Annotated in this window: 54 protein-coding genes (2 of these 54 running past the window's edge); 34 read left to right on the top strand and 20 right to left on the bottom strand. The window is 72.0% G+C overall.

Annotated features, from left to right (window positions below; translation table 11 throughout):
* Positions 1-162, top strand: the final stretch of a protein-coding gene (locus tag B118_RS0105860) for a MarP family serine protease (RefSeq protein WP_018811504.1). The gene continues 1017 nt to the left of window position 1, outside the view; only the last 162 of its 1179 coding nucleotides appear in the window; its start codon lies beyond the left edge, outside the window; it ends in the stop codon at positions 160-162.
* Between the two features lie 5 nt (positions 163-167).
* Here B118_RS0105860 and B118_RS0105865 read toward each other — a convergent pair whose 3' ends face one another.
* The 3 genes from B118_RS0105865 to B118_RS0105880 all read right to left on the bottom strand — a co-directional run bounded on the left by B118_RS0105865 (position 168) and on the right by B118_RS0105880 (position 3101).
* Complete coding sequence (locus B118_RS0105865; protein ID WP_018222212.1) at positions 168-890, bottom strand: phosphatase PAP2 family protein; 723 nt, start codon at positions 888-890, stop codon at positions 168-170.
* A gap of 9 nt (positions 891-899) precedes the next feature.
* Positions 900-2327, bottom strand: a complete 1428-nt coding sequence (gene mycP, locus B118_RS0105870; protein WP_033660413.1) for a type VII secretion-associated serine protease mycosin — start codon at positions 2325-2327, stop codon at positions 900-902.
* 267 nt (positions 2328-2594) lie between these two features.
* Positions 2595-3101: an inorganic diphosphatase gene (locus B118_RS0105880; RefSeq protein WP_018222215.1), complete on the bottom strand. Its 507-nt coding sequence runs from the start codon at positions 3099-3101 to the stop codon at positions 2595-2597.
* A gap of 236 nt (positions 3102-3337) precedes the next feature.
* On the opposite strand from B118_RS0105880, the gene dacB reads away from it, so the two are divergent.
* The 6 genes from dacB (at position 3338) to folE (ending at position 10988) form a co-directional block, all read left to right on the top strand.
* On the top strand, positions 3338-5005 hold the full coding sequence (gene dacB, locus B118_RS0105885) for a D-alanyl-D-alanine carboxypeptidase/D-alanyl-D-alanine endopeptidase (RefSeq protein ID WP_420329450.1): 1668 nt from the start codon (positions 3338-3340) through the stop codon (positions 5003-5005).
* Positions 5006-5114: 109 nt separating this feature from the next.
* Positions 5115-6185: a zinc-dependent metalloprotease gene (locus B118_RS0105890; protein ID WP_028192497.1), complete on the top strand. Its 1071-nt coding sequence runs from the start codon at positions 5115-5117 to the stop codon at positions 6183-6185.
* Positions 6186-6193: 8 nt separating this feature from the next.
* On the top strand, positions 6194-7195 hold the full coding sequence (tilS, locus tag B118_RS0105895) for a tRNA lysidine(34) synthetase TilS (protein ID WP_026185631.1): 1002 nt from the start codon (positions 6194-6196) through the stop codon (positions 7193-7195).
* Positions 7196-7330: 135 nt separating this feature from the next.
* Positions 7331-7903, top strand: coding sequence for a hypoxanthine phosphoribosyltransferase (gene hpt / locus B118_RS0105900; protein WP_018217488.1), 573 nt, complete (start codon positions 7331-7333; stop codon positions 7901-7903).
* 356 nt (positions 7904-8259) lie between these two features.
* Entirely contained in the window at positions 8260-10269 is a 2010-nt protein-coding gene (ftsH, locus tag B118_RS0105905) for an ATP-dependent zinc metalloprotease FtsH (protein WP_018222220.1), read from the top strand.
* Positions 10270-10328: 59 nt separating this feature from the next.
* Positions 10329-10988 (top strand): GTP cyclohydrolase I FolE, encoded by a 660-nt coding sequence (folE, locus tag B118_RS0105910; RefSeq protein ID WP_026185632.1) that lies wholly within the window; start codon positions 10329-10331, stop codon positions 10986-10988.
* A gap of 57 nt (positions 10989-11045) precedes the next feature.
* Here the strand turns inward: folE and B118_RS0105915 are convergent, their stop codons facing one another.
* Entirely contained in the window at positions 11046-11876 is an 831-nt protein-coding gene (locus B118_RS0105915; protein ID WP_028192498.1) for a hypothetical protein, read from the bottom strand.
* The gene (locus tag B118_RS0105920) at positions 11873-14404 is read right to left on the bottom strand and encodes an FtsK/SpoIIIE domain-containing protein (protein WP_028192499.1); all 2532 of its coding nucleotides are present in this window, start codon (positions 14402-14404) and stop codon (positions 11873-11875) included. Before B118_RS0105920 ends, B118_RS0105915 begins: the two co-directional genes overlap by 4 nt.
* Before the next feature lie 201 nt (positions 14405-14605).
* On the opposite strand from B118_RS0105920, the gene B118_RS27950 reads away from it, so the two are divergent.
* On the top strand, positions 14606-15181 hold the full coding sequence (locus tag B118_RS27950) for a hypothetical protein (RefSeq protein WP_033667986.1): 576 nt from the start codon (positions 14606-14608) through the stop codon (positions 15179-15181).
* A 2-nt stretch (positions 15182-15183) separates the two neighbouring features.
* On the opposite strand, the gene B118_RS0105930 is transcribed toward B118_RS27950, so the two are convergent.
* From B118_RS0105930 to B118_RS0105960, 7 genes are read right to left on the bottom strand one after another with little or no spacing between them, the layout of a single operon-like run.
* Positions 15184-15777: a hypothetical protein gene (locus tag B118_RS0105930; protein WP_018222225.1), complete on the bottom strand. Its 594-nt coding sequence runs from the start codon at positions 15775-15777 to the stop codon at positions 15184-15186.
* A gap of 13 nt (positions 15778-15790) precedes the next feature.
* Entirely contained in the window at positions 15791-16954 is a 1164-nt protein-coding gene (locus tag B118_RS0105935; protein ID WP_028192500.1) for a M23 family metallopeptidase, read from the bottom strand.
* On the bottom strand, positions 16951-17505 hold the full coding sequence (locus tag B118_RS0105940; protein ID WP_018222227.1) for a hypothetical protein: 555 nt from the start codon (positions 17503-17505) through the stop codon (positions 16951-16953). Before B118_RS0105940 ends, B118_RS0105935 begins: the two co-directional genes overlap by 4 nt.
* Positions 17502-19427, bottom strand: a complete 1926-nt coding sequence (locus B118_RS0105945; protein WP_028192501.1) for a hypothetical protein — start codon at positions 19425-19427, stop codon at positions 17502-17504. The genes B118_RS0105940 and B118_RS0105945 overlap by 4 nt, the downstream gene beginning before the upstream one ends.
* Before the next feature lies 1 nt (position 19428).
* Positions 19429-22701: an ATP-binding protein gene (locus B118_RS0105950; RefSeq protein WP_028192502.1), complete on the bottom strand. Its 3273-nt coding sequence runs from the start codon at positions 22699-22701 to the stop codon at positions 19429-19431.
* Between the two features lie 34 nt (positions 22702-22735).
* Positions 22736-23098, bottom strand: a complete 363-nt coding sequence (locus B118_RS0105955; RefSeq protein ID WP_018217477.1) for a hypothetical protein — start codon at positions 23096-23098, stop codon at positions 22736-22738.
* A 15-nt stretch (positions 23099-23113) separates the two neighbouring features.
* Positions 23114-23425 carry a hypothetical protein gene (locus B118_RS0105960; RefSeq protein WP_018222230.1) on the bottom strand — a complete coding sequence of 104 codons (312 nt, stop codon included), beginning with the start codon at positions 23423-23425 and terminating at the stop codon, positions 23114-23116.
* A 339-nt stretch (positions 23426-23764) separates the two neighbouring features.
* Here B118_RS0105960 and folP point away from each other — a divergent pair, with 339 nt between their 5' ends.
* The 6 genes from folP (at position 23765) to B118_RS0105990 (ending at position 27805) form a co-directional block, all read left to right on the top strand.
* Positions 23765-24685, top strand: coding sequence for a dihydropteroate synthase (folP, locus tag B118_RS0105965; RefSeq protein ID WP_028192503.1), 921 nt, complete (start codon positions 23765-23767; stop codon positions 24683-24685).
* The gene (gene folB / locus B118_RS0105970) at positions 24682-25044 is read left to right on the top strand and encodes a dihydroneopterin aldolase (RefSeq protein WP_018222232.1); all 363 of its coding nucleotides are present in this window, start codon (positions 24682-24684) and stop codon (positions 25042-25044) included. The genes folP and folB overlap by 4 nt, the downstream gene beginning before the upstream one ends.
* A complete protein-coding gene (gene folK / locus B118_RS0105975) occupies positions 25041-25568 on the top strand; it encodes a 2-amino-4-hydroxy-6-hydroxymethyldihydropteridine diphosphokinase (RefSeq protein WP_018222233.1) in 528 nt (175 codons plus the stop codon). The genes folB and folK overlap by 4 nt, the downstream gene beginning before the upstream one ends.
* A 67-nt stretch (positions 25569-25635) precedes the next feature.
* Complete coding sequence (locus tag B118_RS0105980; RefSeq protein ID WP_018222234.1) at positions 25636-26127, top strand: DUF3180 domain-containing protein; 492 nt, start codon at positions 25636-25638, stop codon at positions 26125-26127.
* Positions 26128-26247: 120 nt separating this feature from the next.
* Positions 26248-27450 carry an ABC transporter permease gene (locus tag B118_RS0105985; RefSeq protein ID WP_043541038.1) on the top strand — a complete coding sequence of 401 codons (1203 nt, stop codon included), beginning with the start codon at positions 26248-26250 and terminating at the stop codon, positions 27448-27450.
* Between the two features lie 49 nt (positions 27451-27499).
* On the top strand, positions 27500-27805 hold the full coding sequence (locus B118_RS0105990) for a hypothetical protein (protein WP_018217470.1): 306 nt from the start codon (positions 27500-27502) through the stop codon (positions 27803-27805).
* Here the strand turns inward: B118_RS0105990 and B118_RS0105995 are convergent.
* A complete protein-coding gene (locus tag B118_RS0105995) occupies positions 27783-28838 on the bottom strand; it encodes an ABC transporter ATP-binding protein (RefSeq protein WP_028192505.1) in 1056 nt (351 codons plus the stop codon). The genes B118_RS0105990 and B118_RS0105995 overlap by 23 nt on opposite strands.
* Before the next feature lie 2 nt (positions 28839-28840).
* On the opposite strand from B118_RS0105995, the gene B118_RS0106000 reads away from it, so the two are divergent.
* From B118_RS0106000 to B118_RS0106015, 4 genes are all read left to right on the top strand, one after another.
* On the top strand, positions 28841-29530 hold the full coding sequence (locus tag B118_RS0106000) for an ABC transporter permease (RefSeq protein WP_018222237.1): 690 nt from the start codon (positions 28841-28843) through the stop codon (positions 29528-29530).
* On the top strand, positions 29527-30261 hold the full coding sequence (locus B118_RS0106005) for an ABC transporter permease (RefSeq protein ID WP_033667990.1): 735 nt from the start codon (positions 29527-29529) through the stop codon (positions 30259-30261). Before B118_RS0106000 ends, B118_RS0106005 begins: the two co-directional genes overlap by 4 nt.
* Before the next feature lie 173 nt (positions 30262-30434).
* A complete protein-coding gene (locus B118_RS0106010) occupies positions 30435-31439 on the top strand; it encodes a glycine betaine ABC transporter substrate-binding protein (protein WP_026270723.1) in 1005 nt (334 codons plus the stop codon).
* 69 nt (positions 31440-31508) lie between these two features.
* Positions 31509-33083, top strand: a complete 1575-nt coding sequence (locus B118_RS0106015) for a hypothetical protein (protein ID WP_028192506.1) — start codon at positions 31509-31511, stop codon at positions 33081-33083.
* A gap of 37 nt (positions 33084-33120) precedes the next feature.
* Here the strand turns inward: B118_RS0106015 and B118_RS0106020 are convergent, their stop codons facing one another.
* Positions 33121-34287 carry an NADH-quinone oxidoreductase subunit D gene (locus tag B118_RS0106020; protein WP_196233436.1) on the bottom strand — a complete coding sequence of 389 codons (1167 nt, stop codon included), beginning with the start codon at positions 34285-34287 and terminating at the stop codon, positions 33121-33123.
* Complete coding sequence (locus tag B118_RS0106025) at positions 34284-35300, bottom strand: SAM-dependent methyltransferase (RefSeq protein ID WP_027645577.1); 1017 nt, start codon at positions 35298-35300, stop codon at positions 34284-34286. Before B118_RS0106025 ends, B118_RS0106020 begins: the two co-directional genes overlap by 4 nt.
* A gap of 179 nt (positions 35301-35479) precedes the next feature.
* On the opposite strand from B118_RS0106025, the gene B118_RS0106030 reads away from it, so the two are divergent.
* The 10 genes from B118_RS0106030 to B118_RS0106080 all read left to right on the top strand — a co-directional run bounded on the left by B118_RS0106030 (position 35480) and on the right by B118_RS0106080 (position 47423).
* A complete protein-coding gene (locus B118_RS0106030) occupies positions 35480-36421 on the top strand; it encodes a Rossmann-like and DUF2520 domain-containing protein (RefSeq protein ID WP_028192507.1) in 942 nt (313 codons plus the stop codon).
* The gene (panC, locus tag B118_RS0106035; protein WP_018222244.1) at positions 36418-37266 is read left to right on the top strand and encodes a pantoate--beta-alanine ligase; all 849 of its coding nucleotides are present in this window, start codon (positions 36418-36420) and stop codon (positions 37264-37266) included. The genes B118_RS0106030 and panC overlap by 4 nt, the downstream gene beginning before the upstream one ends.
* A gap of 22 nt (positions 37267-37288) precedes the next feature.
* A complete protein-coding gene (gene panD, locus B118_RS0106040; protein WP_018222245.1) occupies positions 37289-37717 on the top strand; it encodes an aspartate 1-decarboxylase in 429 nt (142 codons plus the stop codon).
* A gap of 116 nt (positions 37718-37833) precedes the next feature.
* The gene (locus tag B118_RS0106045) at positions 37834-38754 is read left to right on the top strand and encodes a septum formation family protein (protein WP_027645575.1); all 921 of its coding nucleotides are present in this window, start codon (positions 37834-37836) and stop codon (positions 38752-38754) included.
* Positions 38755-38883: 129 nt separating this feature from the next.
* Positions 38884-40602 carry an L-aspartate oxidase gene (locus tag B118_RS0106050; protein WP_028192508.1) on the top strand — a complete coding sequence of 573 codons (1719 nt, stop codon included), beginning with the start codon at positions 38884-38886 and terminating at the stop codon, positions 40600-40602.
* Positions 40599-41495, top strand: coding sequence for a carboxylating nicotinate-nucleotide diphosphorylase (gene nadC / locus B118_RS0106055; RefSeq protein WP_027657596.1), 897 nt, complete (start codon positions 40599-40601; stop codon positions 41493-41495). The genes B118_RS0106050 and nadC overlap by 4 nt, the downstream gene beginning before the upstream one ends.
* Positions 41496-41530: 35 nt before the next feature.
* Complete coding sequence (locus tag B118_RS0106060; RefSeq protein ID WP_018217457.1) at positions 41531-42289, top strand: type III pantothenate kinase; 759 nt, start codon at positions 41531-41533, stop codon at positions 42287-42289.
* A 203-nt stretch (positions 42290-42492) separates the two neighbouring features.
* Positions 42493-44001, top strand: coding sequence for a lysine--tRNA ligase (gene lysS, locus B118_RS0106070; protein ID WP_018222249.1), 1509 nt, complete (start codon positions 42493-42495; stop codon positions 43999-44001).
* Between the two features lie 117 nt (positions 44002-44118).
* Entirely contained in the window at positions 44119-44469 is a 351-nt protein-coding gene (locus B118_RS0106075) for a histone-like nucleoid-structuring protein Lsr2 (protein WP_033660423.1), read from the top strand.
* Positions 44470-44888: 419 nt separating this feature from the next.
* Positions 44889-47423: an ATP-dependent Clp protease ATP-binding subunit gene (locus B118_RS0106080; protein WP_018222251.1), complete on the top strand. Its 2535-nt coding sequence runs from the start codon at positions 44889-44891 to the stop codon at positions 47421-47423.
* Between the two features lie 61 nt (positions 47424-47484).
* On the opposite strand, the gene B118_RS0106085 is transcribed toward B118_RS0106080, so the two are convergent.
* Entirely contained in the window at positions 47485-48384 is a 900-nt protein-coding gene (locus B118_RS0106085; protein ID WP_018811529.1) for an HhH-GPD family protein, read from the bottom strand.
* Positions 48385-48513: 129 nt separating this feature from the next.
* Between B118_RS0106085 and B118_RS0106090 the strand changes: the two genes are divergently transcribed.
* The 3 genes from B118_RS0106090 (at position 48514) to B118_RS0106100 (ending at position 50428) form a co-directional block, all read left to right on the top strand.
* Positions 48514-49026 carry a glycine cleavage system transcriptional repressor gene (locus B118_RS0106090; RefSeq protein ID WP_018222253.1) on the top strand — a complete coding sequence of 171 codons (513 nt, stop codon included), beginning with the start codon at positions 48514-48516 and terminating at the stop codon, positions 49024-49026.
* Positions 49023-49586, top strand: a complete 564-nt coding sequence (locus tag B118_RS0106095; RefSeq protein WP_018222254.1) for a peptide deformylase — start codon at positions 49023-49025, stop codon at positions 49584-49586. The genes B118_RS0106090 and B118_RS0106095 overlap by 4 nt, the downstream gene beginning before the upstream one ends.
* A 131-nt stretch (positions 49587-49717) precedes the next feature.
* On the top strand, positions 49718-50428 hold the full coding sequence (locus B118_RS0106100) for a hypothetical protein (protein ID WP_026270724.1): 711 nt from the start codon (positions 49718-49720) through the stop codon (positions 50426-50428).
* Positions 50429-50455: 27 nt separating this feature from the next.
* On the opposite strand, the gene disA is transcribed toward B118_RS0106100, so the two are convergent.
* The 4 genes from disA to B118_RS0106120 form a co-directional block, all read right to left on the bottom strand.
* The gene (disA, locus tag B118_RS0106105; protein ID WP_018222256.1) at positions 50456-51631 is read right to left on the bottom strand and encodes a DNA integrity scanning diadenylate cyclase DisA; all 1176 of its coding nucleotides are present in this window, start codon (positions 51629-51631) and stop codon (positions 50456-50458) included.
* 133 nt (positions 51632-51764) lie between these two features.
* Positions 51765-53204: a DNA repair protein RadA gene (gene radA / locus B118_RS0106110; protein ID WP_018222257.1), complete on the bottom strand. Its 1440-nt coding sequence runs from the start codon at positions 53202-53204 to the stop codon at positions 51765-51767.
* Between the two features lie 28 nt (positions 53205-53232).
* The gene (locus B118_RS0106115; RefSeq protein ID WP_028192509.1) at positions 53233-53886 is read right to left on the bottom strand and encodes a hypothetical protein; all 654 of its coding nucleotides are present in this window, start codon (positions 53884-53886) and stop codon (positions 53233-53235) included.
* 137 nt (positions 53887-54023) lie between these two features.
* A complete protein-coding gene (locus B118_RS0106120; protein ID WP_028192510.1) occupies positions 54024-54950 on the bottom strand; it encodes a UbiA family prenyltransferase in 927 nt (308 codons plus the stop codon).
* Between the two features lie 45 nt (positions 54951-54995).
* Between B118_RS0106120 and B118_RS0106125 the strand changes: the two genes are divergently transcribed.
* The 3 genes in view from B118_RS0106125 to B118_RS0106135 are tightly spaced (at most 34 nt apart) and all read left to right on the top strand, a layout consistent with a single transcriptional unit that may run on beyond the window.
* Positions 54996-55766: a methyltransferase domain-containing protein gene (locus tag B118_RS0106125; RefSeq protein ID WP_018222260.1), complete on the top strand. Its 771-nt coding sequence runs from the start codon at positions 54996-54998 to the stop codon at positions 55764-55766.
* On the top strand, positions 55763-56926 hold the full coding sequence (locus B118_RS0106130) for an acyl-CoA dehydrogenase family protein (RefSeq protein WP_028192511.1): 1164 nt from the start codon (positions 55763-55765) through the stop codon (positions 56924-56926). Before B118_RS0106125 ends, B118_RS0106130 begins: the two co-directional genes overlap by 4 nt.
* Before the next feature lie 34 nt (positions 56927-56960).
* On the top strand, positions 56961-57475 hold the 5' portion of the coding sequence (locus B118_RS0106135) for a type III polyketide synthase (protein ID WP_033660422.1). The gene runs 547 nt beyond the window's last position; only the first 515 of its 1062 coding nucleotides appear in the window; the start codon lies at positions 56961-56963; its stop codon lies off the right edge, out of view.

Raw genomic sequence — 57475 nt, forward strand, 5'->3', positions numbered from 1 at the left:
GGCCCGTTGGTCTCCACGAACGGCCTAGTACTCGGGGTGATCTTCGCGGCAGCGGCCGACGACCCGAACACCGGCTTCGCGGTGACCGCGGCCGAGGCCCACTCGGTCGCCCTGGCCGGAGCCGAACGTGTGCGCGGCGTCAGCACCGGTGAGTGCACCTGAGCGCGTCAACGACGCTGCGGTGGGGTAGCCCGCCAGACCGTGAAGACCGCGGCGGTCGCGGCCACCACGGCGGTACCCAGCAGCCACCCGGCAACCACGTCGCTGCTCCAGTGCACGCCCAGCGCCACCCGGCTGAACCCGGTCACCACGGCGAGGAGAAGCGCGGCTGCCCAGACCGCGTACCGCTTCGCGGAGCGGCCCGGTCGGGGTCGGAAGACCACCAGCAGCACGCCGGCGGCGAGCGCCGCGTTCAGCGCGTGCCCGGACGGAAAGGCGAGCCCGACCGCCTGGGCCAGCGGCTTCGGGAACTCCGGCCGGGGTCGCCCGACGAGCAACTTGAGCAGCGGGCTCAGCAGCCCGCCGACAGTCATGGTGACGACGACCCAGAGCGCCAGCTGTCGGGCCCGACGCCGGGCCAGCCAGCCAACCACCACCAGCGCGGCCAACCGTAGCGGCATCGGCGCGAAGACCTCGGTCCACACGTTCAGTGCCCTGGCCCATTCCGGATGCCGCAGGCCGTAGTCGACGAGCGCCTCGGTCACCGCCCGATCCAGCCGCCGTAACGGCGGCCAGGACGCCAGTACCAGCAGCGCGAGCAGGAACGGCACCAACACCAGGAACGCGGAGACAACGGCTAGGGTCAGCCGCAACCCCAGCCCGTTGTCGGGGTGCAGGCGGCGGTGGCGCCACGATGGCCGGGCGGCCGAGCCGGGGCCGGGCGCGCACATGGCCCCCGTCTACCCGGATCGCCAGCGGCCATTCCGGCGCGGCGGACCGGCCCGGCGCGGCGTCCCCACCGGCGGAACCGGCGGTGGTGGGAAGGAGCGAGCGCGCCGCCCACCCCCGGCGAACAGCGCGACCGGAAACGCCAGCCCGGACCACGGCCGTTCCGACGTGGAGTCGCCCCCGCCAGCTCCCATCGACCACGGCTTCCACGACGCCGACGGGACGGCCGGGAGGAATTCGAGCCCGGCGCCATCGGTAGCCGCGCCGGCTGTGGTCGGCGCCGGACCGAAGCCGACCACCCCCGGCGAGGACTGGTCGTCCAGCGGGTTGAGCCCGACCGGCTCCACCTCGGCGGTCAGCGCCGCGACCGGGTCGACCAGCCCGTACCCGAAGCTGTCGTCCCGTCCGGCGGGGCCGATGTCCGAAGCGGTGCGCAGCATTCGATTGATCACGTCGCCGGCGGGCATCTCTGGGTAGCGGGCGCGAATCAGCGCGGCGGTGGCCGAGACCAGTGGCGCGCCGAAGCTGGTGCCCTGAACCCGCCAGTACCCGTCCGGCGGCCGCGCGCCCACCAGACCGGTCGCGGGCGCGGTGAGCACCGTCTCCCGGCCGGTGATCGCGCCGGACCAGAGCTTCTCACCCTCCCGGTCCAGCCCGGAGACCGCGACCACCCCCGGCTCCCGGGCCGGGTACCAGACCGTGCTGGAGTTCGCGGCGGTCTCGTTGCCGGTGCAGGCGACGACCACCACGTCCCGGGCGAACGCGTAGTCCAGCGCGGCGGCCAGGGCCGGGCTGGTGTTGCTGCCACCGAGCGACAGATTGATCACCCGGGCGCCATTGTCAACCGCCCACCGTACACCGTTCGCCACGATCAACGCGTCGTCGTAACGGTTCTCCGCGTCCAGGACCCGTACCGGCAGGATCCGGGCGTCGGGCGCGAGGCCCACCACTCCGCTGCTGCCGTCGTGGCGACCCGCGATCAACCCGGCCACAGTCGTACCGTGGCCCACCGGATCCGGGTCGGCGGTGCGCGACGACCCGACCAGGTCGAGACCGGGTAGCACCCGTCCAGCCAGGTCCGGATGCGCGCCATCCACACCGGAGTCGATGACCGCCACCACCACCCCGGCCCCGGTCGAGTGGCGCCACGCCGTACTGGCGCGCAACATGTCCAGCTGCCACTGGTCGTCGCGAACCTGGTCGGCGGAGCTCCCGGTCAGCTCCACCAGGGCCCTGCTGGCCGAGTGGCCGGGGCCCACGGTGGCGACCTGCCCCGGGCTGGGGAGGGCGGTGCTGGCCGGCACGACGGCGGCGACCGGTACGACGAGGGCGACCGACGTCAGCGAGCGCAACACCCGCCCGGCGGCCCCCCGCCGGGTGGCGGACCTGTTACCACGCCGTACCCCGGTCACGTCCTTGATCCCTCGCGTTCGACCCATCTAGTCATAACGTTCGGAGATTACCGGCTCCCGCGGCCCCGATGGTGTACCCGGCGCCCTCGGTCCTGGCGGCGGCAGCTGGCGAGCCGAGGTCAGACGTGGCCGCCGGAGGCGACGAGTGCCACCGGCGACGACGGGCCGAAGCGCGCCGAGCCGGTCAACGCCGCCCCGGTGGTCTCGGTCGCCGGGTGGTTCAACCGGTACGAACAGGCCCGAGGGCCGCTCGGTTGAGCGCCCCCCGGGCCCGCCGGTGTGTCGGTGTGTCGGTCAGTGCGCGGAGTCGCCGTGCTCCGCGGCCTCCCGGCCGCGCCGGATCGACGCGACGATCTCCTCCTCGGCCTCCTGCCGGCCCACCCAGGTGGCGCCCTCGACGGACTTGCCGGGCTCGAGGTCCTTGTACACCTCGAAGAAGTGCTGGATCTCCAGGCGGTCGAACTCGCCGAGATGGTGGATGTCGCGGAGGTGCTCCTGACGCGGGTCCTCGTACGGGACGCAGAGAACCTTGTCGTCGCCACCCTTCTCGTCGGTCATCCGGAACATGCCAATGGTGCGGCACCGGATCAGGCAGCCCGGGAAGGTCGGCTCCGGGACCAGCACCAGGGCGTCCAGCGGGTCGCCGTCCTCGCCCAGGGTGCCCTCGATGAAGCCATAGTCGGCGGGGTACTGCGTGGAGGTGAAGAGGGTACGGTCCAGTCGGATCCGACCGGTCACGTGGTCAACCTCGTACTTGTTGCGGTGACCCTTCGGGATCTCAACCGTGACGTCGAAATCCATCTGCACGCTCCTCGTCTGCCCACGCTGGCAATGACCGGCGGTATCCGTCGCCGGACAGGCGGAACTCCCGCCTGACGGTCCGGTGGCCGCATAGTCTTCGGACCGAAGTAGTGTCACCCAAGCAGGTTCCGCGGGGCGAGGAGGGGGCCGTGGGGAGGGAAGATTCACACTACCGTCCGGAGCAGAGTGCTGGACGGGAGACCGGCGAATCTGCTCGCGGCGGCGCGGTCGGGCGGGTGCCGGTGCCTGATGCCCACCCTGATAAGCGGCCTCCCGTCGGGTCGCCGCCGGGAGCGCCGTCGGATGGACCAAGCCCGGCCGAACAGCCAGCGGTGGCTTCTGACAACGGCGGCGATGCCGCCGGTCCCTCGGCCCCCGGAGGATCCGATGAACCCGCTCCGCACCCGGGTGGCGCACCGCGCGAGCCCGCGGGCGACGGCGGCACTCACGTCCCCGTGCCGTCCGACTCGACCTCGACCGGTCGGCCCCGGCCCCGGCGTTGGCTGTTGCCGGCCGTGCTGGCCGCGGTGCTGCTCCTCGCGCTGGCCGCGGTCGGGGTCACCGTGACGCGGTCGGGCCCGGCGGCCCAGTGGCGCGCCGGCGACATCGTCGCGGAGCCGCCGCCGGCGGTGTTGGCCATGGCCGACGTGAACGCGCTCGAACCCGCCGCCGCCGGGGTGCGCGCCGCGCTCGACCCGCTGGTCAGCTCCGCCGCGTTGGGCGACCGGGTGAACGTCTCGGTCGCGGATGTCGCGACCGGGTCGGTTCTGTATGACCGGGGTGCTGCCGACGGCACCGTACCCGCCTCGGTGACCAAGCTGGTCACCGCCGCGACCGTGTTGACCGCGCGCGGCTCGGGGCACCGGATCCCCACCCGGGCTGTCGCCGGGGCTGCTCCTGGTGAGGTCGTGCTCATCGGCGGGGGTGACCCGACGCTTGCCGTGGACGGCACCGGCTTCTATCCGGGCGCGGCGCGCCTTGATGAGCTGGCCGCGCAGGTGAAGGCCGCGCTCGGCGACGTCACCCCGTCACGGGTCGTGGTCGACTCGTCGCTGTACTCCGGGCCGGTGCACGCGCCCGGCTGGGACGACGACATTCCCACCGGCGGGTACGGCTCAGCGATCACCGCGCTGATGACCGACGGCGCCCGCGGTGACCTGGAGCAGGCGAAGCGGGACCACGACAACGGCACCCACGCCGCCGAACGGGTGCCGGAGCCGGACCTGCACGCCGGCGAGGCGTTCGCCCGGCTGCTGGGCGTGTCGACGGACGCGGTCGAGCGGGGCCGGGCACCCGAGGCCGGAGCGGATGCGACGGCGGGTACGCCGGGTGGCGAGCTGGGCGTGGTGCAGTCGCTGCCGATGGTGCGACTGGTCGACATCATGATCGCTGACAGCGACAACGTGGTGGCCGAGGCGCTGGCCCGGCAGGTGGCCCTGGCCCGGGGGCAGCCGGCGTCGTTCTCCGGTGCGGGGGAGTCGATGGAGGCGGTGGCGGGGGAGCTGGGGCTGCCGGTTGACGCGCTCACGCTCGCCGACGGCAGCGGCCTGTCCCGTGCCAACCGGATCAGTCCGGCGCTGCTGACCGACCTGATGCGGCTCGCCGCCGACGGGAGCCGTCCGGAGCTGGCGACGCTCTTCGGCGGCCTGCCGGTCGCCGCCTGGTCGGGCACCCTCACCGACCGCTACACCGATGTCGCGGCGCAGGCCGGTGCCGGAATGGTCCGTGCCAAGACCGGCACGTTGACCGGAGTGCACGCGATCGCCGGCTTGGTGACCACCGCCGACGGGCGCCTGCTCACCTTCGCGGTGCTCACCGACCAGGCGCCCGGCGACGGGCTGACGGCGGCCCGGATGACGTTGGACCGGATCGCCGCGGCCCTCGCCGCCTGCGGCTGCCGCTGAGCTCAGCTTCTGCGCTCCGACGTGGAGGTGGGGGCGCGGTGGGGATTGGGGACCGGCCGGGACGGGTCGTGGCCCGGCCGGCGGACGGCCGCGCGGGTACGGTGGGCCCATGGCGCAGTTCGTGGACTGGGATCTGGCCGCAGCGACCGCGGGGACGCTCGGCAAGACGGGCCCGCGCGTCTCCTATGTCGAGGCCACGGAGGTGGTCGGTGAGCTGCGACGGCTGACCGACGAGGCGGCCGAGCACGTCGGCGACTTCACCGGGCTCCGATCGCAGGTGTCGCACCCGCCGGTGCAGGTGGTGGACCGGCGAGACTGGGCGGCGACCAACATCGCCGGTCTGCGCGAGGTCATTGGCCCCCTGGTCGGTCGCCTGGCAGGAGACAAACAGCCCGGTGTGTTGACCGAGGCGATCGGTTCGCGGATCACCGGCGTGCAGGCCGGCACGGTGCTGGCGTACCTCTCCGGCCGGGTCCTCGGCCAGTACGAGGTCTTCTCCGGCGAACCGGGCCAGCTACTGCTGATCGCGCCGAACATCGTAGAGGCGGAGCGGAAGCTGGCGGCCGATCCCCGCGACTTTCGGCTCTGGGTCTGTCTGCACGAGGTCACCCACCGCACCCAGTTCACCGCGGTGCCGTGGCTACGGGCGTACTTTCTCGGCGAGGTGCAGGCGTTCGTGGATGCCTCCAGCAGCGGCGCCGACCCCCTGGTCGAGCGGCTGCGTCGCGGCGTCGCCCTCCTCGCCGACGCGGTACGGGAGCCGACCGGTCGCACCAGCGTCCTGGACATCGTCCAGACCCCGGCGCAGAAGGCGGTGCTGGACCGGCTCACCGCGTTGATGACGTTGCTCGAGGGGCACGCCGAGTTCGTGATGGACGGCGTGGGGCCGCAGGTGATCCCGAGCGTGGAGCGGATCCGGGCGTCGTTCAACCGCCGTCGGGAGTCGGGCAACCCGGTGGAGAAGACGTTGCGTCGGCTGCTTGGGGTGGAGGTCAAGCTGCGCCAGTACGCCGAAGGGCGGCGGTTCGTGCACGGTGTTGTCGAACGGGTCGGCATGGCGGGCTTCAACCGGGTCTTCGCCTCACCGCTGACCCTGCCCCGGCTCGCCGAGCTCAGCGACCCGGACGCCTGGGTGGCCCGGGTGCACGGGCCCGCCGGTCCGCTTCCGGCCGGCGACTGACCCGACCCGTGGCCGCACTCGCCCCACCGGTCGCCGCGATCCGCCGGGCGATCCGGCACGCGCTGACCGAGCTACCCGGTCCGGGGCCGGTCCTGGTGGCCTGTTCCGGGGGAGCCGACTCGCTCGCACTCGCCGCCGCGACCGCCTTCGTGGCGCCCCGACTTGGGCGGTCCGCCGGTCTGGTCACCGTTGACCACGGCCTGCAGGAGGGCTCCGCGCGGCGGGCGGCGGCGGTGGCCGCCTGGGCCCGGGCGATCGGCCTCGCCCCTGTTGCGGCAGTCCGGGTTGACGTGTCCGGCCAGCCCGGTGGCCCGGAGGCCGCTGCCCGGGCAGCCCGCTACCGAGCGTTGACCGAGGTGGCCGATGGGCTTGGGGCGGCGGCGCTGCTGACCGGACACACCCGCGACGACCAGGCGGAGACGGTGCTGCTGGCGTTGGCGCGCGGTGCCGGCCCGCGCGGGCTGGCCGGGATGCCGGCTCGGCGGCGGCTCGGCGCGGCGCTGCTGCTGCGTCCGTTGCTGGAGGTGAGTCGGGAGCAGACCCGGGCGGCCTGTACGGCGTTGGGGCTCGAACCCTGGGTGGACCCGCACAACGCCGACCCGGCGTACGCCCGCGCTCGGGTGCGGGCCGAGGTGCTGCCGGTGCTGGTGCGGGCACTCGGGCCGGCGGTGCTGGACAACCTGGCCCGTACCGCCCGGCTGGTCGCCGTCGACACGGCGGCGCTGGACGAACAGGCCGGCATCGCGCTGGACGCGGTGCGGCACCCCGATGGCGGGCTCCGCGTGGCCGGGCTCGCGGAGCTGGCGCCGGCGATCCGGGGGCGGGTGTTGCATGCCTGGGCCCGGGAGTTGGGGGCTCGCCCCGCCGCCCTGTCACACCGGCACGTGGGCGCGTTGGAGGCCCTGGTCATCGACTGGCGTGGGCAGGGGGCGGCACACCTGCCGGGTGGGCTACGGGTGCTCCGCCGGGCGGGTCGGCTCGCCGCCGTCAACTCGGACGCGCAGGTGTGACCGGAGGAGGTCTTCCTGGTCAGTGGGGGGCGATCGGTCCCGTTTGCTGGTCTTTGCGGAGAAACCCGGCCTGGGTCGGATAAAAGGAGCGGCCCCGCCGACGGAGACCATCGTGCGTACGGCAGGCTAGGAGTCATGGCTGACGGCTCCTGGTACGACGCCGATATCGACCACGTGATCATTTCGGAGGCGCAGATCCGCGACAAGACCGCGGAGTTGGCCAAGCAGATATCGGCGGACTACGCCGACGTCGAGGACGGGCTGCTGCTCGTCTGCGTCCTCAAGGGCGCGGTGATGTTCATGGCCGACTTCGCCCGGGCGCTGGGCCGGCAGGGCCCCCCGGCGGAGCTGGAGTTCATGGCGATCTCCTCGTATGGGCAGGGCACCACCTCCTCCGGTGTGGTGCGGATCCTCAAGGACCTGGACCGGGACATCGCCGGCCGGCACGTGGTCGTGGTGGAGGACATCGTCGACTCCGGGCTGACCCTCTCCTGGCTCCTGCGCTATCTGGAGTCCCGCTCGGCGGCGAGCGTCGAGGTGGTCGCGCTGTTCCGCAAGCCGGAGGCGGTGAAGGTGCCGGTCGCGGTCAAGTACGTCGGCTTCGACATCCCGACCGAGTTCGTCGTCGGCTACGGGCTCGACTTCGGTGAGCGCTACCGGGAGTTGCCCTTCGTCGGCGTACTCCGACCCGAGGTCTATGCCCGGTAGGAGCGCTTGCTTCGACGCTCAGCGGACTCTCAGCCGGACGGACTAGGGTTGGGTCCGGTGGGGTGGAGGTAATCTCCAGGCCTGACCTCCGTAACCGCGAGACCGGGCGGTTGGGTGGCCGGGTGCGGAGCTCGCGTCCCGCTGGCGGGAACCGGTTCGCCCTACGCGTAAGTGCTGGGGCTGGCATGCTCGCATCCGGCACGAACGGTGTACCGTCGAGTGACCGTGGCGCGATGTGGTGCCCCGGGGTCAGACCGGCCCGCACGGCGGCTCAGCCGCCGCGCTGGCGGCGACACTATTCAGACGGTCCGGACGTCGATCAGGAGGATGCGAGCGTCTCGGCGCTCGACAATAGTATGGAACGTACGCGTTTCTTCCGCCGACCGTTGGTCTGGGTCCTCCTGGTCGGCCTCGGCGCCTTTTTGCTATACAACGTGGCCTTCAATGAGCCCGACTACCACCAGGTGGAAACCTCCGTTGCGCTGGAGCAGCTCGACAAGGGTGGCATTGAGGAGGCCGTCTTCGCCGACAAGGAGCAGACGCTCCAGCTGAAGCTGGCCGCGCCGGCCAAGTTCGGTGATACCACCACCGACCGGATCGAGGCGCAGTTCCCGTACGAGGTCGGCGACCAGATCTGGAACGACGTCCGCGACGCCGAGGCGAACGACCGCATCACCGGCACCGTCGACGCGGACGTCTCCCGCGACAGCGTCTGGATGACCCTGCTGATCAGCCTGCTTCCCATCCTGCTGCTGGTGGCCCTGCTGCTGTTCTTCATGTCGCAGATGCAGGGCGGCGGCTCCCGGGTGCTCAACTTCGGCAAGTCCAAGGCCAAGATGATCACCAAGGACACGCCGAAGACGACCTTCGCCGATGTGGCGGGCTCCGAGGAGGCCGTCGAGGAGCTGCACGAGATCAAGGACTTCCTGCAGAACCCGGCGAAGTACCAGGCGCTCGGCGCCAAGATCCCGAAGGGTGTGCTGCTCTTCGGCCCGCCCGGCACCGGTAAGACGCTGCTGGCCCGCGCGGTCGCCGGCGAGGCCGGGGTGCCCTTCTACTCCATCTCCGGCTCGGACTTCGTCGAGATGTTCGTCGGTGTCGGCGCCAGCCGGGTCCGGGACCTCTTCGAGCAGGCCAAGACGAACGCACCGGCGATCGTCTTCGTGGACGAGATCGACGCGGTCGGTCGGCACCGGGGTGCCGGAATGGGCGGCGGTCACGACGAGCGGGAGCAGACCCTGAACCAGCTCCTCGTCGAGATGGACGGCTTCGACACCAAGGGCGGCGTCATCCTGATCGCCGCCACCAACCGGCCGGACATCCTCGACCCGGCGCTGCTGCGGCCGGGCCGCTTCGACCGGCAGATCCCGGTGGACGCGCCGGACATGGAGGGCCGCAAGGCGATCCTGCGGGTGCACGCCAAGGGCAAGCCGTTCACCCCCGACGTTGATCTCGACGCGGTGGCGCGGCGTACCCCCGGCTTCAGCGGTGCCGACCTGGCCAACGTGATCAACGAGGCGGCGCTGCTCACCGCCCGCCGGGACAAGCGGGCGATCACCGACGAGTCGTTGGAAGAGTCCATCGACCGGGTGATCGCCGGCCCCCAGCGCCGTACCCGGGTGATGAGTGACAACGAAAAGAAGATCACGGCGTACCACGAGGGTGGGCACGCGCTGGTCGCCTGGGCGCTGCCGCACGCGGCTCCGGTGCACAAGGTGACGATCCTGTCCCGCGGCCGGTCCCTGGGGCACACCCTGGTCCTGCCGACCGAGGACAAGTACACCCAGACCCGGGCCGAGATGGTCGACACCCTGGCCTACGCGCTGGGTGGTCGGGCCGCCGAGGAGCTGGTGTTCCACGAGCCGACCACCGGCGCCGGTAACGACATCGAGAAGGCCACCCAGCTGGCCCGTGCGATGATCACCCAGTACGGGATGAGCTCCAAGCTCGGTGCGCTCAAGTACGGCAGCAGCGGTGACGAGCCGTTCCTCGGTCGCAACATGGGCAACGAGCGGGGCTACTCCGACGCCGTCGCCGCCGAGATCGACGCCGAGATGCGGGCCCTGATCGAACTGGCCCACGACGAGGCCTGGGAGATCCTGGTCGAGTACCGCGATGTCCTGGACAACATCGTGCTCGAGCTGATGGAGAAGGAGACCCTCTCGACGGCCGACATGGCCCGCATCTGCGACCGGGTGGCGAAGCGCCCGCCGATGGCTCCGTACAACGGGTTCGGCAAGCGTCAGCCCTCCACCGAGCCGCCGGTGCGCACGCCCGCCGAGAACGAGGCGCTCAAGGCGCAGGGCTCGGCCGACACCGCCTCCATCAGCGGCGCCGCCTCGAACAACTCGGACGGCTCGCACTGAACAGCGACGAGGCGGCCAACCCCGTGCAGGGGGACCAGGCGGCCAACCTCCCGCCGGGGTTGGCCGCCTCCGCCACCGAACCCGACGGCGACTTGGACCATGTCGCCGCTCGGCTGGTCAGCGGTCGGCTCGCCGGCCGTCCGGTCGAGGAGAGCGTTGACCTGATCCGGCTGGAGAAGGCGGTCCGCGAGATCCTGATCGCGGTCGGCGAAGACCCGGACCGCGACGGGCTCCAGCAGACCCCGGCCCGGGTCGCCCGGGCCTACGCCGAGTTGTTCGCCGGGCTCCGGGTCGACCCGGCGCAGGTGCTCAGCACCACCTTCGAGGCCAGCCACGACGAGCTGGTGCTGGTCCGGGACATCGATGTGATGAGTCTCTGCGAGCACCACCTACTGCCGTTTCGGGGCAGCGCGCACATCGGGTACGTCCCCGGCACGGACGGCCGGATCACCGGTCTGTCCAAGCTGGCCCGGCTGGTAGAGGTCTTCGCGCGTCGCCCCCAGGTGCAGGAGCGGCTCACCGCGCAGGTCGCCGACCTGCTGATGGCGCAGCTCCAGCCGCGTGGCGTGATCGTCGTCCTGGAGTGCGAACACATGTGCATGGCGATGCGCGGCATCCAGAAGTCGGGGGCCCGCACGATCACCTCCGCCGTACGCGGCAGCCTGCAGGCGGATGCGAGGACCCGCGCCGAGGCGATGGCCCTGATCAACTCGCGCTGACCTCGCCCGCCCGGCGGCTCACCAGCCACCCGGGACACCGCTACGCCTCCGCCGAACTCAGCCCAGCAGGGCGAGCAGGAGCACCGTACTGGCCAGAACCGCCGGGACCAGGCAGACCAACGCCCCGAGCCGGGGAGTGCGGTCCGGCTGCCCGCCCACGTCCGGCACGGCGAGGCGCCCCACCCACCACCAGCCCGCTGCGAACGCCGCCGCCGGCGTCGCCAGCCCGACGATCAGCGCGGCGGCGCTCACCGTGCTGGGGCCGGTGACGGCGAGCAGGACCAGCTGGACCAGCGGCATCAGCAGGGCCAGCGGGGCGTAGCAGAGCAGGTTACGGGCGACGACGGGCCAGCCGGCCAGGTTGACCAGCCCGCGGGCGGCCAGTGCGGCGTCCGCCGACTCCACCCGGTCGGCCGCCCCCCGCAGCGCGGCCAGCACCGGCGCCGGCCCACTCGCCATCGACCGGTTCGCCGCCGAGAGCTCCGGTGGCGTCGGCGCCAGCGAGATCGGCGGTACGCCGGCCTCGCGCAGCCGCGCCTCCTGCCCAGCCAGCCGAGCCCGGACCGTCGCCAGCTCCTCCCGGGCAGCCGCGACCGCGCGGGCCTGCTCGCCCGCGGCGGTGGCCGCACCGCGGCGTACCTCGTCGAGCTGCCGGGTCGCCGCGAGGTACTCGGCCCATGCCGCCTCGGCCGCCGCGGGCTCGTGGGTCGGCTCGGGAGCATGGTCCGGCTCGGACTCGTGGGTCGCCTCGGTCGGCGTGGGGTCGGGAAGCGGCTGATGGGCCGTACTCGGCGGAGGGACCGGCTGCGGTACGTGGATCGGCGGCGGCGGGGCAGCCGGGGGATGCTGCCGATCCGGGTCCCGATCCTGGATGGGTATCCGGCTCACGTCAGGACCGGATTCGTGGCGAACGGAACCAGGACGACGCCCTGCTCGCTGTGCCCATCCCAGAGCAGCGCCCGGTCCGGTCGAGGACGCCACTCCACCGGGCGGCCGAAGAGCGCCCCGAGCTGGACGCCCGGTATGTCCACGACGGCGACTGTGGCGAGCTTGGCCAACTCGTCTCCTGGTTCGAGTAGGGACGCGAACGCGGGTACGGTGCCCCACCGGCCGAGCAGGTGACGACCGGCTGGCGGCCCCTCCCGGAGCAGGGTGGCGAGCCGGTCCGGCGGCACCCGCCCGGCACCCGGCCCGTCCAGGTCGAAAACGACCAGGTAGGCCGGCTCGGCGGAGTCGAGGGCGGCCGGCAGATCAGCCGAATCCACCACCGCGACCGGGTGTTGGGTGGCCAACTCGGCGGCGAGTGCCGCGGCGAGTGGCCCCGTTTCATCCGCGGAAGGCACCACCACGAACCGGGCGGAACCTGGCCGGTGGTGGGCGGCGAGACCGCGGGCCGCGGTGACCAGCAGGCCAGCGGCCGCCGTACCGGTGCCGAGCACCGCCAGATTGCGCCCCGGGGCGGGGCCGAGCGGCACCGCCACCGTCGAGCGGGTCACATCCACCGCACGGCCCAGCAGCGCCACCGGCCCGGTTGCCCCGCCGGCCACCGCCGCCCGGTACCGGGGATCGTTGCGGAGCTGCGGCTGGGCATAACCGGCGAAGACGACTGGTGGGGCGCTCCGCTCCGGGCGGGCCTCCCAGAGCCGGTGCCGCAGGCCCGCCACCACCTCGCCGTGCTCCAGCGGATCGGGGAAGCGGACCACCCGTTCATGTCCCCGGATGGCGCCACGCGGCCCCCCGAGACCACCAGCGGTGTTGACCACCGCGCTCCCCACCGCCAGCCCGGCCGCCGAGTCGTTGGTCGAGGCCAACACCGCGCCCCCACCGGGAAGCGCCACCCGCACCGGGAACTGCCCGAGCAGCGGATCCCGGTCACTGCGCGCCCGAAGGCCCAGGTCCCCCTCCCCGGCCAGGAGCAGATGCACGCCGTACGACCGGCCGGTGCGCGCCACGGCCTCGAGCAGGGCCCGGGCCTCGGTGGCGATCCGGTCCCGGCCGGTGAGCAGTCGCGGTAGACCGTCCACCACGGCGACGATCCGCGGCAGCTCCCGGTGCTGCCGCAGCTCCTGGTAGCGCTGCCCGCCGGCTCGGGCGCCGGCCTCCGCGCGGCGGCGGACCTCGGTGGCCAGGAGGTCGAACAGATCCAGCACATACTCCCGGTCCGCGGTGATGGCGGCGGCACGGACCTGCGGAATCCAGGAGCGGTCGCGTTCGGTCTGGAGGAACTCGGCGAAGGACTCCCCGGCGCCGAGGTCGGCCAGGTAGACGACGAGCTCCTCGGGGCCGTAGCGGGCGGTCAGGCCGAGCAGAGCGGTGGCGAGGAACGTCGATCGGCTGGTTTCGGAACGGCCACTCACCAACCAGTGCGGCGTCAGCTCGGAGAAACCCAGGGAGACCGGCCGCCCCCCGGCGTCCCCCACCGTCGTCGCCATCCCATCGCGGGAACTCGCTGTCCACACCGGCTCGCCCGGCTCCGGAAGCAGCTCGGCCAGGGCCAGCCGCGAGCCCTCCTCCACCTGCTCGGCGAGGCGCCGGCAGACCTCGTCCACGAGGTTCGCCGGGGGATCCGGCTCGAGAAAGACCGGCGAGTTCAAGCCGCCCGACGGATCCGCCTCCGGCGTCCCGAAGTCCGTGCCGGGAGGGCCAGTGAGCAGCGCGTACGCACTGCGGATCGTCAGCGAGGCGGCGCGTGGCAGCGGAGCAGGGCCAGCCGGCCACCCCGCCACCACCAGGTGCAGCCCGCTCGCGCTGCCCTGTTCGGCGAGCGCGGCCAGACGGGTCAGGTCGGTGTGATCGGTGGACTCGGGCAGCGCGGCGATGACCAGGAGCAGGGTCCGGTCGTGCCGGCGCCGGCCGTCGGCGACCGGGGCCATCCACCGCTCTGCCTCCGCCAGCACCGTCCGCAGGCCGGCGAGGTCCGTAGCCGGGGGCGGCAGGAGGCCGGCATCGGCGAGCGCCGCGAACGGGGCCAGCGCGGTACCCGTACCGTCGACCGCCCGGACCAGCAGCGCCCCGGCCGGTGTGGCCGCCAGCAGTCGGAACAGGACGGCCCGGACCAGGCCCGCCGCCCGCGGATCTCCGGCGTCGGCGTCGATCGTCAGGTTCCCGGTGCCGATCAGCGGGACCAGTGCGGGGAAGCGCGCCTCGTCGAGGGGGGCGGCGGTGCCGACCCGGACGAAGCGCGGCGGCCCCTCCCCGGCGACGGTCTCCGCCGGCAGGGTCTCCAGCGCGGCTCCCGCCCAGCCGGGGGCGAGCTGACCGGCGGCGCTCCGCAGCCGGTCGGCGAGCTCGTACTGGCGGGCATGGTCGGCGGGAGAGGGGCGGATGTCGTCGAGGACGTCGGCGGCGGCGAGCGCGGTGGCGGCAGCCTGCCGGTGTAGGGCGGCGGCCCGGTTCGCCCGCCTCCTCGGACCCACCCGTCCACCCCCTTTTCGCGAGGTCGGCGACCCACCCCGCGCGAAGACCGTAGCGCAGGATGACCTGCTTCCGGCGGAGGCACCGCGGTGCTGCGCCGGTGTTGTTGCCGGTGTCACCGGTGGAGAGGAAGCCGTCACGATCCGCTTAATCTGGGCATTGGGTCTGCGAGCGGCAGCCGTTAGCCTCAGGGGGTGGAATCAGTGCAGCCCCCCGCCGGTTCCCAGGTGTCCCGCCTACCGGCGCAGCGGCCTCCCTCGGAGCAGCTGGCGGCCCCACCCTCGGCGCCCGCGCCAGGAGCGGGGGCCCCGGTCCCGCCGCCGCGGCGACGACTGCGCACCATCCTCACCGTGACCGCCGCCGTGCTGGCGGCGCTCGTGCTGGGCGGGATCGTCGGTGGCTACGTCCTCTACGCCCGGGCCACCACCCCCGACCGCAGCGCACCCGATGTGGTCGTGAGTAGCTATCTCGCGGCGTCTTTTGTCGACCAAGACGACACCCTCGCCGACCTGTTCCTCTGTGCCGAGGGCGCGTCTGTCGCGGAGCTGCAGGCGCTGCGCGAGGACCTGGCCGCGCGGGAGGCGCGCTTCGCGGTGCCCATCTCCGTCAGCTGGGGGAGCCTCGCGGTCCAACGGGACGGGGACGAGGCGGTCGTCGAGCTGGAGCTGGTGATCTCCGCCCATGTTGACGGCGTGGCCTACAGCGACCGACAGCCGTGGCGCTTCACCACCCGGCTGGGCGAGGACTGGCGGGTCTGTGCCGGCGCGCGGAGTGACTGACCCTACTCGATCCAGAGCAGGTGGACGGGGACCTCTAGCGTGGTCGGGGTCTGCCCGCCCCAGGCCCACCGGTACCACTCGACCTCGGGGGTGACCCGGACGCAGATGTCGCCCTCGGCGCTGGAGTAGGTCTCGGTGACCGCGCGTAGGTCCCGGTGCTCGACCGAGCCCACCACGTGCACGACCCGTCGGCCGGCGACGGCGTCGGCCTCGAAGACCGGCGTCGGCGCCCGATGGGTGGGCGCGTCCAGGGAGACCAGCCGGTCCGCCTCCGCGGGCGGTTGCTCCGATCGCAGCCCAACCGTCTCCACCCAGACTCGGTCGACCGGAACGAGGGGGGCGAAGACCTCGACCTGATCGGCCTCGGCGCGGTACCACTCGTGCTCGGCGATGACCGGCACGTAGGTGCGGCTGCCCTGCACCACGCGGTCGTCCGCGCGGAGGTCGCCGCGCCAGCCCAGCCCGGGTTGGCCGACCCGCACCCGACGCCCACGCAGCTCGACCCGACCGGAGGCCGGCAGCACCGCGATCGGTCGGGGCGGCAGCGGCGCCCAGTCCGGCTGCTCCAGGAAGGGGTCGGGGAGGGGGTCTGTCATCGCCGTAGGTGCCTCACTCCACGCTTCGCAGCGGCGCGCCCTGCTCCCGCATGAAGCGCACCGGGTCGATCGCGCCGTCGCTGCTCCGGTCGCCGTTGGTGTGCACCTCGAAGTGCAGGTGCGGGCCGGAGGAGTTGCCGCTGTTACCGATCTTCCCGATCTGCTCCCCGGCGCGCACCGTCTGACCCGCGCTGACCTCGGGTTTCTCCACCAGGTGGCAGTAGCGGGTGATGATCTTGTCGGGGTGTTCGATGTCGACGAACCAGCCGCAGCCGCCCTTGCCCGGCCAGCCGTCCACGTCGCAGCTCAGCTCCCCGGCCCGGTCCGGATCGCAGCGGGCGACCAGGACCCGCCCGCTGGCGGCGGCGCGGAGCGGGTAGCCCTTCGGCGCGGCGATATCCACCCCGTGGTGCGCCGGCCGATCCTGGGTGCGGAAGCCGGAGCCGACATCACCGGGGATCGGGGCGGTCCAGCCGGAGGCGGAGATCCGGCCATCCTCGGCGGCGTCGCAGGCGTGCCCGCCGTTGACCGGCACGGTCCGGGCCGCGCCGCCAGCCAGTGAGTTGACGATCTCTGACGCCAGCGCCTGATGCTTCGCGTAGGCGTCCGGGAAGGCGCTGACCTGCACGGCCTGCGCCGCCCGGGTCAGCGGCAGCTGCTGCCAACCGGGGACCTCCACCAGCTTCTCGTAGAACTTGCGGGCCGCGTACTCCGGCGTCATTCGCTCCTTGACCGAGCCCCAGCCCGCCCGCTGCTGGAACAGGCCCACCGAGTCGTGGTCCGAGCCGACGCCCTCGTTGGGGAGCTGCTCCGACCCGGGGACCGTGGGGTTGGCGAGATTACGCAGCCGGGACTCCTGCATGGCGGTCGCCACGGCGATCACCCAACCGCGGGGCGGCACCTGCAGCTCCTGCCCGACCTGGATGATCCTGGCGGCGTTGCGGAGCTGGAGCTCACCGTACTGCGACATCTGCGGCATCGCCCCGGTGACCTCGACCCGGAAGTCGTCGGTGCACTCCTGGTTGGTGAGCCGGAGCCGGTCATCGCCGCCGAGCTCGGTGAGGAAGAAGGCGCCAGCACCGCCGGCGCAGCAGAGCAGGGTCAGCGTTGCGGTGAGCGCGAAGGCCAGCGCCCCGACGCGCAGCGGACGGCGTTTCGGCTCGGCTGCGCTGCTCATTCCTGCTCCCAATCCACCGCGTCCACCCGCCACCGACCGTCCGGCGCCACCAGCTCCAGCCGGAGCCGCCCGGTGTTGAAGGGCACCCGTGCTTCGACGACCGCGTCCGACCGGGCCGTGACCGTCGTGGCGCCCGCCACCTCGCCGGTCGGGACATCGGCCGGGTCCACGTCGGCGAGCTGCTCGGCCAACGTTGGGGTGGTCAGGGGGCGCAGCTCGGCGTGCCAGCGCTCGGCGGTCATCCCGGGCTGCCCCCGCCAGGCGGTGACGAACTGGTCAGCGACCTGCTCCGGTGTCGCCTCCCCGGGCCGGGTCACCGGCGTGGGGGAGCGCGTGTTGAGCAGCCCGTCGTCGCCGGTCGTCGGGTGCACCGTGGTGATTGGCTGCTCCGGGCGGTTGCTGAGGCCGCTCCCCGGCTCCGCCGCCCCGACGACCAGCCGGGTGGTGCCGATGATGCCCACCACCACCACGGCGAGCGCCAGGGCAATCCCCACCCGGGACCGGAGCACCCGGGTGAGGAGCTGTTCGCCGGCCCGCCGCACCGCGATCACCGGGCCTCGGAGCGGACCCGGGGGGTGCTCCGTTCCGGCGCGGGTTTCGTCGCACCGGGTCGGTAGATGACGAAGGAGGGGCTCTCCCGCGGGCCCTCCGGCTCGGTCCAGCTGGCCGGCGTCCGCCGTTGCCGCGGTGCGGCAGTGGTGTGGTCCGGGGAACTGCGCTCCCCGGACGTCGGCGCCCCGTCCGGCCGCTCGCGGCGCTCCGGCCGGGCCCCACCCTCGGCCACGGGCGCCAGCTCCTCGTGCCGGGCCTCCGGCCGGAGCCTGCTCTGCGTCGCCACCACCGCGCCGCGGCGACCCGAGCTCGGCTCGCCGGCCCCGCGGGGCTCCGCGTCGAGGCGGGACGCCGTGCGCATGTCCCGGAAGAACCGGCGGTGCCAGGAGCCAGCCGAGCCGCCCGACTCGCCTCCACCCTTGCCGCCGAGTTGGGTGACCCGCCGGTAGGGGCGCAGCAGCAGCCAACCGACCACGCCGCAGAGCCAGACCAGCACCACCTGGAGCCAGCCGGGCAGGGTCGGCGTGCTCATGATGAGGTCCACGGCGAAGAGGTAGATCGCGGCGCCGGTGCCGAAGATGGCGATGTTGAAGACCGCCGCCACCACGGCGTTACCCAGCCGGCGCAGCCCGGCGCTCGCCGGCCGGAGCAGGCCGACGGTGCCGAGGATCGGCGCGGCGATCACCGCCCAGCGGAAGAGCAGGAAGCCGAGCAGCACCAGCACTGACGCGGTGAGATCAAACATCGCGAAGAGCAGCGCGGCGAGCACCGCGATGAAGCCGGCGCCGACCCGGTCCATGTCCCGGATCCCCTGCAGGTACTCGTACGCCTCCGGATCCTCCTGCTTGATCTGCTGGGCGACCCGCGCCCACTGCTGTTGCTTCAGCTTGACCGTCAGCTCCCGTGTCGAGGGGTTCGACCGGAGCCTCTCCACCTCATCCCAGGAGAAGGACTTCGCGTCGTAGAGCGCCGGCCCGTACTTCTGCGCGGTCTCACTGTCGGCCGAGCCCAGCACCCCGCGCAGCCAGTTGCGGTAGAGCATCGTTTCGGTGGCCGTGTCGCTCGCCCGCACCGCCGGCGGGCGCTTGTCGACACAGGCCTCCGGATTCGGGACCGGGCACTGGTCCGGCGGGGCGTCCCTGGTGGTTGGTCCGACCGCGTCGTGGACCACCCCCAGCGTGGTGACCAGGGTGCCGTCGGCGACGTTGGCGGACTTCACCGGCCAGGCGGCCAGCGCGGTCACCGCCACCATCACGAGCAGGGCCCAGCCGGCGGTCGTCATGGCGTTGCTCATGTCCGACTGGCGGGAACGCCAGAGCAGATAGAGCCCGACCACGCAGAGGGTGACGATCCCGAAGACGCTGAACACCTTCTGGTAGACCGCCGTGGTCGCCTGCTCCACCAGCGGATCAGCCCAGCCCCACATCGACCGCGGATCCCAGGCCCGCTCCCGCAGCGCGTTCGAGGCACCGATGATCGCGGTGGCGATCATGAATTCGCCGTTGGCGACCGTGTTGGTGAACTTGTAGTCCGGGTGCAGCACGGCGGTGGCGCAGCCGGTGTCGATGTCGTAGGTGGTGTAGCCGTATCCGGCGTAGCCGTAGTCGCTGTAGAACCCTTTCGGGCCGGGCTCCTTCGCGGAGTCCGGGCGGGCCGCGAACCAGCCGGCGAGGCCGGAGTCCGGCGCCGTCGGCGTCGGGGCGTTGCGGCAGGTGACCTCATCCTCGGCGACCTCGCCGAGCCGGGACACACAGGAGCGGAAGTCGGCCTGCCACTGCTCGACGGTGCAGGGGCTGGCTGGGGCCTGCGCGGACAGCTCCGGTGCCGCCGCCGCGCCGACCCCCGGCCAGCTGACCGTGGCCCCGGCGAGGACGCCGAGGGCCAGCAACAGCGCCACCGTCCGAGCCCGGGCCCCGGCCATCTCACGCCTCCAGCTCGGCTACGACGGGCAGTACGCCCGCTGCGGCAGCGACCGCCGCGGGTGTGGTGTCGAGGTGGTCGAGCAGCCCATCGACGTACGAGACGTCGACGCGGACCTTCTGCACCCGCCCGTCAACGTCGCGCATGACGAACTCGCGGTAGCCGAGACGGGCGGCTGAGGTGCTGTCGGCGGCGGAGAGGGAGGCGAGGGTGGCCTCGTACCCGTCGTTGACTGGGACCCGCAGCAGGCGCAGCGCCTCGGAGGCGATCTCCTCGTCCTCGGCGATCCGCCCGACGAAGACCGTGGAGACCAGGTTCTGTACGTCGAGGCCGAGGATGTCCTTCGGGTTCTGCGAGGCGACCAGCGCGGCCAGGTTCCACTTGCGGGAGTCCCGAGCGAGCCGCACCAGGAACGACCGCCCCGACCGCCAGCCCTCCATGAAGTGCGCCTCATCCAGCCCGACCAGCTTGCGCGACGACATCGAGCCGCCGTAGCAGCGGCGGACGGCGAGCCGGTGTGCGGTGTGCAGCATGGGCAGGGCGAGGGCCTCCTCCGCCGACCAGTACTCTCGTTCGATCTTGAGGTCGGGGAGGCGGAGGCCGGCCATCGTGATCACGGTGAGGGTGGCGTCCGGCCCGAGTAGCCCCTCCGGGGGGCGACCGAAGAAGAGCATGGCCAGCGGCATCTCGGCGGTGTCCAGCAGGAGGTTGGCCAGCTCCCGGCCGGCGTCGTCGTCGAGCTTGCCCAGGGTGGCGACCACATCGTCCAGGGTGGCTGTCTCCTCCGCCGGGACCTGGCGTACGGCGTGCCGGAAGAGCGTGGCGGTGGAGGCCTCCCGCGCGACCTGTGGCGGCACCAGCATCATGCAGATGTCCTGGACCAGCATCCGGCGCTCGGCCCGGGCGTTGGAGACGGCGATCTCGAACTCCCGCTCGCCCGCGTCACCGGCGTTGAACTCACTGCGTAGCGGCGTGGGGATCAGCGAGTACGGGGCGAGGGTGCCGGGCTCGGAACCGGTCAGGTTCAGTACCCGCGCGTACGGGGCCAGCTCCGGCATGGCGCAGAGCCGGGCGAGCGGGCCGGAGGGGTCGAGCAGCGTTACCTGCACCCCGCGGCGGGCGGCGAGGTAGCCGAGGGCACCGAGCAGGGTGGACTTGCCGCCGCCGGGCTCGGCCACGAAGACCCCGAGCCCCGAGCGTTCCCGGACCTCCATCGGGAAGTGCAGGTCGAGGAAGACCGGGCGACGGCAGGTGCCGGCGGTACGCCCGATCAGGTCGCCCCGGCGGTCGCCGACGGTCGAGGCGGCCTGCGGGAGCGCGGCGGCGAAGAGGTTGACCGGCATCCGGCGGACGTAGCCGGTGTTGGCGATCGGCTCCCCGGGGATGAACTCGCGGGCCAGCCAGTCCTGGTTCTTCGGGTGCTGGAGCGATACCCGCAGCTCTCGGGAGTAGAGCTGGATCAGCCGACGGGCGCGTTCCAGGCACTCCTCTCGGGTCCGACCGCCGACGGCGAGTCGGTGCCAGCCGTGCGCGCGGGCCGATTCGACCGGCAGCCCGGTGGTCATCTCGTCGCCGATGACCAGGGCCCGCTCCGCGAGGCGCTCCAATTCGGGTGGGGCGTCGATGCCGTGCTCGGCGTAGTCGAGCTGCTGGGAGCGGATCATCCGCAGCCGGTGCTCCAGGTTGCGGAAGGAGTCGCCGGAGCCGAGGATGTCGACCCGGCTGGACAGCTCCATCGGCCAGGGCAGCCGCTCGTGAAAGTGCAGCCAGGGCTCGTGTCGTTCGGGGATCTCCAGCGGCTCCATCCGGCCCACGGCGAGGACGGCGACGTGCCCCTCCTCCCCGGTCATCCGGTTGACCAGCTTGACCGTGGAACCGTACGGGGTGCGGTAGCGCTCCACCTGTTCGGTCAGGGCGAGTAGGTCGCCGCGTTCCCAGTGCCCGTTGGTGACCGGGGAGAGCCGTCCGGGTGGGGCCATGCAGAGCGCCACCGAGCGGTAGAGGAGCCACTCCAGTTCCGGTGTGGTGACCCGGCGTCCGCGCATTCCGAAGGCGCCCAGCACCTCGTCGAACTGCTCGACGGTGCGGCTGAGCTTGCGTCGTTCGCCCTCGGCGACGCCGCGACCGAAGCTGCGTCGTACCCGCTCCACCAGCGAGTCACCCAGGGAGCGTCGGGCGAAGGTCACCCCCAGGTACGTCTGCCCCTCGGCGTGGTTGACCGAGAGCAGGTGCCGTTGCGCGGCGACCAGATGATCTGCCCAGCTCGGTGTCCCCGGGACGTCGGGTAGCGGTGCCCGGGTGTGGGTGTCGATGGTGCGGGCCCATTCGTCGGCCGGGAAGGGGCGGGTGGTACGTCGCAGATGCAGGCGGAAGCCGGCCAGCCCGGCGTACTGCTCGGAGATCGCCGCGAGTAGCGCCTCCCGCTCGGCGTCGGGGCGGAAGGCCCAGCGCACCTCGGGTAGCCAGTACCAGGCGGTGACCGTGTTGGGGGTGAAGGTCAGGTGGCCGGCGATTTCGGTGATGGCCAGCTCCACCGACGGGTCCCGGTCCCTGAAATTGATCTTCGGTGGCCGGATTCGCGCCGGTTTGGTGGCGCGATCCCGCCGGTCGGTTTTGGTGGCGCGATCCCGCCGGCCGCCTTTGGTGGCGCGATCCCGCTGGTCGGTGGAGCGTTGATCGGACGGGGGTACCTCTCGGGCGTCCGGCTCCGACCGCTCGGCGAGGCGACGGCGGGGTGTCACCTCGGCTGGCCGCGGCGTCACCTCGGCTGCCGTTGGGGCCGCCTCCTCGGTCTCTGTCCGGGCGAGTCGCTCGCCGACCTGGTGCGGTACTCGGGTGGCGCGCCGGGCCGACCCGGCGGGCGACCGCTCCACCTCAGTCGGTGCGGCGGGAGCGGCCGGTGCGGCGAGTGGATCCGCGGCGACGAACTGCTGTGGGATGGTCGGCTGCGGCTGCGGCTGCGGCTGCGGCTGCGGCTGTTCGCGCGCCGCTGATCCGACCGACGTGGACCGGGCCGGGCGGGTCGCGCCGAACAGGTCGAGGAAGGGGGAGTCGATGTCGGTGCCGGCGGCCGGCGCCGGCTCGGTGGGCGTCCGCTGGTGTAGTGGGCGGGGCGCCGGGAAGACACCGACCCCACTGTGGCCCGGGGAGGTGGCCCGGGCCGGGTCGGGCCAGGCCTCATCGAGCTCCGCGACGTAGCCAACAGGCTGCGTCGCGTCACCTGGGGTCGCGGCCGGCTGCCCGGCCGGGGATCCCGGCGCGTAGTGGGAACTCATGCGACCGCCTCACCCGCGTCGTTGCACTGCCCGGTCATGCCAGTTCCTCTCGGATCCTGATCCGACTGCCGACCAGGCGGGGGTCGCGTTGCTCGGCGGCCGGCTCCCGGGTGCGTCGCCAGTCGGTCAGCGCGGTGTGGATCACCATGCGCGCGGGCCGGTCCGGGTCGACGTACCGGAAGACGAACGAGGTGGTCACGATCGCGAGGGCGATCTCCCACGCCGGGAAGAGCTCGACCTGCAGCGTGAACAACCAGTGGACGAACATGTAGAGGGGAACAAGCAGCATGAAGAGCCCGTACTGGGCGTACGGGAGGTGGACCGGGAGGGTGTAGCCGGGGGGGCCGAGGTAGACCAGACGAGCCCGGTAGATGTCGTCGTCGGTGCGCAGCCGCATGATCGTGCCCCGCGCCTATTCGAAGATCAGGGCGATCAGGTAGTCGCCGACGAAGAAGAGGGTGGCGGCCCCGGCGATGAAGGCCAGGCCGACGATCGCGATGGCTGAGCTCGTCAACACCTTGGAGATCTCGCCCCGGCTCGCGCGCCCGATGAAGATGACGCCCAGCACGGCCAGCAGGATCGGGGCGATCTTGCTGGCGAAGAAGGCGACGATGTTGTCGGTGGCGATGCCGGTGGGCGCGGGCTCGGCGAGCGGTGTCGAGCTCAGGGCGGTGAGAGCGTGGGCGGCGGACGACGCCGCCTCCGTCAGCTCGATGGCGATCACTGGAAACCTCCCCATTTCGCGGCCGGCGGCGCCGCGGCGGTGCAGTAGGCATGCCTGGCGGGAACGGTGCTCACGTTGCGGCTAGGCCGCCGCGGTCGTCGCCCACCACGAGCGGGTGGGTCCTGGGCGGATTTTCCCGCTTCGGCCCTCCCTCCAGGCTTCGCCATCTCGATGCTCGGCAATTCCCAAAGCGTACGGCCACCCACTGTCTGCGACAAGCCACGAAGAATGACCCCGATCCGACTCTGTCGTCCGACCCCACACCTGCACCGAACCGCATGTCAGCCCCCTCGGGCCGGGTGGCGCGGGAGCGCCAACGAGGACCGGTACGGTCTCCTTGTGACCGATCTGGTGCGGGCCGCGTCCCCGGTGGTGATGGGCATCCTGAACGTCACGCCGGACTCCTTCTCCGACGGCGGACGCTACGCCGATCTCGATGCCGCCATCGCACACGGCGTGCGGCTACGCGGCGACGGTGCCCACCTGGTGGACGTGGGCGGCGAGTCCACCCGACCCGGGGCGGATCGGGTGGCCGCCGAAACCGAGGCGGACCGGGTCCGGCCGGTGATCCGCGAGCTGGCCGCCGCCGGCGTGCCGGTCAGCATCGACACCACCCGGGCCCGGGTTGCCGAGCTGGCGCTCGCCGCCGGGGCGCAGGTGGTCAACGATGTCTCCGGTGGGCTCGCCGACCCGGACATGGCCCGGGTGGTCCGGGACGCCGGCTGCCCCTGGGTGCTCATGCACTGGCGTGGGCACTCCCGCGAGATGCGGGAGCTGGCGCGCTACGGCGACGTCGTCGCCGACGTCAAGGCCGAGCTGGCGCAGCGGGTCGAGGCGGCCCTCGCCGCCGGGGTGGCGGCCGACCGTATCGTCATCGACCCGGGGCTCGGCTTCGCCAAGACCGCCGCCCACAACTGGCAGCTGAGTGCCCGGCTGCCGGAGCTGCTGGCGCTCGGCTACCCGCTGCTCTTCGCCGCCAGCCGCAAGGCCCACCTGGGCGCGCTGCTCGCCGTTGACGGCGCGCCGCGGCCGACCGAGAGCCGGGAGGTCGCCACCGTCGCCACCAGCGTGCTCGCGGTCGCGGCCGGCGCCTGGGGAGTGCGGGTGCACGACGTCCGGGCCACCGCGGACGCGCTGGCCGTCTGGCGAGCCACGGGATCGCCCCGGCTGGCCGCCACCGGATCGTCCGGTCCGGCCGCCACCGGATCGTCCGGTCCGGCCACCACCGGCGGTGCCCGGGCCGAAGGAGAGCAGCGATGACCGACCGGATCGAGCTGACCGGCCTGCGGGTGCACGGCCGGCACGGGGTGTACGACTTCGAGCGGGAGCACGGGCAGGACTTCGTCGTGGACGCGCGGCTGGAGCTGGACCTCGCCCCGGCCGCCCGTTCGGACGAGGTGACCGACACCGTCCACTACGGCGAGTTGGCCGAGCGGCTGGCGACGGTGGTGGCCGGGGAGCCGGTCAACCTGATCGAGACCCTCGCCGACCGGCTGCTCACGGTCTGCCTGGCCGATGCCCGGGTCCGTACCGCCACGGTGACGGTGCACAAGCCGCAGGCCCCGATCTCGGGTAGCTTCACCGACGTGGCTGTCACCATGACCAGGTCCGCCTCGTGACCCGGGCCCTGCTCTCGCTCGGCAGTAACCTCGGCGATCGCGCCGACCACCTGCAGTCGGCGGTCACCGCGCTGGGTGAGTCCGTGCTCCTGGTCTCCGGCGTCTACGAGACTCCGCCCTGGGGCGACCGCGACCAGCCCGCGTATCTGAACGCCGTGGTGCTGGCCGTAGATCCCACAGCGGCGCCGGAGGACTGGCTGGCGCGGGCCCGGGCGGCCGAGCGTGCGGCCGGCCGGGAGCGCGATCCGGCCCGGCGTTTCGGGCCCCGCACCCTCGACGTCGACGTCATCGCGGTCTGGGCGCAGGACGGCACGCCGGTGCTCCGGGACGATCCCGAACTGACGCTGCCGCACCCCCGCGCCCACCTGCGCGCCTTCGTCCTGCGGCCCTGGCTCGACCTGCAACCGTACGGGCGGCTGCCGGGCCACGGCTGGCTGACCGACCTGCTGAACTCGGCGTCGGTCGGTGCGGACGCGTTGGAGCTGCGTCCCTGCCCCGAAGTGGGGCTAGAGTCAACGGCATGAGGCAACGGAGCCGGCGGGCATGATGCAGGCGAGGTCATCACCTCCGGACGGCGCGGGTCCCGGCCGGATGGGCCCTACCCGGATCTCCACACTGGTGGTCGCTGGCCTCGCCGCCGCCGGGGTGGCGTGGCTGCTGATCAGCTTTCTCTACTACGACTATCTCCCCGGCGACCTGCCCTGGCTGCCGGTGATCACCCTGGCCGGGCTCGCCGTGCTGGAGGCGTACGTCGCGGTGAACACCCGGGCCCGGATTGCGCGCCGGCCGGGGAAGGAGCCGGTGAACCCGCTGTTGGTTGCCCGCTTCGTGGTGCTGGCCAAGGCGTCCGCGCTGGTGGGCGCGATCTTCGCCGGCTTCTACGCGGGCCTGACCGGGTGGCTGTTCGTGGAGCGCACCGAGGCCGCGGCGAGCGACCGGAACGTGGCTGGGAGTAGCCTGCTCGCCGCCCTGGCACTGGTGGCCGCCGCGCTCTGGTTGGAGCGCTCCTGCCGGGTTCCCGAGCAGGAGGACGACCAGGACCGCGAGCCCGGCGACCGGGGAGGCCGCGCCGGCCAGCGCTGAGCATGGGCTTCCGCCGTGCTTCCCGCGCGGGTACGGTGCCTGCCACCGGAGCGTATCGGCCGCCCCGGACTGCTCCGCGCGTTTGGACCCGGGACGGACGGCCAGGTGGAGGGCGGCTGCATGGGGTACGACGAATCGGGGCGAGGAAGCTCGGAGACCTCCCCCCGCGCCAACACCGTCGTCCCCGACCCGGATCCGGACCAGGTTGAGTCCGGTGGGGACCGGCTCGGCGTGCACCTCGTCTGGGAACTCCTGCTCCTGGTGTGCGCGGTCGGGATCGGGTACCTGCTCTGGCGAGAAAACCCGGAGACGCTGCGGGGCGACGGCCTGCGGTCGCTGCTCGTTGCTGGAGCCGTCCTCGGGTTGTTGGCCCTCGCCGCCGGGCTGAGCCTGCGTACCGCGACGGTGAATCTGGCGATCGGTCCGGCGGCCGTCGCGGCGGCGCTGCACATGGCGGAGCAGGGGGACCGGGGTGCGGTGGCCGCCCTCGGCCCGGCGATCGCCGCCGGGGCGCTCGGCGGGCTGCTTTTGGCGTTCGTGGTGACGGTGCTGCACGTCCCCGCCTGGGCGGCCAGCCTCGCCGCTGGCGCGGCGCTGGTCGGGTACATCGAGCGGCGAGGTGACCCGGTCCTGCCGCAGGGTAGCTACGACCCGACGAGCGACGCGCTCTACCTGTTCGCCGGGTTCGCAGCGCTCGCCGTGCTCGGCGGGCTGTTCGGCGCGGTACGGCCGATCCGTCGGCTGATCGGCCGGTTTCGACCGGTTACCGATCCGGCCCGCCGGCAGGGGGCGCTGGGCCCGGTGGTGGCCGGCGGGGCGCTGGTCGCCTCCAGCGTCCTGGCCGTGCTGGCCGGCTCCCTACTGGGGACTCCCGCCGCTGGTCCGGTCGCGGTGGGGTCGGGGCTGGACTGGACCGTCCTGGCGGTGGGGACGGCGCTGCTCGGCGGCACCAGTGCCTTCGGCCGCCGAGGTGGCATCCTCGGCACCCTGCTCGCCGTTTCGTTGATCACGCTCGTCCGCACGGACCTGCAGGCGAGCGGCCTGGCGGCGAGTCGCTGGGCCGTCGGGGCGGTAGCGCTCGGGGTGGGGCTGGTGGTGACCCGGATGGTCGAGGCGTACGGGGGCGCGCGGGACGCCCGGGAGGCGGTTGCCGACAGCCCCGGCGCGGACGAGCAGCTGCATGCCGGTTGGAGCATGCCCCGTCCCGAGCCGCTCACGGACTGGGCCGCGACGCTGCCGCCTCCGCCCGCCGAGCGCCCAACCAATCAGTGGGATCTCCCGGACTGGGGGACCGGACGGCACTGGGACCCCAGCCGCCGCTGACCCCGCGTCTCGCAGGTCGGCGGGGAGCGTGCCGGCTAGGCTCAGCCGCATGACCGACACACCTTCGACCTTCCCCGCCGGCCGGTCGTTCGAGGAGTTGGACGCACTCTCCACCGAGGAGCTGCGCAAGCAGGCGTTCGCGGTGGCGCGGGAGCGCCGTGATGTGCGGTTTTTCTGGTCAGTTCTGCGGCACCTGCCGAATGCCGACGAGGCCGCTGCCCTGGATGGCGCGCCGAACTCGGTCGGTCCGACCATCGACGAGGCGGTGGCGTTGTGGCGGGAGCTGACCGGCCACGGCTACGAGGAGTTGGCGCCGGTGCTGCGGGCGGCCTTCATCGACTATCTGCGGAGGTAGCTGCCCCGTTGGGGGCGGGTGGCCGGCGCTGGTCGTCGGCGTGGCCCAGGCCGAGCAGGCGGGATCGGGTGAGGACCCCCACGGGTTGCTCCTGGTCGGTCACCACCACCCGGTCCGCCATGGTGGTCAACAGGACCCCCAGCGCGTCGTACGCCGACGACCCGAGTGGCACCGTGGGGAGCTCGGCGGAGATCGGGGTGGCGGATACCGGCTCGACCGTCTCTCGGGTGACCGGGGTGACGGCCAGGCGTCGGATACCCCGGTCGGCACCGACGAATTCCCGGACGAACGGGGTGGCCGGTGCGCCAAGCACGGCGGCCGGGGTGTCGAACTGCTCCAGGCGGCCACCCTCGGAGAGCACCGCGATCCGGTCGCCCAGCCGAACCGCCTCGTCGAGGTCGTGTGTCACCAGCACGATGGTCTTGCGAACCTCGGCCTGCAACCGCAGGAACTCCTCCTGGAGCCGGGTCCGGACGATCGGGTCGACCGCGGAGAAGGGCTCGTCCATCAGCAGGACCACCGGGTCCGCGGCGAGTGCCCTCGCCACGCCCACCCGCTGCCGCTGACCGCCGGAGAGCTCGTGCGGGTAGCGGGCGCCGAACTGGGCCGGGTCCAGGCCGACCAGCTCCAACAGCTCGGTGACCCGTTGCCGGCGACGTTCCCGGGGCCAGCCGAGTAGCTGCGGCACGGTGGCGACGTTCGTGTTGATGGTCTGGTGCGGGAAGAGGCCGACGTTCTGGATCACGTAGCCGATGCGGCGGCGCAGCCGTACCGGGTCCACCCGGGTGACGTCTTCCCCTCCGAGGAGGATTCGGCCGTCGGTCGGCTCGATCAGGCGGTTCACCATCCGGAGCACGGTCGACTTGCCGCAGCCGGAGGGGCCGATCAGCACCACGAGTTCGCCGGCGGCGATCTCCAGGGTCAGTTCGCGGACCGCCTCGGTGCCGTCCGGGTAGCGTTTGCCGATCTCGTCAAGGAAGATCGAGGCCGCACGTGCCTCGTTGGCAGCGGATCCCCGCGGGGTAACGTCCACACATGTCCTTCCGCCTGAGCTACCGGGCCGACCCGGGTAACCCGTGGTTCTCCTGGCAGTACGTGCGGGACAACTCTGACACGATCCTCGCCGCGCTGCGCGAGCACACCTCGCTTACCCTGCGGGCGGTGCTCATTGCGGTGTTGATCGCGGTGCCGCTGGCCGTGGCCGCGTACTGGTTCCGCGCGCTGGCCGGGCCCATCCTGGCGGTCACCGGTGTGCTCTACACCATCCCGTCGCTGGCGTTGTTTGCCTTTCTCGCGCCGTACCTGGGGATCGGGGTGGTGACCGTGCTCACCGTGGTGGTGCTCTACGCGCTGTTGGTGATCGTCCGCAACGCGCTGGCCGGTCTCACCCAGGTACCGCCCGAGGTGCGGGAGGCGGCGGAGGGCATGGGGTACGGCCGCTGGGGGCGGTTGTTCCGGATTGATCTGCCGCTGGCCCTGCCGGGCATCCTCACCGGGCTGCGGTTGGCGACGGTCTCGACGGTGGCGCTGGTCACCGTGGGGGTGGTCGTGGGGCAGGGCGGACTCGGTCAGTTGATCTTTGCCGGCTTCCAGAACAACTTCTATAAAGCACAGATCATGACCGGTACGCTGCTCTGCGTCCTGCTCGCCCTGGTGTTCGATCTCGCCCTGGCCGGTGCCGGGTGGCTGCTCACCCCCTGGCTGCGTCGCCGGAGCGCGGCATGACCGTGGCGACGGGGCCGATCGAGGCGGCGTTGGTCTGGCTCAACGACCCGCTGAACTGGACCAATCCGGGCGGCATCCTGGACCGGACCGGCGAACATCTCGCCATCTCCGCGGCGGCGGTGCTCCTGGGCTGCCTGGTCGCGTGGCCGATCGGGCTCTGGCTCGGGCACACCGGGCGCGGCGGCGGGTTGGTCGTGCTGGTAGCCAACCTGACGCTGGCCATGCCGACGCTGGCCCTGCTCACCATCCTGCCGTTGACCTTCCTGGGTTTTGGTCGGCCCCCGGTGGTGGTGGCGCTGGCGGTCTTCGCGATCCCACCGTTGCTGGCCAACGCGTACACCGGGGTGCGTGCGGTGGATCCGGAGGCGCGGGACGCGGCCCGGGGGATGGGCTTCTCCAGCTGGCAGTTACTGCGTCGGGTCGAGCTGCCGCTCGCCGTGCCGTACCTGGCGGCGGGTTTTCGCACCGCGGCGGTGCAGGTTGTGGCCACCGCCGCGCTGGCCTCCTTCGTCAACGGCGGCGGCTTGGGGCAGATCATCCGGGCCGGGTTCGGCCTGGACATCGCCGCCGGCGGCGGGCAGATCCTCGCCGGCGGGCTGCTGGTGGCGGGGCTCGCGATGCTGGTGGAGCTGGTGTTGGCGCTGGTTGAGCGGCTGGTCACCCCGCGACCGCTGCGCAGCCGCGGCCGGCGGGCGGGGCGGCGCGCGGCCGACGCGGTCAGCGGCGCCTGACTCCGGAACGGAGTCAGGCGCCGGCAGCGTGTCGGTGACGATCCGGTGACGAAGTATGACCGGAGTTTGTCGTACCCCGGCGCGAGGATGTTGGGTGGGAGCACGGGCATCGATCGCCCGTCGGACACGCGGCCGGCGCAGGAGCCGTGCCGGGACACGGAAGGCGGGCAGAGATGCACGCACGCACACGTTTGGGGATCGGCGCTGTCGGCGTCCTGACCACCGCCGGGCTCTTGACCGGCTGTGGCCAGGCCGGTTCGTCGGGCACGGACGCGCCCGAAACAGCGGCGACGGGGGCGGGCTGCGCCCCGGTGGCCGGCGACGAGCTGGTCGTGCTGACCGACGACAAGTCGCTGCAGAACAGCGACAACATCATCCCCGTGGTCAACGCCGACGCCGCGACCCCGCCGCTCATCGCCGCCCTGGATCAGGTCTCCGCCGCACTGGACACGCCGAAGCTGATCCAGCTCAACAAGGCCGTGAACGAGGACCGCAAGACGCCCGCAGTCGCGGCGGCCGAGTTCGCCAGCGCCCATGACCTCACCACCGGCATCGCGGCGGGGCCCGGCGGCACGATCAGGGTCGGAGCCGCCAACTTCAGCGAGAGCGAGACCCTCGCCGAGCTGTACAAGATCGTGCTGGTCGCCGCCGGCTACCAGGTCGAGGTGCAGCAGATCGGCAGCCGGGAACTCTACGAGCCCGCCCTGGAGAAGGGCGAGATCCAGGTCTTCCCCGAGTACGCGGCCACCCTGGCGGAGTTTCTCAACACCAAGGCGAACGGCGAGGGCGCCGAGCCGGTCTCCTCGCCGAACCTGGACGAGACGGTCGCCGCGCTGAAGGCGCTCAGCGCGGAGGCCAACCTGGCCCTCGGTGCGCCGGCCGCGGCCCAGAACCAGAACGCCTTCGCCGTCACGCGTGCCTTCGCCGACCAGCACGGTGTGCGGACGCTCTCCGAGCTGGCCGAGAAGTGTTCTGGCCAGGAGACCGTTCTGGCCGGTCCGCCGGAGTGCCCGCAGCGGCCGAAGTGCCAGGTCGGGCTGGTCGAGGTCTACGACTTCCGGGCCGGGTCGTTCAGCTCGCTCGATGCCGGCGGACCGCAGACGAAGAACGCGCTGCGGACCGGCGAGGTCAGCGTCGGTCTGGTGTTCTCCTCCGACGGAGCCCTCACCGCCGGCTAGCCCCGGAGTGGGCAGGGCGAGTTGCGCTGCCGTTCCCACGCGGGACAACTCTCGGTAGGCTGCACAGCCATGCCAGTCCCGGCCGTGACCGATGACCCGCGTAACCCCCGGTTGTCCACGGCACTGTTCCGGGCCGGTGTGGCGTGCGCTCCGGTGGCGGCGCTGCTGGTGCTCGTCGCCGACAGCAACGGCCCGCTACGGATCGCCGCCGTACTGGCCCTCCTGGCGGTGGTGCTGATCGGCCTCTCGATCGCGCTGCGCCCCGACGGCGGTGCCCGGGTCGGGGAGTTGCGGGGCGAGATCGAGCGGCTTCGCCATGAGCTGCACGGTGAGATCGTGGCTGCGGCCCAACGGGGCAATCAGGCACTCGACCAGACCCAGCGCACCCAGGAGGCGGTTGTGGCGCTGGGCCGCCGGCTTGACGCTGGTGCCGCCGCGCCGGCCGGGCCCGGCGGTGCGCAGCGGGTACGGGCCCCGGTTGACGCGCCGGCCGGGCGGGCAGCCGTTCCGGTCGCCGATCGCTGGGATGAGCACGAGGGCGACCGGAACCGCGCCGGTGAGTCCCAGCCTCCGGGTCACTTCCCGGGCGGCGGCCACTCCGCGGCCGGGGCGGCCGGGGCCTACGCGGCCTTCCGGCCGTCGACCGGAGAGCATGGGGCCGACGACCGCTTCGCTGGCCAGCCCACCGAGCGGGCCGCCGGCACCTATGGCGACACCGCCGGTGGCGCCGAGTCACCGGAGCCGGAGGGCCGGCACGCCGCCCCCCTGCGCGGCGTGGTGCGACATACCGAGACGGTGCACGTCACCCGGCACACCGTGGTCGATGGCGCCCGGAACCCCGCCGGCGACTACGACCGAGGATGGCCGTCCGGTCCGGACGCACCGTCGTGGGCCGAAGACCGGGAGCGCCGCCCCTGGCCTGGGGGCGAGGCCGGGACCCGGGACCGGGAGCGCCGCCCCTGGCCGGCCGCCCAGGATGAGGTCCGGATGGCTGGCGTCGACGGCTCCGCTGACCGGTCGTGGTCGGAGCGGGGCGGTTGGGCGCGTGACGCTCGGGGGCAGGGCGAGCCACCGGAGGCTGCCCGGGCTGGAGCGCAGTGGGATGACCAAGGCTGGGCCAACCAGCCCGACGGCCGGGGCTGGGACGGCGAGCGGTCTGACCGCGGCGGCGTTGACCAGCATGGCGGGGAGCTTGTGGCGGGCGGCGACGCGGAGGGCGAGTACTGGTCGCAGTTGCGGGCCGGAAACCGCTGGGCGGCCGTCCGCGAGGACGAGCGGGGGCGCGAGCTGCGGCTGGGCGAGCAGCGGGCGCAGGTGCGCACGGATCGGGGCGGTGCCGAATACCGGGTGGACCAGCGGTGGGCCGCGGTCCGTCGGGACGAGCCCGGCCGCGACCGGGCCGACGCCGGGCGGGGCGGGTGGTCCGAACCGGCGGGACGATCCGCGTTGCCCCCGTCGTCCGCCGAGTGGGGGCCACCCCGGCAACGGCCCCCCGAGCCACAGCACCAGCCGGAGCCGCAGCACCAGCCCGAGCCCCGGTGGCAGCCGGAGCCGCAGCGGCAGGCGGAGCCTCGGTGGCAGCCCGGGCCGCAGCGCCAGCCCGAGCCGGGTCAGTACGGCCGCGGGGACAACCGGTGGCGTTGACAGCTGCGGCAACGCCGAACGAGCGCAGCCGGCCCACTCACTTGTCGATGTCGCCGACCACGAAGAACATCGAGCCGAGGATGGCGACCAGGTCCGGCACCAGGCAACCGGGTAGGAGGGTGGCCAGCGCCTGCACGTTGGCGTACGACGCGGTGCGCAGCTTGAGCCGCCACGGCGTCTTCTCACCCCGGGACACCAGGTAGTACCCGTTGATGCCGAGCGGGTTCTCGGTCCAGGCGTAGGTGTGCCCCTCGGGCGCTTTGAGCACCTTCGGTAGCCGGGTGTTGATCGGGCCGGTGAGCCGGTCCACCCGGTCCAGGCACTGCTCGGCGAGGTCGAGCGAGACGTACACCTGGTCGAGCAGCACCTCGAAGCGGGAGTGGCAGTCACCGGCGGTGCGGGTCACCACCGGCACGTCGAGCTGGTCGTACGCGAGGTAGGGCTCGTCCCGGCGTAGGTCGAGGTCGAGGCCGGAGGCGCGGGCGACCGGTCCGGAGGCGCCGAACGCGGCGGCCTGGGCTGCCGGGAGCACCCCCACGCCGACGGTACGGGCCAGGAAGATCTCGTTGCGCCGGATCAGGTTGTCCAGGTCGGGCAGGCTCCGCCGGACCTCGCCGATGGCCGCCCGGGCCCGCCCGGTCCAGCCGGCCGGCACCTCCTCCTTGAGCCCACCGACCCGGTTGAACATGTAGTGGATCCGCCCGCCGGAGACCTCCTCGAGCACCGCCTGGAGGGTCTCCCGTTCCCGAAAGGCGTAGAACATCGGGGTGATCGCCCCGATCTCCAGCGGGTACGAGCCGAGGAACATCAGGTGGTTGAGGATCCGGTTCAGCTCGGCGAGCGCCATCCGGAGCCAGGTGGCCCGCTCCGGAACCTCCATCCCCAGCAACCGCTCCACGGCGAGCACCACGCCGAGTTCGTTGGCGAACGCGGAGAGCCAGTCGTGCCGGTTGGCCAGCACGATGATCTGCCGGTAGTCGCGGACCTCGAACAGCTTCTCCGCGCCCCGGTGCATGTAGCCGACGATTGGTTCGGCGCTCACCACCCGTTCGCCGTCGAGCACCAGCCGCAGCCGGAGTACGCCGTGCGTCGAGGGGTGCTGCGGACCGATGTTGAGCACCATGTCGGTGCCGAGTTGTTCCCCACCGGCGCCGGTGCCGACGGTCAGTTCGCGGAGATCGGCGTCCGTGGTCATGCCTGTCATGGTGCCACGAGCGGGTCGAGGGCGACGCCGGCCGGCTGGAGGAGCCACCAGTGCCCGCCGAGGCCCGCCGGGTCGATCAGCTCGGCCACCGCCGACGCCGCGGAGAGGGCCCGGAGGTATCCCGCGGGGTCGGTGCTGGCCCGCGCCAGCGGTGGACGGCGCCCGTCGGCACCGAGCGCCCGCAGGGCCGTCCGCTGTGCCACCAGGGTGTACGGGAGCTGCGCGACCCGCGCACCGGCGGCGGCGACCGAGTCCACCGCGAGGTGCGCGGTGACATCGCACGATCCGTCGGGTACCGGTCGGACCTGCCGCCCGTTCCGGTAGCCGGTCAGGGTACCGGCGGCCGGTCGGGTTCGCCGGAGGTGCCCGTAGTCCACGGTGACCGCCAGCCCTCGGTCGAGCCGCCCGACGGCGTCCGTCCAGGCGTCGTCGCGGGTTCGGCCGATCTCGGCGCGGATGCCCGGGTCGTCGGCGGCGGGCGGCGACCACCACCGGGCCAACCAGTCGGCGTCTTCCGGGCTGACTGGGCTGCCGTCCGTCTCCTCGCCGGTGGCGGGGTCGACCAGGAGGTACCGCCAGCCTGCCGGGGTGGCCACGGCCAGGTCCAGCGGGACGTTGTCGAGCCATTCGGTGGCCAGGAGGAGGCCGGTGACACCGGCGGGGATCTCGTGGGTCCAGGTGATCTCCGTGGGTAGGTCTGTGGGGCGCGGGGCCCGTTCGACGGCGGTGAGGCGTAGCCGGTGCGCGAGGGACGTGTCGTTGGACCCGGCGATGCTGGCGTGGAGGGTGCGCAGTAGCTCGCCCCGCCCCGCTCCGACATCGACCACCGCGAGTGGGTCTGGGTGGTCCAGGGCGGCGTCAACGGTGGCGATCAGCCGGTGCAGGGCCGCCGCGAACGCCGGGGAGGCGTGCACGCTGGTACGGAAGTGGTCGGCCGGGCCGGCACCGGAGACGAAGAAGCCGTCCGGCCCGTACAGCGCCTGCTCCATCGCGTCCCGCCAGCGGATCGACATCAGCTCCTCCTTCGGTCCAGCCGCCCGGTGGTGGAGCGGCCCCGCTCGTAGCCTTCGGTGGCGAGCGGGTCTGCCCGGGCCACCGGTGGTGAACGTTTTCACACCTCCCTGTCCCGGCTGCGGCGCCGCGACGCATACTTGCCAGCGACCGGTACCCCTCCGAGGACTGGATCATCGTTATGAGTGCTGCGCTGTCTCCGCGTCCCGTCGATCAGTCGGTTGATGCTCTCACCCCCCGTTCCCTGACCGTCGGCGTGATCGGTGTCGGCCGGGTCGGTGCTGTCCTGGCCGCCGCTCTCGCCGCTGCCGGCCACCGGGTGGTGGCCGCGACCGGCGGCTCTGCCGCCTCGCGTGCCCGGATGGCGCTGCTCCTGGCCGACGTGCCGCGGCGGCCGGCCGACTCGGTAGCCCGCGCTGCCACCGACCTCCTGCTGGTGGCGGTGCCGGATGACGCGCTCGCGGAGGTCGTCGCCGGCCTCGCCGAGACCGGGGCGTTGCGTCCGGGGCAGGTGGTCGCACACACCTCCGGCGCGCACGGCCTGGCGGTACTGGCGCCGGTCGTCGGGGCCGGTGCCAGCCCGCTTGCCCTGCACCCCGCGATGACCTTCACCGGTACGCCGGACGATCTCACCCGACTGCCCGGCATCTCGTACGGGTTGACCGCACCGGCGCAGCTGCGTCCGTTCGCCACCCGGCTCGTCGCCGACCTCGACGGCGTACCGGAGTGGGTCGCCGAGTCGGACCGAGCGCTCTACCACGCCGCCCTCGTGCACGGCGCCAATCACCTGATCACCCTCGTCAACGAGGCGGCCGACCGGCTGCGGGACGGCGGGGTGACCGAGCCGGAGCGGGTGCTCGCTCCGCTGTTGCGGGCCGCCTTGGACAACGCGTTGCGGCTCGGGGACGATGCGCTGACCGGACCCGTAGCCCGGGGCGACGCCGGCACCGTCGAGCGGCACCTGACCCAGCTCGCGGCGACCGCGCCGGAATCGGTGGGCCCCTACCTGGCGTTGGCTCGACGGACGGCGGACCGCGTGATCGCGGCCGGCCGGCTGCGTCCCACGGTGGCGCAGCCGGTGCTGGAGGTGTTGAGTGGGCGGGATCGGGAGGTGGCTGCGTGACCAAGCTGGTACACACCCGTGCCGACCTGGCGGCAGCGCGGGAGGCGCTGACCGGCACCGTGGGTGTCGTCATGACCATGGGCGCCCTGCACGCCGGGCACGAGACCCTGTTGCGGGTGGCCCAGGAGCAGGCCGACAACGTCGTGGTCACGATTTTTGTGAATCCGCTCCAGTTCGGGCCGGACGAGGACTTCGACCGGTATCCCCGCACCCTCGACGCGGATCTGGAGATCTGCCGCCGGGCTGGCGCCGCGGTCGTCTTCGCGCCGTTTGTGCCGGAGCTGTACCCGCAGGGCCAACCCCGGGTCTGGGTCAACCCGGGCCAGCTCGGCGAGGAGTTGGAGGGGCAGAGCCGGCCGGGCTTCTTCCACGGGGTGCTGACCGTGGTGCTGAAGCTGCTTCAGCTCACCCGGCCGGACCGGGCGTTCTTCGGTGAGAAGGACTACCAACAGCTGACCCTGATCCGCCGGATGGTGCGCGACCTGGAGGTGCCGGTGGAGATCATCGGCGTGTCGACGGTCCGGGAGCCGGACGGGTTGGCCCTGTCCAGCCGGAACCGCTACCTGTCACCCGAGGGGCGGACGGCTGCGCTGAGCCTGCCGGGGGCGTTGCGGGCGGGGGTGGCAGCCGCTGCCGGCGGTGCGGACGCGGGCGGGGTGCTGGCCGCCGCGCACGCCGCGTTCGACTCCGGTCCGCCCGGTGTCGAACTGGATTACCTGGTACTCACCGACCCGGAGCTGGAGCCGGGGCCGATTGCGGGTCCGGCGCGGCTGCTCGCCGCCGCCTGGGTCGGCGCCACCCGCCTGATCGACAACGTATCGGTCCAGCTCGATCCACGTTTCTGACCCATCTCCCGAGAGGCGCCCGATGCTGCGCACCATGCTCAAGTCGAAGATTCACCGGGCCACGGTCACCCAGGCCGACCTGCACTACGTCGGCTCGGTCACGGTGGACCAGGATCTGCTGGACGCCGCCGACCTGCTCCCGGGCGAGCAGGTGGCGATCGTGGACGTCACCAACGGCGCCCGGTTGGAGACCTATGTGATCCCGGGGCAGCGAGGCAGCGGCGTGATCGGTATCAACGGCGCCGCCGCCCACCTGGTCCACCCGGGTGACCTGGTCATCCTCATCGCCTACGGACAGCTGGAGGACGCGCAGGCGCGTACCTACCAGCCGCGGATCGTGCACGTCGATTCGAGCAACCGGATTGTGGACCTCACCGCGGACGCGGCCACGGCGGCGCCCGGGACGGCGGGGGCGCCGGTCCCCAACCCGTTGGCGGACTCGCTGGCCTGACCGAGTGGCGCGCCCGGCCACCGGAGCCACGCCACGAGGCTCTGTTACTCGCCGGGCATCTTTGGCTACCCTGGGTGGACTCGTCAGCAGACGGGGCGTCGACTCTGGGAGGCGGCGTGGGGCATCGGGTCGGGAAGGGTGCGCGGGCGGTCGGCGGTGTGCGGGCGTGGTGCGCGGCGACGGTGGTGGCGCTGCTGGCGGGTTGTGCCGGGCCGACCGACGGCGACCTGACCGACGACTGGGGGGCGCTGCCCGCGGCCGGTCCGTTCACTCCCGAAACGGGGGTGTGCCAGGTGGCCGACGCCACCACCCAGGTGACCCTGGCGGCGTACCAACCAGTGGAGTGCTCGGTCCCGCACCGGGTCGAGACCGTGCACGTGGGCACCTTCCCGACGGGGCAGTCTGGCCCACCGGCCGCCGGCTCGGCTGACCTGTGGGTCGCGTTCGTCGACTGTGACACCCGCACCAGCACGTACGTGGGGGCCGACTGGCGGACCGGGCGGCTGCGGCTCTGGGTGGCTGTCCCGTCCCCTTCGGGCTGGGCCGCTGGTTCCCGTTGGTACCGCTGCGACCTCACCGAGGTGACCACCGCAGAGGTGGACGCCGGGGTGGTGCTCCGCACCGGCAGTCTGCGCGGCGGGCTCGCCGCCGGGTCACCGTTGCGGCTCGGTTGCCAGCAGAGCGGTCCGGATCGGGGCGGTGGGGGGGTGGAGGCGCTGCGCCCCGTGGACTGCCGCAGCCGACACGACGCGGAGTTCGTCGGGGTGTGGCGGGCGCCAAAGCGCCCGTACCCCACCGCGGACGCGGACTGGGCGCCGCTCTACGCTGGCTGCCGCAGCGAGATCGCACGCTTCACCGAGGTGCCCGACGACCCGACGCTACGGCTGCGGGTCGATGTGGTGGTCCGTCCACCCAGCGCCGGCCGGTGGGAGGTCGGCGATCGAGGAGTCCGCTGCTACCTGTGGCTCAGCGACCGCCGGGTGACCGGGTCGCTGCGGAGCGCCGGTCCGGCGGGGTTGCCGGTCCGGAACCGGTGACGAGGAGCTTGCGGCACTCTCCTTCGGCCTCGTCGGCGTGCGGATCGGCCCGGTCGGGTACGGCGTTGCCCAAACCACTCGTCTCGCCCCCGCCGCCTCCCACGTGCGTTGTTCGGGTTGACTGTGGGGATGGACCTACCGACCGGTGACTGGCCGGCCCTGCCCCGTCTGCTGGCGGCGCCCGCGCCCGGGTGGGTGGAGACGACTGACGTGATCGTCGTCGGCTCTGGTGTCGCCGGGCTGACCGCCGCGCTCCACCTGCGGGAGGCGGGCCTGCACGTCACGGTGGTCTCCAAGGTTGACATCGAGGAGGGCTCGACGCGCTGGGCGCAGGGCGGCATCGCCGCGGTGCTCGATCCGCACGACACCCCCGCGGCCCACGCCTCGGACACCGAGATCGCCGGGGTTGGCCTCAGCGATCCGGCGGCGGTCCGGGTCCTCGTCGAGGAGGGGCCGACCCGGCTGCGGGAGTTGATGCGGATCGGCGCGGAGTTCGATCGCCACCCGGACGGCTCGCTCATGCTCACCCGGGAGGGCGGGCACCGAGCGGACCGGATCGTGCACGCGGGTGGCGACGCCACCGGTGCGGAGGTACAGCGGGCGCTACACGCTGCCGTACGCCGGGATCCTTGGATCCGGCTCGTCGAGCACGCCCTGGTGCTGGACCTGCTCCGGGCCGCCGGCGACGGTCCGGACGGGCTCGGCCCCGCCTGTGGGGTGACTCTGCATGTGTTGGGTGAGGGCAGCGAGGACGGCGTCGGGGCGATCCTGGGGCGCGCGGTGGTGCTCGCGACCGGGGGGATGGGGCAGGTCTTCGGGGTTACCACCAATCCCGCGGTCTCCACCGGCGACGGGGTGGCCCTCGCGCTGCGGGCCGGGGCCGCCGTCACCGATGTGGAGTTCGTCCAGTTCCATCCGACCGCGCTGATCGTCCCACCGTCCGCCCGGGTGGACGGGGCCCGGCACGCCCAGCAGCCGTTGGTCTCCGAGGCGCTGCGGGGCGAGGGCGCCCAGTTGGTGGACTCCGATGGCAGGCGGTTCATGGTCGGGCAGCACGAATTGGCGGAGTTGGCCCCCCGGGATGTCGTCGCGAAGGGCATCCACCGGGTGCTGCTGGCCACCGGCTCGGACCATGTCTACCTCGACGCCCGACACCTCGGCGGTGACTTTCTTGCCCGCCGTTTTCCCACCATTGTGGCGTCCTGCCTGGCCATCGGCGTCGATCCGGCGACCGACCTGATTCCGGTGGCCCCGGCGGCACACTACGCCTCCGGCGGCGTCCGTACCGACCTGTACGGCCGTACCTCCATTCCCGGCCTGTACGCCTGCGGTGAGGTCGCCTGCACCGGTGTGCACGGCGCGAACCGGCTGGCCAGCAACTCGCTGCTGGAGGGGTTGGTCTTCTCCCGCCGGATCGCCGAGGAACTGGCGACCGGCCTGCCGGAGCAGCTGCGCCCGGCCTCGACCGGTGCCTGGGTGGGGGGTGCGGGTCGGGTGCTTCCCGTCGCCGGCGTTCCCGACCTGCAACGGGCGATGACGCGGGGCGCGGGCGTGCTGCGGTCGGCGGCGACCCTGGCCGACACGGCGGCTGCCCTGGCTACGCTAAGCGACGCCGCGGGAGTTCCCCGCACCGCGGACTGGGAGGCGACGAACCTGCTGACGGTGGCGACCGTGCTGGTGGCGGCCGCCACCGCGCGGCAGGAGACCCGGGGTTGCCACTGGCGGGAGGACTTTCCGATGGCCGACGAGCGGTGGCGGGGCCACCTGGTCGGCACCATTGATCCACAGGGCCGGCTGCTGCGAAGGTGGCAGGGGTTCGGGGCCACCGAGCGTGGGGAGGACAGGTGACTGGAGAGACCGAGGGCTTGCTGCGGGCGGCCGGGCTGGACCCGGAGCGCGTACGGCGGGTGATCATCGACGCGCTCCTGGAGGACCTGGGGCCGGAGTTTCTCGACGTGACCAGCGTCGCCACAATCCCCGACAGCCAGGTTGACACGGCGGACCTGGTCGCGCGTGCCGACGGGGTGGTCGCCGGGTTGTCGGTGGCCGCGGCGGTGTTCGAGCTGGTGGGCGAGGTGACCGGAGCTGGCCGTACGGTGGCGGTGTCGCTCGTCGCCCAGGACGGGCAGCGGGTGGTCCGTGGCGATGTGCTGGCCACGGTGACCGGACCGACCCGGCTGCTGCTCACCGCCGAGCGCACCGCGCTGAACCTGCTTTCCCGGATGTCCGGCGTCGCCACCCACACCCGGGCCTGGGCCGACGCGTTGGCCGGCACGAAGGCGATGGTGTTGGACACCCGGAAGACCACCCCGGGCCTGCGGGCGCTGGAGAAGTACGCGGTCCGCGCCGGCGGCGGCACCAACAAGCGGATGGGCCTGCACGACGTGGCGATGGTGAAGGACAACCACAAGCTGGCGGCCGGTGGGGTGGCCGCGGCGTACCGGCGGGTCCGGGCGGCCTTCCCGGACGTGGGGGTGCAGGTGGAGGTGGACACCCTGGCCGAGGCGGTGGAGGCGGTGGCGGCGGGCGCCGACTTCCTGCTGGTCGACAACATGGGGGTGGAGCTGCTGCGCGAGGTGGTGCGGGCGGTCGGGGAGCGGGCCGAGTTGGAGGCGACCGGGGGGCTGACGCTGGCGGTGGCGGCCGAGGTGGCGGCGACCGGGGTGGACTTCCTGTCGGTCGGCGCGCTCACCCACTCGTCGTCGATTCTGGACGTCGCGCTGGACCTACGGACGGGGTGAGGGGGCCCGCGTTGGCTGTTGTCTAGGCTGTCGGTGTGCTGCTCTGCATCGACATCGGAAACACCAACACCGTGCTGGCGACCTTCGATGGCGACAAACTGGTGCACTCCTGGCGGATCAACACTGATCCGCGGTCTACCGCGGACGAGTTGGGGTTGATGTTCCGGGGTCTGCTCTCCGGTGCCGATGTGGAGATCAGTGGAGTGGCCGCCTGCTCGACGGTGCCCGCTGCGCTCCGGTCGGTGCGTACGATGCTGGACCGCTACTACGCCCACGTGCCGCACATGATCGTCGAGCCCGGGGTGCGGACCGGGGTGCAGCTCGCCATCGACAACCCCAAGGAGGTCGGCGCCGACCGGGTGGTCAACACGCTCGCGACGTACAACCTCTACGGCGGCCCGTCGATCGTCGTCGACTTCGGCACCACCACCAACTTCGACGTGATCAGCGGGCGGGGCGAGTTCCTGGGCGGGGCGTTCGCCCCCGGTATCGAGATCTCGTTTGACGCGCTCGCGGCCCGCGCCGCGCAGCTGCGCAAGGTCGAGGCCGCCCGGCCGCGTTCGGTGATCGGCAAGAACACGGTCGAATGTCTGCAGGCCGGCCTCTACTTCGGCTTCGCCGGGCAGGTGGATCGGATCGTTGAGCGGATGGTGGAGGAGCTGGGTACGGTCAAGGCGGTGATCGCCACCGGAGGGCTGGCCCCGTTGGTGATGCAGGAGTGCCGGACGATCACTCACCACGAGCCGATGATCACCCTGATCGGGCTCCGAATGGTCTACGACCGCAACGTTTGAGCCGGTACCTCCGAGCGGTACGGCCGGTCGTCAACCCGAGTAATTCCGGGTACTACGGTCGTAATCGGTCGTCATCGCCCCTCTGTCGCGGGAGTGGGCGTGGGTTCGGTCATGGCGGCCGGCTATCCGATGTCCCCCGCGAGAGCCCTTGAGTACGCTCGGGGGCTGACCCCGCCCGAATTCCCTGCCTGAGGAAGCGCGCCGTGATCGAGCAGAACGCCGTACCAGTTGACCCCGCCGACGATCTTCCGGAGCAGATGAAGGTCCGCCGGGAGAAGCGGGATCGGATGCTCGCCGAGGGGATCGAGCCGTATCCGCTCGGCTATCCGCGGACCAGCACGCTCGCCGAGATTCGCCAGAGCTACGCCGACCTGCCCACCGACACGGCCACCGGGGACCAGGTGTCGGTCACCGGCCGGGTGATCTTTGTGCGGAACACCGGCAAGCTCTGTTTCGCCACGCTCCGCGACGGCGACGGGACCGAGCTGCAGGCCATGCTCTCCCTGGACCGGGTCGGCGCGCAGCGGCTCGCGGACTGGAAGCAACTGGTGGACCTCGGTGACCTCGTCGGGGTGACCGGTGAGGTGATCACCAGCCGGCGGGGTGAGTTGTCGGTGCTGGCACAGGGGTGGGCGGTCACCGCGAAGGCTCTTCGTCCGCTGCCGGTGGCGCACAAGCCGCTCAGCGAGGAGGCCCGGGTCCGGCAGCGCTACGTCGACCTCATCGTTCGCCCGCAGGCCCGGCAGATGGTTCGTACCCGGGCGACCGCGGTGCGAAGCCTGCGGGAGTCCCTGCACGAGCGCGGTTTCCTTGAGGTGGAGACCCCGATGCTCCAGCTGCTGCACGGCGGTGCGGCCGCTCGCCCATTCGTGACCCACAGCAATGCTCTCAACACTGACCTCTATCTACGAATCGCTCCGGAACTATTTCTCAAGCGCGCGCTCGTTGGTGGCGTAGATCACGTCTTTGAGATCAACCGTAACTTCCGCAATGAGGGCGTTGACTCGTCGCACTCGCCGGAGTTCGCGATGCTCGAGGCTTACCAGGCGTATGGCGACTACGACACGATCGGTGAGTTGACCCGTCATCTGATCCAGCGGGCGGCGCTCGCGGTCGGCGGATCGACGGTGGTGACCCACGCGGACGGTCGCGAGTTCGACCTCGGCGGTGAGTGGCGTTCCGTGACGTTGTTCGGTTCCCTTTCCGAAGCGCTCGGAGAGGAGGTCACGGTACGCACGGAGCGGGCCCGCCTGGTCGAGTACGCCGACAAGGTGGACTTGGCGGTCGACCCGAAGTGGGGTCCGGGCAAGCTGGCCGAGGAACTGTTCGAGGAGTTGGTCGTCCCGGGTCTGCTGGCACCCACCTTCGTGCGGGACTATCCCGAGGAGACCAGCCCGTTGGTGCGGGCACACCGTAGCGAGCCGGGCCTGACCGAGAAGTGGGACCTCTACGTGCTCGGCTTCGAGCTGGGTACGGGCTACTCGGAGTTGGTGGATCCGGTGGTTCAGCGGGAACGCTTGGTGGCCCAGGCGCGGCTCGCGGCGCGGGGCGACGACGAGGCGATGCAGCTCGACGAGGACTTTCTCCGGGCCCTGGAGTACGGAATGCCACCGTCTGGTGGTATGGGAATGGGAATCGACCGGCTCCTCATGGCGCTGACCGGCCTGGGAATTCGGGAAACCATCCTCTTCCCGCTGGTCCGACCGGAGTGACGGGCGGGTCACCCGACTCGTAACCGGATCCTATTGACGCGCGGAGCGTCGTCCGGGTTATTGTGCTCTTGCGGGATTCGCAGAACCGCTGCACCCTGCTGGAAAGGAATGTGGGACGTGGCCAAGCAGATCATTCATAAGCTGGTCGATGACCTGGATGGCGGGGACGCTGACGAGACCGTCAAGTTCGCCCTCGACGGCGTTCAGTACGAGATCGACCTGTCGAGCGTCAACGCCGAGAAATTGCGGGAGGTATTCGCCGCGTACGTCGCCAACGGCACGAAGGTGGGCCGGGGTGGCGTGGTCGTGGGTGGCCGGGCTGCCCGAGGCCGGGGCGGTGCCACCGCCGATCGTGAGCAGAACAAGGCGATCCGGGCCTGGGCCAAGAAGGCCGGCAAGGAGATTTCCGACCGGGGTCGCATCCCGCAGGAGATCGTGGACGAGTACCACGCTCGCGCCGGCCACTGACCGGTATCTGGCGGACGCCGGCCCGGAGCACAGACTCCGGGCCGGCGTTGCTGTGTCTCGGCCCGGTGGCCGCCGGGGCGGGGTGACGCTACCGCTGGTGGCGCCGGCGGTGTCGTCGTGGCGGTGCGCCGGGTGGGCTGTTTCTGGGTCGGTGGCGGTTTCCGACGTGTCGTGGGGGCGATCCGGCGGCGGCCGAATTTCGCTCTGCGCGTAGCAGCGCTGCTACCGGAACACCTGCTGAGCGCGGACGGTTGGGCAAAACAGCGCGTATCCGGCGCCGCCGGGGGAGGCAGGACCCCAGCGGAGTCGGCGCGCGGCGATAGAGTTAAAAGGCACGGACGCCCGTCCCGGGCGTTCACGCAGCGGCCCCGCCACGATCTAGATCATCGAGGCGCACGGTATGTGAGGAGCACGAGGGCATGTTCGAGCGGTTCACCGACCGAGCGCGTCGGGTTGTTGTCCTGGCCCAGGAAGAGGCCCGGATGCTCAACCACAATTACATTGGTACTGAGCACATTCTGCTGGGCCTGATCCATGAGGGTGAGGGCGTGGCCGCCAAGGCGCTGGAGAGCCTGGGGATCTCTCTGGAGGGCGTGCGTCAGCAGGTCGAGGAGATCATCGGGCAGGGCCAGCAGGCGCCGAGTGGTCATATTCCGTTCACCCCGCGGGCCAAGAAGGTGCTGGAGCTCTCGCTGCGGGAGGCGCTGCAGCTCGGGCACAACTACATCGGCACCGAGCACATTCTGCTGGGCCTGATCCGTGAGGGTGAGGGCGTGGCGGCGCAGGTGCTGGTGAAGTTGGGGGCGGACCTGAACCGGGTCCGTCAGCAGGTGATCCAGCTGTTGTCGGGCTATCAGGGCAAGGAGCCGGCAGCGGCGGGGACGGCGCCGGGTGAGGCCGCTCCCTCGACGAGCCTGGTGTTGGACCAGTTCGGTCGCAATCTGACGCAGGCGGCCCGGGAGGGCAAGCTCGACCCGGTGATCGGTCGGGAAAAAGAGATCGAGCGGGTCATGCAGGTGCTGTCCCGGCGGACGAAGAACAATCCGGTGCTCATCGGTGAGCCGGGTGTGGGTAAGACCGCCGTGGTGGAGGGCCTGTCGCAGCGGATCGTCAAGGGCGAGGTGCCCGAGACGCTGAAGGACAAGCAGCTGTACACCCTTGACCTGGGTGCTCTGGTGGCGGGTTCACGGTACCGGGGTGACTTCGAGGAGCGGTTGAAGAAGGTCCTCAAGGAGATCCGCACCCGTGGTGACATCATCCTGTTCATTGACGAGATTCACACGCTGGTGGGTGCGGGTGCCGCCGAGGGTGCGATCGACGCGGCGAGCATTCTGAAGCCGATGCTGGCGCGGGGTGAGTTGCAGACCATCGGCGCGACGACGCTGGATGAGTACCGCAAACACCTGGAGAAGGATGCCGCGCTGGAGCGCCGGTTCCAGCCCATCCAGGTTGGTGAGCCGTCGTTGCCGCACACCATTGAGATCCTGAAGGGGCTGCGGGACCGCTACGAGGCGCACCACCGGGTGTCGATCACGGATGCGGCCCTGGTGGCGGCGGCGACCCTCGCCGACCGGTACATCTCGGATCGATTCCTGCCGGATAAGGCGATCGATCTGATTGATGAGGCGGGCGCGCGGATGCGGATCCGGCGGATGACCGCGCCGCCAGACCTGCGGGACTTCGATGAGCGGATCGCGCAGGTGCGTCGGGACAAGGAGTCCGCGATCGACGCGCAGGACTTCGAACGGGCCGCGCAGCTGCGGGACACCGAGAAGCAGCTGCTGGGTCAGAAGGCGCAGCGGGAGAAGGAGTGGAAGGCCGGCGACCTGGATGTCGTCACCGAGGTCGACGACGAGCAGATCGCCGAGGTGCTCGGTAACTGGACGGGTATCCCGGTCTACAAGCTGACCGAGGAGGAGACCTCCCGGCTGCTGCGGATGGAAGACGAGCTACACAAGCGGGTCATCGGCCAGGAGGACGCGGTCAAGGCGGTGTCGAAGGCGATCCGCCGCACCCGGGCCGGTCTGAAGGACCCGAAGCGTCCGTCCGGCTCGTTCATCTTCGCCGGCCCGTCCGGGGTCGGTAAGACCGAGCTGTCCAAGGCCCTCGCGGAGTTCCTCTTCGGCAGCGAGGACGCGTTGATCCAGCTGGACATGTCCGAGTTCCACGACCGGTACACGGTGTCCCGGCTCGTCGGCGCGCCTCCCGGCTACGTTGGCTACGACGAGGGCGGGCAGCTGACCGAGAAGGTCCGTCGGCGGCCGTTCAGCGTGGTCCTCTTCGACGAGATCGAGAAGGCCCACCCGGATGTGTTCAACACGCTGCTGCAGATCCTCGAGGACGGGCGGCTCACCGACGGTCAGGGCCGGATCGTGGACTTCAAGAACACGGTCATCATCCTGACGACCAACCTCGGTACCCGCGATGTCGCCAAGGCGGTCTCGCTGGGCTTCCAGGCCTCTGACGACTCCGACTCGAACTACGACCGGATGAAGCAGAAGGTCAACGACGAGCTCAAGCAGCACTTCCGGCCGGAGTTCCTCAACCGGATCGACGACACCATCGTCTTCCACCAGCTACGCCACCGGGAGATCCTCTCGATCGTCGATATCATGATCGGTCGGATCGAGACCCAGCTGCGCAACAAGGACATGGGGCTGGAGCTCACCGACAACGCCAAGCAGTACCTCGCTACGAAGGGCTTCGACCCCGTTCTCGGTGCCCGGCCGCTACGCCGTACGATCCAGCGCGACATCGAGGACAACCTCTCCGAGCGGATCCTGTTCAACGAGCTCAACCCCGGCCAGATCGTCATCGTTGACTGCGAAGGTGATCCGACCGATATCGATTCCTCCACCCTCACCTTCCGCGGCACCGACAAACCGGCCGAACTGCCGGACGCGGTCCCAGCCGACCTCGGTGGTGCCGCCACGGGGGCGGACGACGCGGCGTAGGCCGGCAGGTCCAACCGACGAGATCGGCCCGATGGCGATCGCCATCGGGCCGATCTCGTGCTCAGTGGACGAGGATCGGCGGTCCGTCCCCGGCCAGCCGGAAGGACACCTCGTTGACCTGCTCCACGAGGCCGTCGTTGACCAGGCCGGCCAACGCCCGAAACCGCTGGGCTTCGTCGGCCCACACCTGGTCCAGGCGCTGCCGGGGCACCGGGGCGGTTGCCTCCCGGAGCACGCCGAGCAGCAGCCCACGGACCTGGCGGTCGGTGCCCGCATACCGTTGCGGACGTCGGGTGGGGCCGGTCGGCGCCGGCTCCCCGGAGGCCCGCCAGGCGCAGATCGAGGCGACCGGGCAGCTCCCGCACCGCGGCGACCGGGCCGTGCAGACCACCGCCCCCAGCTCCATGAAGGCCGCACTGGCCAGCGCGGCGGCGTCCGGCTCCGCCGGCAGTAGCTCCTCGGCGGCGACCAGGTCGGCCGGGCGGGTGGCGGGGCCGGCGTCCGGTTCACCTGCGACCGCCCGAGAGATCACCCGCCGTACGTTGGTGTCCACGACCGGGTGCCGCTGCCCGTACGCGAACGCGGCCACGGCCCGCGCCGTGTACGTGCCAACTCCTGGTAGAGCCAGCAACTGCTCCAGCCGATTCGGCACCTGTCCGTCGTGCCGCTCCACGATCGCCACCGCGGCCTCACGCAGTCGGACCGCCCGTCGTGGATAGCCGAGCCGCCCCCACATCCGGATCGCCTCCGCTGGCGGCTCCGCCGCCAGGTCGGCCGGGGCGGGCCAGCGTGCCATCCAGTCTGTCCACGCGGGCAGCACTCGGGCGACCGGGGTCTGCTGGAGCATCACCTCACTGACGAGGATGGCCCAGGCGCCAACCTCGGGACGCCGCCAGGGCAGATCCCGGGCATGCTGCGTGTACCACCGGCTGACCCGGGTGGTGAAGGTCGCTTCAGTCATCGTCGGTCGATCATTTCACGCGCGGGACGCGCGTGCCCGCGGTGGCCAGCCCCGCTGACCAGTCCCGACGAGTGGGCAACCGGGCAGTATCTGGGTGGCGCTCTGGGCCTGGTCGGGGAGAATCCGGGGATGAGTGAGCTTGCCATCACCGTCATCGGCCGGGATCGACCCGGCATCGTGGCCGATGTCGCCGAAGTACTCGCCCGCCTCGGTGCGAACCTCACCGACAGCACGATGACCCGGCTCCGGGGGCATTTCGCGATGACGTTGATCTGCGTGGGCCCGGCCGCCGCCGAGGCCGAGGCCGCGCTGGCGCCGCTCGCCGCCGACGGTCAACTCCTGGCGACGGTACGCGCGGTGGTGCCCGACGCGGAGCAGACGTCGAGCGGCGCGCCGTATGTGCTGGCGGTGCATGGCGCTGATCGGATGGGCATCGTCGCCGCCATGACCCGGGTGCTCGCGGAGGCGGGCGGCAACGTCACGGACCTGAGTACCCGCCTCGCTGGCGCGCTCTACGTCGTCCTCGCCGAGGTCGACCTGCCGCCGGACGTGGCCGCGCAGGTGACGGCCCGGTTGGCGGCGACCGCCGCCGACCTCGGGGTGGAGGTAACCCTCCGGCCGGCCGACCCGGACCTGTTGTGAACCGCGAGGAGCGCGCCGGCCTCGGCGACTGGACGCTGGACGTGCTGGGCCCCCCGGGCCAGGTGCGACCGGTGGTGTCCGCCCCGGCGGCGGTGCTCAGCCGGGCCGGCGGCGAGGTGGATCCGACGGCGGAGCAGACGGTACGCCTCGCCGCCGATCTGGTCGCCACGATGCGCGTCGCTCCGGGCTGCGTCGGTCTGGCCGCCCCGCAGATCGGGGTCGGTGCCCGGGTCTTCGCGGTGGATGTCACCGGCCATCCGAAGGCCGGCATCGGGCACGGTGCGTTTGTGCTGTGCAACGCGGTCGTGGTGGAGGCCAGCCGATGGAAGGCTGGACGGGAGGGGTGCATGTCCGTGCCGGATCTGACCGGTGATGTCAAACGCGCCGGTCACCTGGTGGTCGAGGGGGCCCTGCCCGGGTCCGGAGCGACGGTTCGGTTGGTCACCAACGCGTTCGAGGCGCGGGCCCTGCAACACGAGATCGACCACTGTGCGGGTCTGCTGTTCCTGGACCGGGTTGCCGGTGCCCATGCTGTGTACCAGCGCAAGGTGTATCTGTGACCACGTTCGGTTTTCCCGCCCGCACCCTCGGCTGCCTGGATCGTCGTAAGTGGAGAAAAGCTTTCATCGGCTGGGCGGGCTCGGCGCGTCGCTGTCGGTTGCCGCGCGTGGCACCGCTACGGTAGAGCATCATGCGTCTGACGGTCGGCCCCTTGCCCCCCGCCGTTTACTGGCGGCGTCGCGCCGTTGTGCTCGGAGCGGTGTTTCTCTTCTTGGTTGTGGTTTTCTACTCCTCGTGGGGTAACTCGGACGAGTCAGCCAACAAGAATGCCAGCGGGCAGGGGCAGTCCTCCGGTGACTCCCCAGCCGCCTCCGAACCCCCGGTCGGGCCGGCGGACCCCCCGGACGACTCGGGCGACGCCGGTGGGGAGGAGCCGCCCAACTCCGAGTCGTCCGAGCCGTCCGAGGCGGCGGACCCGCCTCCGGCGCCCCCGAGTATCGATGACGGCGCCTGCACCGATGCCGATATCAGCGTGACCGCTGTGGCCCAGCCGGCGTCCGTGGGCAAGGGCGATGCCGTTGACCTGCAATTGAAGATCAAAAATGTTTCGGACCGGACCTGTAGCCGGGATGTCGGCGCGGACAAACAGGAGCTGTTCCTCAAGTCGGGGGCGGCGACGATCTGGTCCTCCGACAGCTGTGGCACCGGTGAGGGCTCGGACGTCCAGTCGTTCACCCCAAATTTTGAGCGGTCCTATCGGATCACCTGGAACGGCAACGACGACAGCCGCTGTCAGGGTGGGGTCGCCACCGGCCCGGAAGCGCCGCCCGGCACCTACCAGGTGTTCGCCCGGGTCGGCACGAAGCACAGCGAGCCCGTGGAGCTCAAGGTCACCGGCTGACGCAAGCCGTATCGCCGGCGGGGGTGGTCAGACGTAGCGTTCCAGGATCGAGGCCTCGGCGAGCCGGGAGAGTCCTTCTCGGACGCCCCTGGCCCGGGCGTCGCCGACGCCCTCGACGGCCTGCAGGTCCTCCACAGTTGCGCCGAGCAGCCGCTGAAGGCTGCCGAAGTGCCCCACCAGGCGGTCGACGATCGCCACCGGCAGCCGCGGTACCTTGGCCAGTAGCCGGAACCCGCGAGGGCTGAGCGCGGCGTCGAGTGCGTCGGCGGCGGCCGGGTAGCCGATCGCTCGGCTGACCGCGACCAGGTCGATCAACTCGGTCGCGGTCAGCAGGTCCAGCTCGACCAGAGCTTCGTCGAGGGTGCGGGACTTGCGGCCGGTGGGCAGGTAGTCCCGGATGACCAGGGTGCGGTCGGCGTCCACACCGGCCATCAGCTCGTCGAGTTGCAGCGCGAGGAGCCGGCCGTCGGTGCCCAGCTCCACCACGTATCCGGCGATCTCGTCGGCGATCCGACGGACCATCTCGAGTCGTTGGACGACGGCGACCGCGTCCCGGACGGTGACCAGGTCCTCTATCTCCAGGGCGGAGAGGGTGCCGGAGACCTCGTCCAGGCGCAGCTTGTACCGTTCGAGCGTGGCGAGTGCCTGGTTGGCCCGGGAGAGGATGGCGGCCGAGTCGTCCAGCACGTGTCGCTGGCCGTTGACGTAGAGGCTGATGATCCGCATGGACTGGCTCACCGAGATGACCGGGTAGCCGGTCTGACGGGCAACCCGCTCGGCGGTGCGGTGCCGGGTGCCGGACTCCTCGGTCGGGATCGCGGGATCGGGCATCAGATGCACCGCCGCCCGGACGATCCGGCTACCGTCGCTGGAGAGCACCACGGCGCCATCCATTTTGCACAGCTCGCGGACGCGGGTGGCGGAGAACTCCACGTCGAGCGGGAAGCCGCCGGTGCAGAGGCTCTCGACGACCCGGTCACAGCCCAGGACGATCAGGGCGCCGGTGCGTCCACGGAGGATTCGCTCCAGCCCATCCCGGAGGGCGGTGCCCGGTGCCATCAGGGCCAGGTTGGCGCGCAGTGGGTCACTGGCCGCGCCTCCGGTCACGTGCACGCTGATCGGACGGGCGGTCGAACCCACGGCACCGGTGCGGGCGTGCGGTGTCGCGCCGGCAGGCTTGGTGGTGTCGCGGTCGGTCGGCACGGGGACAGTCTACGGACTGCTCTGCGGTGGGTGCTGTCGCGGTTACTGTGATGTGTCGTGCTGCCTGAAATTCCCGATTCAACCGTTTAATGGCTTTTTATTGGGAAACTTTCAGTATAAAACGGGCTGAAGGTTATTCGGCAGATGCCCGCGCGACGGCTTGGAGCGCGGCCCGGACATCACTGACCTCGATCACCTGTAGCTGTTCGGCGCGGACACCGGTGCTCTCCGGACCGCAGCCCGGTGGTACGAGCGCGAGCCGGAAGCCGAGTCGGGCCGCCTCGGCCAGTCGGCGCGGCACCGCCCCCACCCGGCGTACCTCACCGGTGAGCCCGACCTCCCCGATCGCCACCAGGTGCGGGGTGATCGCGAGGTTGAGCCCGCCGGAGGCGACCGCCAGGGCGACCGCCAGGTCGGCGGCGGGCTCGACGACCCGGATGCCGCCAACAGTGGCCGCGAAGACCTCCCGATCGTGCAGGGTCAGCCGCTCGGTGCGGCGTTGGAGCACCGCCAGGACCATCGCGAGTCGGGCTGAGTCGAGCCCGGAGACCGTTCGTCGGGGCGAACCGGCCACCGTCGCCCCGATCAGCGCCTGCACCTCGGTGACCAGCGCACGTCGCCCCTCCATCGCCACCGTGACACAGGTGCCGGGGACCGGCTCCGAGTAGCGGGTGCGAAAGAGCCCGGACGGGTCGGCCAGGCTGCTGATGCCGCCCTCGTGCATCTCGAAGCAGCCGACCTCGTCGGCCGCGCCGAACCGGTTCTTCACCCCCCGCACCAACCGCAGGGACGAGTGTTTGTCCCCTTCGAAGTGCAGGACCACGTCAACCAGGTGCTCCAGCACCCGTGGACCGGCCACCTGGCCCTCCTTGGTGACGTGCCCCACCAGCAGCGTCGCGATGCCCCGCTCCTTGGCCACCGCCACCAGGGCCGCGGTGACCGCGCGGACCTGGGTCACCCCGCCGGGTACCCCTTCGCTGCCGGTGGTCGAGATCGTCTGCACCGAGTCCAGCACCAGCAGCCCCGGCTTGACCGCGTCCAGGTGCCCGAGCACCGCGGCGAGGTCGCTCTCGGCCGCCAGATAGAGCTGCTCGTGCAGGGTGCCCATCCGTTCGGCGCGCAACCGGACCTGGCTGACCGACTCCTCACCACTGACCACGAGCGATGGGTTGGCACCGCCGGCGGCCCACTGCTGCGCCACGTCGAGGAGCAGGGTCGACTTGCCGACCCCCGGCTCGCCGGCGAGCAACACGACCGCGCCCGGAACCAGGCCGCCGCCGAGTACCCGGTCAAGCTCGCTGACACCGGTTGGGCGGGCGCGCGCCGGCGCGGCGCTGATGGTGGCGATCGGCCGCGCCGGCTCGGCCGGCAGCCGGGAACTGACCACCCGGCCGGAGACCGTCGGGCCGGTCAGCGTGCACTCGACGACCGAGCCCCACTCGCCGCACTCCGGGCAGCGGCCGACCCACTTCGGCGGTTGGTGGCCGCAGGCGTCGCACTCGTAGGCGGGGCGGGGTGCGCGGGCGGCGCGGGCGCCGGTCGTGCCGGCGCGGCCGGAGCGGGAGGTGGTCATCCCAGGACGTTAACCGTCGCGTCGACGATCAGTGCCCGGCGCCACCCGGACCGCCGTGCCCGTCTTCCAGCTCCTCGAAGCCGGTGTGGCGCTCGATGATCGGCTCCGGGGGAGCGGCCGGGGTGAGCGGCACGGCGACCGGCGCCGCAGCCCGGATCGTGGTGCCACCGAAGTCGAAGGTCACGAAGATGGCCTCGCCGACGCGCAGCGGCTTGTCCAGCCCGATCAGCCGCAGCACCGTTGCCGCCTCCGAGTTGAGCTGTGCAAAACTCAGCGGCGGCACCACGATCTGGGCCGGCATGCCAGCGGGTGACGCAGTCTCGGTGGCCGTCGTTGCCGGGCTTTCCCCGACCGGGGCGTTGGGGTCGCTGCGGACGACGTTCTGGGCGCCCTCGGTGGTGACGGTCACCGTGACCTGGTTCGGTGAGTCGTTGTAGAGGACCACGTCCAGGTTCGCGTCGTCACCGGCCTGGTAGCCGTCTACCCCCGGGTAGGCGATCAGCAGGCTACGAACAGCGAAGTCGCCGCTCTTACTCGCGACGTTGACACCCTGAATCGACGGTACGGTTTCGGCGGTCTCGGCGACCTGACCGGCGCTGCATCCAGAGAGCAGTAGCCCGCTCGTCGCCAACCCGGCCAGTAGCAGGGCCGACCGGCGGGAACCCCTGATCGAGCGCGTCACGTCGGTCCTCCTCGTCATGATCGGGCCCGGTCGTACGCCGGACACGGTGGCCATGCCCGTGCAGACCGCGCTCCAGGGTAGTTGGGACTGATCCAGTTCCGCACGCCGACCCGGGGATGCCACCGCTGTGAGGGCGCTCAAATCAATGGTCCGCTGGTCAAAAGCAGAATTACATCGATGATGGCGATTGCTAAGACTGCTCGGAAGGCGGCCGTCGATCGGGTCGTGGCGCGATTGGTGACGCGCTCGCCGTACCAGAGTAGCGGTGGTATCAGGACGGCGGCGGCCGCCGTGGCGAGCCCGACCGGCGACGGTGGTCCGGGCGGCCCGAAGACCAGGGTGGCGGTCGCCGCGAGCAGGAGCCCGATGGCGGCGGTCCGGCTGCCGCCCGGGCCGAGCCGGTGGGGCAGCCCGCGGACGCCGGTGCGGGCGTCGTCGTCGAGGTCGGGCAGCACGTTCGCGAAGTGCGCGCCGGCGCCGAGTAGGGCCGCGGCGACGACCAGCCAGACCGGTGGCGCTCCAGCGCCCGGCAGCGCCAGCACGATGAAGGCCGGCAACGACCCGAAGGAGGCCGTGTAGGGCAGGACCGACAGCGGCGAGGACTTCAGCGGCCAGTTGTAGAGCAGCGCGGAGATCAGCCCGGCGGTGGCTACGGCCGCGGCGGCCCGGTTCGTCGTCAGCGCGAGCACCGGGGTGGCGAGCGTGGCCGCGGCGGCGGCAACGGCGGTCGTGCGTCGGCTGACCAGACCGGCGGCGACCGGCTTGTCAGGCCGCCCGACCACGGTGTCCCGCTTCGCGTCGAGCGCGTCGTTGGTCCACCCGACGGCGAGTTGACTGGCAGCCACGGTGAGCACCACGACGACCACCCCCGTCAGCCGGTGCCCGACACCCCAGGCGAGCAGGCCGGCCACGGTGGTGACCGCGGCTGCTGGCTCGGGATGACTCGCCCGGAGCAGGGCCGCCACCGACCGGTTGCGGGTCGCTCCCGAGCCACCGGCTGTGCGCCCGGCTCGGTCCGGCCGGGTCAGCACCCGCGCGACACGCCGTAGCACTGAGGAGGTCATGAGGGAAGTCTGGTCGTTACCGGGCAGTCGTGCCACGCTCGGTCCATGCCAGAGGCTGGCCGCACCCTGCCGCGCAATGATCCGCGCCAGTACGACGACCTGGCCGGGGAGTGGTGGCGGCCGGACGGCGCGTTCGCCATGTTGCACTGGCTGGCCGAGTCCCGGGCGGCGTTGGTGCCGGCGGCGTCGCGTCCCGGCGCCCTCCTGGTCGACCTCGGCTGTGGTGCCGGGCTGCTCGCCCCACACCTCGCCGGCAAGGGCTATCGACACGTCGGGGTCGACCTCACCGGTTCGGCGCTGCGCCAGGCCGCCGGGCACGGCGTGGCGGTGCTCAACGCCGACGCGACCGCCGTGCCGCTCACCTCCGGCTGCGCCGACGTGGTGGCCGCGGGCGAGCTGTTGGAGCACGTTCCCGACTGGCGAACGGTGGTGGCCGAGGCCTGCCGGCTACTCCGACCGGGCGGGCTACTCGTCCTCGACACGCTCAACGACACCGCGCTGAGCCGCCTGCTCGCCGTCCACATCGGCGAGCGGCTGCCCACGGTTCCGCGCGGGATCCACGACCCACGGTTGTTCGTGGACGCCCGCGCACTGGTCGCCGAATGTGCCCGGTACGGCGTCGACCTGCGGCTACGCGGGATTCGACCGCAGCTGATTCGGGTGCTCGGCTGGCTGGCCCGGCGGGCACGGGGTGCGGGCGGGGTGCCCCCACGCATCGTGCCGACCTGGTCAACTGCGGTGCTCTACCAGGGCTGGGGCCGGCGCGAGCGCGATCAGAAGCGGATGGACGGATCTGAGGAGGGAACGGTCGCATGACGCAGGCTGTGCAGGTGGCGCGCCGGTTGGCGCCGCGATTCGCCGCTCGGGCGGCCGACCACGACCGGGACGGCATCTTCCCGGTCGACGATTTCCGAGACCTCCGGGAGGCGGGCCTGTTCGGTCTGCTGGTGCCGCGGGAGCTTGGCGGCCTCGGCGCCGCCTTCGGGGAGTACGCGGCAGTCGCGACCGAGTTGGCCCGGGGAAACGGCGCGACCGCGCTGGTGTTCAACATGCATGCCTCGGTCACCGGCGCGCTGGGCGCGGTGACCGAGGAGTTGGCCGAGACGCTCGGCCTGCCAGACGAGGCGTTGGCGGCGCGGGACCGGCTGCTGCGGGCGGCGGCGGATGGCTCCTGGTACGCGGTGGCGATGAGCGAACGCGGGGCGGGGGCCCGGCTCTCGCAGCTCAGCACGGTGTACGAGCCGGTCGCCGGCGGCTGGCGGATCAAGGGGAGCAAGACCTTCTGCTCCGGTGCCGGCCACGCCGACGGCTATCTGGTGGCCGCCCGTAGCGCGGCTGACCCGTCGGTGGTCTCCCAGTTTCTCGTGCCGGCCGGGGACGGGCTGGCCGTCGAGGAGACCTGGGACTCGCTGGGCATGCGGTCCACCTCCTCCCACGACCTGCACCTGGAGGTGACGGTGCCGGCAGACCGGCTGCTTGGCGGGGTCGAGGGGCTGGCTCTGGTAGTGGCGCAGTTGATGCCGCACTGGCTGGTCGCGAGTTACGCCGCGGTGTACGTCGGGGTCGCGCGGGCCGCGATCGACGCCGCGGCCGAGCACCTGAACGCCCGTGAGCTCGGCGGTCTGCCGGCGGTCCGGGCCCGGCTCGGTCGCGCCGACGCGGCGGTGGCCGCGGCGGACCTGGTGGTGGCGGAGGCGGCCCGGCGGGTGGACGAGGCGCCGGGTGACGCCGAGACGAACCGTTGGGTCTGGCGGGCGAAGTTGCTGGCGGGCGCCACCGCGGCCGACGTGGCGGCCTCGGTGCTGGAGGCGGCCGGCACCGGGGCCACTCGGCGGGGGCATCCGTTGGAGCGGCTCTACCGGGATGCGCGTTGCGGTTCGCTGCACCCGGCCACCTCCGACGTCTGCGCGGACTGGCTCGGCATCGCCGTGCTCGGTGGCGACCCGGACCGCGACGGGTCGGCTCCTCGTTGGTGAAGGTGCTGGGAGATCAGAACGAAGGGTGGGCATCATGGCCGTGCCGGTGATCGCGGGGATCGGTACGGCGCATCCGCCGTCGGCCGAGCAGGGTGAGTTGTGGGAGGGCTTCTTCGCCCGGCACTACTCCGGAACCACCCGGGCGCTGGCCGAACGCATCTTCGCCAACTCGGGGGTGAATCGCCGGCAGGCCGCGGTCAATCCGGTGCTGGAGGATGTCTCCGACTGGTCGACCGAGCGGCGGATGCGGCGCTATCAGGTGGAGGCGCTGCCACTGGGCAAGGAGGCGGTTGGGCGGGCGCTCACCGCCGCCGGTCTGGCCGCCGGTGACGTCGGGCTCTTCGTGGTCTGTTCCTGCACCGGATACGCAACCCCGGGGCTGGACATTCTCCTCGCCCGGGATCTCGGCATGGCACCGGGCACGCAGCGGGTCTTCGTCGGTCACATGGGCTGTTATGCCGCGTTGCCGGGGCTGGGCGTGGCGAGCGACTTCGTGACCGCCCGAGACCAACCCGCCATGCTGCTCTGCGCGGAGCTGACCAGCCTGCA

Source organism: Salinispora pacifica CNR114 (assembly GCF_000514775.1).
Lineage (GTDB): Bacteria > Actinomycetota > Actinomycetes > Mycobacteriales > Micromonosporaceae > Micromonospora > Micromonospora pacifica.

Bases quoted from the DNA above. Each gene is read 5' to 3' on its own strand.
- B118_RS0105865 (WP_018222212.1), bottom strand. From the start codon at position 890: ATGTGCGCGCCCGGCCCCGGCTCGGCCGCCCGGCCATCGTGGCGCCAC.
- mycP (WP_033660413.1), bottom strand. From the start codon at position 2,327: ATGGGTCGAACGCGAGGGATCAAGGACGTGACCGGGGTACGGCGTGGT.
- B118_RS0105880 (WP_018222215.1), bottom strand. From the start codon at position 3,101: ATGGATTTCGACGTCACGGTTGAGATCCCGAAGGGTCACCGCAACAAG.
- B118_RS0105890 (WP_028192497.1), top strand. From the start codon at position 5,115: ATGGCGCAGTTCGTGGACTGGGATCTGGCCGCAGCGACCGCGGGGACG.
- hpt (WP_018217488.1), top strand. From the start codon at position 7,331: ATGGCTGACGGCTCCTGGTACGACGCCGATATCGACCACGTGATCATT.
- ftsH (WP_018222220.1), top strand. From the start codon at position 8,260: ATGGAACGTACGCGTTTCTTCCGCCGACCGTTGGTCTGGGTCCTCCTG.
- B118_RS0105930 (WP_018222225.1), bottom strand. From the start codon at position 15,777: ATGACAGACCCCCTCCCCGACCCCTTCCTGGAGCAGCCGGACTGGGCG.
- B118_RS0105935 (WP_028192500.1), bottom strand. From the start codon at position 16,954: ATGAGCAGCGCAGCCGAGCCGAAACGCCGTCCGCTGCGCGTCGGGGCG.
- B118_RS0105945 (WP_028192501.1), bottom strand. From the start codon at position 19,427: ATGGCCGGGGCCCGGGCTCGGACGGTGGCGCTGTTGCTGGCCCTCGGC.
- B118_RS0105950 (WP_028192502.1), bottom strand. From the start codon at position 22,701: ATGAGTTCCCACTACGCGCCGGGATCCCCGGCCGGGCAGCCGGCCGCG.
- B118_RS0105955 (WP_018217477.1), bottom strand. From the start codon at position 23,098: ATGCGGCTGCGCACCGACGACGACATCTACCGGGCTCGTCTGGTCTAC.
- folB (WP_018222232.1), top strand. From the start codon at position 24,682: ATGACCGACCGGATCGAGCTGACCGGCCTGCGGGTGCACGGCCGGCAC.
- B118_RS0105980 (WP_018222234.1), top strand. From the start codon at position 25,636: ATGGGCCCTACCCGGATCTCCACACTGGTGGTCGCTGGCCTCGCCGCC.
- B118_RS0105985 (WP_043541038.1), top strand. From the start codon at position 26,248: ATGGGGTACGACGAATCGGGGCGAGGAAGCTCGGAGACCTCCCCCCGC.
- B118_RS0105990 (WP_018217470.1), top strand. From the start codon at position 27,500: ATGACCGACACACCTTCGACCTTCCCCGCCGGCCGGTCGTTCGAGGAG.
- B118_RS0106000 (WP_018222237.1), top strand. From the start codon at position 28,841: ATGTCCTTCCGCCTGAGCTACCGGGCCGACCCGGGTAACCCGTGGTTC.
- B118_RS0106005 (WP_033667990.1), top strand. From the start codon at position 29,527: ATGACCGTGGCGACGGGGCCGATCGAGGCGGCGTTGGTCTGGCTCAAC.
- B118_RS0106010 (WP_026270723.1), top strand. From the start codon at position 30,435: ATGCACGCACGCACACGTTTGGGGATCGGCGCTGTCGGCGTCCTGACC.
- B118_RS0106015 (WP_028192506.1), top strand. From the start codon at position 31,509: ATGCCAGTCCCGGCCGTGACCGATGACCCGCGTAACCCCCGGTTGTCC.
- B118_RS0106020 (WP_196233436.1), bottom strand. From the start codon at position 34,287: ATGACAGGCATGACCACGGACGCCGATCTCCGCGAACTGACCGTCGGC.
- B118_RS0106025 (WP_027645577.1), bottom strand. From the start codon at position 35,300: ATGTCGATCCGCTGGCGGGACGCGATGGAGCAGGCGCTGTACGGGCCG.
- B118_RS0106030 (WP_028192507.1), top strand. From the start codon at position 35,480: ATGAGTGCTGCGCTGTCTCCGCGTCCCGTCGATCAGTCGGTTGATGCT.
- panD (WP_018222245.1), top strand. From the start codon at position 37,289: ATGCTGCGCACCATGCTCAAGTCGAAGATTCACCGGGCCACGGTCACC.
- B118_RS0106050 (WP_028192508.1), top strand. From the start codon at position 38,884: ATGGACCTACCGACCGGTGACTGGCCGGCCCTGCCCCGTCTGCTGGCG.
- B118_RS0106080 (WP_018222251.1), top strand. From the start codon at position 44,889: ATGTTCGAGCGGTTCACCGACCGAGCGCGTCGGGTTGTTGTCCTGGCC.
- B118_RS0106085 (WP_018811529.1), bottom strand. From the start codon at position 48,384: ATGACTGAAGCGACCTTCACCACCCGGGTCAGCCGGTGGTACACGCAG.
- B118_RS0106090 (WP_018222253.1), top strand. From the start codon at position 48,514: ATGAGTGAGCTTGCCATCACCGTCATCGGCCGGGATCGACCCGGCATC.
- B118_RS0106100 (WP_026270724.1), top strand. From the start codon at position 49,718: ATGCGTCTGACGGTCGGCCCCTTGCCCCCCGCCGTTTACTGGCGGCGT.
- radA (WP_018222257.1), bottom strand. From the start codon at position 53,204: ATGACCACCTCCCGCTCCGGCCGCGCCGGCACGACCGGCGCCCGCGCC.
- B118_RS0106120 (WP_028192510.1), bottom strand. From the start codon at position 54,950: ATGACCTCCTCAGTGCTACGGCGTGTCGCGCGGGTGCTGACCCGGCCG.
- B118_RS0106125 (WP_018222260.1), top strand. From the start codon at position 54,996: ATGCCAGAGGCTGGCCGCACCCTGCCGCGCAATGATCCGCGCCAGTAC.
- B118_RS0106130 (WP_028192511.1), top strand. From the start codon at position 55,763: ATGACGCAGGCTGTGCAGGTGGCGCGCCGGTTGGCGCCGCGATTCGCC.